Genomic DNA, 56,210 nt, shown 5'->3' on the forward strand with positions numbered 1-56,210 from the left:
GAACCCTGATACTGGAGGTCATATGGAAAAAAGCAAAAAAGTTCTTGTGGCAATGTCGGGAGGCGTTGACAGCTCTGTCTGCGCAAAATTGCTGATAGAAAAAAATTTTGAAGTCGCAGGCGCAACGATGAGCCTTTGTCCCGAGCACGAGCAGGACGTTGCCGATGCACGCAGCGTCGCTGAAAAACTCGGTATCCCCTTTTATGTTTTCGACTTTGCAGACGAGTTCAGAACTCATGTCACAGACAGATTCGTGAATACCTATCTCAGCGGCGGCACGCCAAATCCCTGTGTTGACTGCAACCGTCATCTCAAATTCGGAAAGTTTCTCAACAGAGCGCAGGAGCTTGGTTTTGATTACATTGCAACGGGGCACTATGTTACCAAGGTAAGAGACGAGAAAACAGGTAGGTGGCTTCTGAAGCGCTCGGCGGACAGAAAAAAAGACCAGACCTATGTGCTGTATTCTCTCACACAGGATCAGCTGGAGCACAGCCTGTTCCCTGTGGGCGAGATGAACAAGGACGAGATCAGGGCGATCGCCGATGAAAACCAACTTGTAAATGCAGACAAGCCCGATTCACAGGACATCTGCTTTATCCCCGACGGCAGCTACGCAGACTTTATAACTGCACGCACGGGTGAGCAAGCGGGCGGCGATATCGTTCTGACCACAGGGGAAAAGCTGGGCACGCACAAGGGACTTATATATTACACTGTCGGACAGCGCAGAGGCGTTGGCGTTTCATACAGCGAACCGCTGTTTGTTATAGAAAAAGACTGCGCAGGCAACAGGCTCGTTATGGGCACTCCCGATAAGCTGCTGCGCTCGACGCTGACAGCGTGCGATGTGAATATGCTCACCACAGACGAGCTTAACAGTCCAATTAAATGTACAGCTTGCACGAGATACCACCAGCAGGATATGCCCTGCACGGTAACGCCCATAGGCGAAAAGCGTGTAAGAGTGGACTTTGAGCAGCCGCACAAGGCGATCTGCAAGGGACAGGCAGTAGTATTCTATGACGGGGACTATCTTATAGGCGGAGGAACGATAGAATAAATAATGGTACAAAAAAACGGACTTGAAATCAAATCAAGTCCGTCTCTTTTTGTAAGTTTATCAATCCATTGCGTTTTTGATAGCCTCATAAAGCTCGTCATAAGTCTCATACGCAGGGATATCGGGGTTTTCTGCCTTGATGTTGTCAGGGCTCTTGAAAAGGAAGCCTGCTTTGCTTGCCTTTATCATGCCAAGGTCGTTGTGGCTGTCGCCGGATGCGATAGTCTCAAAGCCTATGGACTGCAAAGCCTTGACAGTGGTGTACTTGGACTTCTCCACTCTCATCTTGTAACCTGTTATATCCCCGTTTTCAGCTACCTCAAGGGTGTTGCAGAATATAGTGGGCATACCCAGCTTTTTCATCAAAGGCTTTGCAAACTGTGTGAATGTATCGCTTATGATGATGACCTGTGAAAGATCTCTGAGCTTATCCAGAAACTCCTTTGCGCCCGGCATAGGATCTATTTTAGCAATAGTTTCCTGGATCTCTTTAAGTCCCAGACCGTGCTCTTTGAGTATGGCAAGTCGGTACTTCATCAGCTTGTCGTAATCAGGCTCATCACGGGTGGTCTTTCTCAGCTCCGGGATACCGCTTGCCTCAGCAAAGGCTATCCATATCTCGGGAACCAGCACTCCTTCAAGATCCAGACAGGTGATATACATTGACATTTTACATTCCTCCCATTAGAAGATATACGGAAATCACATTCCTTACATCAATGATTATACCACACTGTGGCCACACATTCAAGGATATTTTGTGAATTATTGAACGCTTGGGTCACACATTGTACCCATAAATACAGGCAGTCCTGTTTCGGTGTCCATTATTGCATATGCAAAAGGTCTGTCCAGATAAACTCTTTTAGTCTCTGTCTCTTCCAAAGCACATTTGGCATCCATTGTAACAACTGTTGCAGCCGCAGCCTTGGTCCCCTTTGCGTCCAGCTCGATATGTGTTTTGTGCAGCACTGAGCCTATATAAAGGGACTTGTCCCCGGTCATATTGGAGAAATCCGCATTCATTGTAAAGGCTTCCTCCATGCCCATATCACTGAGTGCCTTATTGAGAGTAATATCATAGTCATACTTGAACTGCGGTGTCCTTGTAATCACCTCATATCTGCCTGTTCTGCTCTTGTAAAGCTTTGCAAAGCTATCCGCAGTAAGAGATGATACATATTCGGATATGCTTGTGCCCTCGTTCGGGAGAATTGCCATAAAAGCATACTTTCCGCCGCTGTAAGTTTTTACAAAGCCCGTTTCGTGCTCTCCGCTAACAAAGCTTTTCTCCGTTGAACAAAGCATTGTGCAGTCTATCTTTTTACCACTTGCATTGGTAAAGCTGCTGTTTTCCTCTATCTGGTCGTCCTCGTACGGAACTGCCCACTTTGCATCAAAAGCTATACAGTTTACAAGCACAGCTCTTGCGTCTGCGTCCAGTTTTTCCAGTATCTTTGGGATCATCTTGTCGGTCTTTTCGTTTACCCAGCTGTTGATATTTTCAACTGTGCCCTCATCAAAGGGTGCTTTGAACATTTCCGCATTGAATTGCTCCTTACAGGTCCTTGCGAAGCTCTCCGACAGTGTCAGCCCCTTCATATCCTTCAGCCATATGGAATTTGCAATGTTCAGCTTTGAATTCTCGGTGTTATTATTATGTGCATCTGAAATGAGCAGGTGCATATTCTTGTTGAAATCCTCCATGCTCACGCCCTTGCACAAAACCTCCTGCATCTGCTTCAGCGTGTTTTCATTTGCACCGTTTGCTGTCATGCCAAGAGCAAAGGCTACCGACTCGGGAGATACCAGTGTATTCTTCCCCTGCTCCAGATCCTGTCTTACAGACTGCTTGAAAAGCTCCACGGAAAAGCTGTTCATGCCCTGGGCAAACTCATTTGTTATCTCCTCGTTTTTCGATGCAGGGGCAAAGGAATAGTTTGCCGTCGGCTGTAAAGCATTTCCGCCGACTGTTACAGCAGGCGGTTCTGGCTCACTTGGCTGTGGCCGGGTAACTATTGAAGGTGTGGGAGCTGCGGTCAGCTGTGATGAAGCCTGCTCGCTGCAGGAACACATACCCATTACCATTGTTATTGCTATAACTGCGCTTATTATCTTTTTAAACATAAAAACACTCCTTATTCGTTATCTGCTTGCTTAACGTTTACAACAGATATACGAACAAGGAGCGTGTTTTTTATTGTGACGTTTTACACAAAGTTAAAGATTTATTTTTGTGAAAGCTGACATTTTACCGTGGCACGCAGTAAAGATTGGTCTCCCAGCACGGGTAATATCTTGACTGGCGCAAATAGAATCTGTAATCGCTGTTTATTTTGTTTATCATCAGAGGCAGAAGAAAATAGTCATAGGGCTTGTGATAAAGTGCAGCGCATATCTTAGGGGAATATTTCCTGATGGTTTTTATGCTGCCGGCAAGTGCCTCATAATCCGCCCCCTCAACGTCGTATTTCACATAGGTACAACCGTTTTGCGCAATGCTGTCCAGAGTCAGCGTATCTACAAGTTCACCTTTCTCGGAAACCTTAGCCTGCCTTCCGGCTCCTGCTGAAAAAAGCAGCTGTGTCTGCACATTCCACGCAGCAGCGTTGTAAAGGGTGATGTTCGGATATTTTCCGGTGTTTTGCACGCACTTTTTAAAGTTGCGTCTGTTGGGCTCCACTCCTGTTATGCTCTTATATTGTCCGTTGGTGCGGGCAACAAAGCTTTCTATGGTGTCCCCACGGTAAGCCCCCAGGTCGAAATACATCTCCCGGCTCCCCAGCTGCAAAAGGCTCTGTGCCTCCTGCTCGTCGCAAAAGCACTCACGCAGATACCTCCCCTGTCCTGTTATCTTGAATGCGGTGATGCACTCAAATGTCCTGCGGGAAAAATCGTCCTCCAGCAGCGAGTATGCCCTTTGCGCCTTTGAGTACAGGTCAAGAAATCTCTGCCTGCAAAAATATCCCTTATCTGTCACGGATATTTCCGGGATAACAAGCTCGTATCTGTCCTCAATGCTCTCTATGCGCCTCATTATCTCATCAAGGCTGCTGCCGAAGCCCAGCACCACCAGCTTGTCCCGGGAGTCCTGCATAACATCGCTGAATTTCTCCACCCTGTACCCGCAGAAGCTCTGTCCTCTTACAAAATCATCGCTGGCAAAGATCCCTTTGCAGCTTATTCCCATACGCCTGAAAAGCCCCAGCAGCTTTTCGCTCCCGTTTCCCATTCCGTAGATGTATATGGGTTTGTCCGTGCGCTCAAGCCGCCCCCAGCAATCCTCAAGACTCTCAAAAGAATTCCTGTCAAGTCCGTTCAACATCTTTACCTCCGAAAAAAGGCGGAAAACTCAATTTCCGCCTTAAAGTCAATATCAATAATAATAACCGTCTGAATCAATGTCACCTTCGATGAAAGCATCGTCCGAATGATCGCCAAAGGAACCTCCAACCATATCTCTGCCTCTTACACGGTACTTGTCACGGTTGATATTGATGTATTTATCCAGCTGCTCAAGAACCTCCCTTGGCTTCTTCACAGACTTTACTATTTTTATAGGTGTATCTACATCACGCACGTGCATCTGTATAGTGCCGCACTTGAACAATCTCTGTCCCAGAGTTAGGATAAGCTTTTTATCGGTAACTCTGTAAAGCTCCAGCTCATCCTCCTGCACTCTCAGCACACCGCTGCGGGTAATAAACTTTGTTTCGGTGAGAAAATATCTTGTAAACGAAAGAGGCAAACCGAAAAGAGTGCGTTTTTTATCTGTCCAGATGTAATTGAACATATCTTTTTTCATTGTCCTGACCCCCCGATAATTTTTAAACAGCTGCGCACAAAGATCTGCGCTTTTGTTACAGGTTTAGTTTAGCACAACAACACTGTTTTGTCAAGCACCGCAATATCACGCTAACGAGCTTTGGGTATGATCCAGACTTATCATGACTCAAAGCACAACTGCCTGCGATCATCATACAAAAAGCAACCTACATTTCTCCCCTTGGGGCATTGTCGAAAAATATCGTTTTATGCGACCGGTGTTAAGTTGTTATTAATAATCGTTAACGTTGAGATTAAATCAAGATTTAGTTTTTGATAACACAGCCAATTGGTGCGCTTATTATGATATAATAGCATATTGTGACAATCAAAAGTTACATGGAGGGAAATAGAAAAATGAATGAAGAAAAGATCAGTATCCTTATCGGAAGGGATCACGGCAAAGCACTGCAGCTGGGGCAGGTGCTTGCCTCAAGCGGAGCGTTTATCAGCTATACCGAGGACAGCGTTCTGCACATACTCAACGATTTTATGCGTATCAGACCCCACGCCCTTATTCTTTCAAGCCTGACAGGTAAGTACGATGAGCTTTGCGCTCTTCTCAAAAGGTCAGAACGACCGCCGTATATCGTCCTGATCTGTGAAAACCACAACACCAACGGCTGCGGCTGCGTGTACGCCGACCTTATCCTTGACCCGCAGGACAAAAACATAGTTGACAAGCTGCGTGTGCACTTGTTTGACCCATACCGGTTCCCCACAGGCAATAAAGATAAAAAGATGAACGACGCCGTTATTGCCGATGTTCTTTTTGACCTTTGCGTCACCAAGAACTATACGGGCTACATATTTATTCTGGAAGCCATTAAAATGGCTCTTGAAACGTCTAATTTCACACGCTGCGTCTCAAAAGAGATATACCCCGCTATCGCTGCCCGATTCAATGTATCTCCCGGGAGCGTGGAGAGAAACATACGCACAGCTATCCAGAGCGCATGGACCCGCACAGGTATGTCTGTAAAGCGGGAGTATTTCGGGACCTTTGCTCACGATGAAAGATGGCGTCCAACAAACAGCCAGTTTATCTTCATAATTGCAGACAGACTTTCCGCAAGAGCATAATATAAATCAAAAAGGAGCCGGATAAAACCGACTCCATATTTTTTCGGCAGTCTGCTCCCCGCACCGCCTGTTCGGGCTGTTCTGCGGACAAGCCGATAACTGCGCCTTGCCACCCGAAGCGCTGCAAGGCATAACTGCCGCTATGCTATACTATGCGCTCAGCGGATGCGTGGTGCCTCGGGGTATTGACTAAGCTGCAAAAAAGTGGTATTATTTACATGATAAGGGGTGGTCTTCATGACAAAGAAAATAATTAGTGCATTACTCGGACTCACTGTGCTGTTTATGACAGGGTGCAGTGGGGACAGCGTGGACGATACAAGTAAGACCGAGAACAGTTTGGCAACCGATACTACAACTACTGTGGTGACTGAAAGCAATAAAGACTGGACACCCGATCTGATAGCTTCTGCTCCTGCGGATACATCTAAAAAAGAGGAAAAGAACACGACAAAGACCGAGGACAAAAACAGCAAAGGTGATAACCAGACAGACGCAACCACAACGACCGCTAAGGCGCAGGCAGATACCACCACAAAGCAAGCTGCGGCTACCATCAAGTCAACTGTAAAAGCTACTACGAAGACCACTACAAAAGCACAAGCCACTAATTACATCGGTAAGTGCCACGCTTGCGGAAGTGGTGTAACATCAAGCAATTGCGTAAAACTCGGTGATGGTACATTTTATTGCAATGCTTGCAAAAATGCTCACAAATGCTATAACTGTGGAAAGGTATGCAGCTCCTCAAATGGAATAGAAGCTTGGACACCTTGGGGAACTATATATCAATGCTACTCCTGCCGTCCTGACCTCAAACCAGAACCTTTGCCTAAAGATATAAAGGGGACAGATGCAGAAGCGAGAACAGAAGCACAGATAGTTGTAGACCTTACGAACAAGCTTCGTGCTTCGTATGGATTTGGCTCACTTAAAACGGATAGCAGACTTACAGCGGCAGCTATGGCGAGAGCAAAAGAGCTGGCAACATTGTATAGTCATACAAGACCGAACGGTAACAGCGGGGGGACTATTTCGCTCGAATATAATAGAAACGCTTGTCCAAATGGGGAGAATATACAGATGCAATGTTCTACAGGCTATGAAGAAGGCAAAGATATTTACCAAGCGTGGGAAAACAGTCCTGGACATAAAGCTACAATGTTGGATAAAAGCAGCACATATATCGGAGTCGGGATATATTATGTATATAAAAACGGAAGTAAGTACACCTATTCCGTGCAACTCTTTTTAAACGGCATTTAAACCAAAAAAGGACTCGAAAAATTTACGGGTCCTTTTTTTGTTCTCTCGGAATATTGCTATGTTCACTTTATGTTTTCAATATAACATACATAGCGCAAAAAAAGCGAGGCTCATAAGAACCTCGCTTTAACACATACCGTGTGGTACGCTAAAAAATAACCGCCTTGCCGTCGCACAGTTGATAAAACCCGCTCTCGCAGGTGGGTACCAGCCCAATGACTTCTCGCTCCCAGCGTCCGTACATACACGGCACAAAGTCGGCGTATGCCGGGAGGTCTGCAATCCGTTTCTCGGAGACCCGGTTCCCTTTTATTTGTGTGTTGGATTTATAATGACCGTGCTTAACGCACAAGGCAGAAATCTTATTTACTGTTATTATAATACCACATTTTCGTCAATTATTCAAGTATGATTTTATACAAATTATTGTACGAATATTTGTACAATAAACCGGTCATCAGCTGAAATGCTTATCGTCTGCGCCCTGAGTCTCTTCCTCGTCGTCAAAGTCAAACATCTCCTCGATGCGCTTCATGAATATGTCGCCGATGCGCTCATACTCCTCCTCGTCATCTATGGACGCAAGGATCTCATCGTTGTTTTCATCAAACTCAGATCTTAAAATGACCACCTCTCCTGAGTCATCAAGCATATTCTCAAGGTCATCCTCATCATAATATGGAGTCAGCGCATAGTATTTCTCGCCCTCATACTCCATTACATCAAGAAGCTCGAAGCTCTGCTTGTTTCCCTGCTCGTCCTCAAGCTCGTAAAGATCCGGTGTGTATTCTTCATTCATGTCCGCCTTCAGCCCCCGCCTTTGCGGAAGCCTCCCCCTTTCCGATATAAATGATCCGCCCCCCGAGCCTGTCCCGCCCGGTCAGAAACTACCCTAATATACAGCAAAACGGCTAAACAAAAAGGCTATCAAGCCAACTTGCCCGCCGCAACTATATCATTATACTACATCTTATATAAGATGTCAAGGGTTTGTTTGTAAAAGTAATATTAAATATAATTTTTTAGAAAATGTTGAAAAAAACTATTGACAAGTAACAAAAAGTGTGCTATATTATGTACAAGAAATCAAAGACCGAACAACTCACTTGGAGGTGAGGCTGAACACAGGCGGAAAGAGCGGTGCACCGGCGCAGGCGCACACAGCGTTCGCAGGTGGTTTTGTATAGTAGGCAGATGGCTGCATACATCCGACCGATGTTTCTGTAGCGAAGCCGAAGACAGACGGTTTGAGATTACTTTGATCGTGAACTATACCGGGTTGAAGTGAACACGCTGCGAGCTCTTGATGTTATCGGGAGTTATGGATACAGCGAGGAACTCCGTGAAGTTTAATCAGACACGAAAGGAGCGAGTCCCATGGGCGCACTGGATATTAAGAGTGGTAGCCATAGGCTCGGCGGTTTAGGTAATTAAGAGGATCGGGACACGGACGTAAGAGCCGTCAGATCAAAATTCAATGATTTACATAAGACTTTACCGCCTTGCCTGATGGAACACGAACTAATTTCAGACCTTCAAAGCAAGGCTGCCATATTTTACAACTGAATATTTACGGCTTGGATGCCAAATTGACGTAACGTTTTTATTATATTGGAATGGAGTTGTTTCCCATGCACGATTTTGATTATTTTGACGAGAAAGAAATATGATGAAAGAGTGATTCCGGTGTAATATGTATTTTAGCTTGTAATATCTCGTATATATGTTTTAGGAGTGATGCACTATGAAAATAGTTTGCACAAGGTTCTTGAACATCTGAAATTAAGGAGTGAGTCCGCCAAGACATTTACGAGTTTGAAGCTCTTTTTAAAAGAATTCTGAACTATTTTTACAGACGGGAGTGGTGCACTATGAAAATGCTGTGCACAAAGTGTTTGAATATTTGACAGACAGGAGTGAGACCGCCAGAAAGTTCAGTTTTTAAGCTTTAGTTGAAAGCTTTACTTGATTTGATATCATTCTATCCGAAAGGAAATTAAACCAATGGCTTGATTAAACGCATTTTACAATGCACGTACTTAAATTATTACTTTTACCATGTCCGCAGATCTCATATTTCCATAGGTAATAAATCCGGCAGGTCGGTGTTTTTTCGACAGCCCGGACCTTTTCGGAGATTGATCCGAGAGAAATAGCTGATTTCTGTCGACGAAATTCTATGAAGGGCGTGAGTCCAAAGTACAATTTATGATTTCAATTTGACTTTACGATAATTAACCGAAAGGTGTGAGTCCGAAATTCTGTTTTAAATGAATGATGTGAACAGCGTTTGTTCACTCACAGGACGTTTAATTCTACGAAAGGTGTAAAGTCCAATGGCTTAATTTGATTTCAAACCAATTATTCTTTTTGATTGGAGTGAGTTGCGATGTGCTAACCAATTTTAGTACATATGCATTTAGATAGTTGAAATATACAGAGAGCAGCGTTTTTGCTGCTCTCTTTTGCTTGTATGCTAATGTATACAATAAAATGCCCACTGCCTGAATGACAGTGGGCATAGATCGTTGTCATATCTTGTTTTCAAGAAATGCTACCGTTTTTTCATCGTACCTCAGATCCTGAGCAGCCATGTTTTCTTCTATCTGCCACGGTCTGGAAGCCGCAAACACAGAGGTTACAAAAAACGGCTGGCTGGAAAGATATCCAAAGGGTATTACTGCCGGAGATGCGCCGGTCCTTGCACTGAGTTCCTTTACCCTGGCAAGCCTTGCAAGGTTTGCAGTGCTTGCATACTGACCCTCCGGGAGATACTGGGCAGCGTCGCCCTTGGCAAGCTTTGAAAAGAAGCCCTTAGCCTGCGGTGAAAACGCCATAAGCGGAAATTTGTTCTCGCTGTACCAGCGAAACTCCCTTGTGTCCATGCAAACAAGTGTGGGATCGCCCAGAATACTGCTGCTTGCGTGTGCAAGGCTGTAATAGATCTGACTTATCCTGATCGGCTCCATGCCGTTTTTTGCTGCAAAATCATTTGCCGCCTGTATCCTCTGGCATGACCAGTTTGATACGCCGATAAAGTGCGCCTTTCCGCTTTGGTATATATCATTGAGCACAGGCATTATCTCCTCAACAGGGACCTTTGTATCGTCACGGTGCAGGAAAAATATATCCACATGATCTGTGCCAAGACATTCAAGGCTGTCATTTATGTCCTTTTCAAGGTCTTCCCTGCTCAGTCGGTTCTCGTCCATGTGTCCCATGGCAGGGTGACCGCCCTTTGTCGCCAGAACTATTTTATCACGGTTATTGCGTGCCTTTATCCACCGCCCGATAACTCCCTCGCTTGAATTATGACCGTCCTCCAGCCAGTCGCAGTAGACCCTTGCGGTATCTATAAACCAACCACCGCAGGAGCAATATGTATCCAGAAGCTCAAAATACACATCGTCATTGTCGTGGCGCATGAAATCACTTGTGCCAAAAGTGAGCGAAGGCAGCTCTATCTGGTATTTTTCGTTTTTCAGCGTGTAGCTTATCATATTACACATCTCCCCCTTATATAATTCAATCAACTACAAGAAAAGTATATCATAAATTTTACGCCAATTTCAAAATTTTTTGTTAAATTATTCACAACATATTGGTACAACAAATATATGCTTTTAATCAACAGCATATGATTTTTTAGCAACGGAGGTTTTATCATGGAAGATATCGAATACAGATACGATACCCAGCTTCTTATTGATGCTGAAAACCTTGACGAGGACGAGGTAAGCGAATACTTTGAGAAAAACTTTAAAGGCGACTGCCTGCTGGCTATAGGTGACGAAGAGGTAATGAAGATACATTATCACACCAATGAGCCATGGAAGGTCCTGGAGTACTGCGCAAGCCTGGGAGAGATCTATGATATCGTCGTTGAGGATATGGACAGACAGTCAAGAGGTCTGAAGGGTTGAACCCTTCGGACTTTTTGCTTTTGATGGCGCAGATACGCTGTTTTTGCCCTTGTGAAGAAAAAATTGCGAAAAGGGCTTGACAAGTAAGTTTACTTGATATATAATTAGATGTGTTGTAAAGGCAATCAGCTTTACATTTTTGGAAAGGAGACGGTCTTCTTGAGCAAGAATTTAGGAATGTGTCAGCTTCTTGATCTGTATGGCGGTCTGCTTACCGAGAAACAGCGTGACATAATGGATATGTACTATAACGATGATTTTTCACTTGGCGAGATCGCAGACCATTACGATATTTCCCGCCAGGGTGTCCACGATGCGATCAAGCGGGGTGATGAAGCCCTTGAGGAATACGAAAGCAAGCTGGGACTGCTGGACGCAGACAACGCTCACAAGCAGGAAATACTTGAATACAAAAAGCTTGCGCTGGATGCATTCAACGAGTGTAATGCCCATCGCTCCTTCCGCTCGGTAGCCGAAAAGATAGTGACCTTGCTGGAAACGTTCGATGAAAGGCTTGCGGATTACGAGAATCCGGAGCCGCAGGAGGAAGAATCAAAGGATTAACGGAGGATATATATGGCGTTTGAAGGACTTTCTGAAAAACTTAACGGCGTGTTCAAGCGTCTCAGATCAAGAGGACGTCTGAGCGAGGCTGACGTTAAGGAGGCTATGCGTGAAGTCAAAATGGCTTTGCTGGAAGCCGACGTCAGCTACAAGGTCGTAAAGGATTTTGTAAATAATGTTTCCGAACGTGCCGTGGGAGAGGATGTTCTTAAAAGCCTTACCCCGGGACAGCAGGTGATCAAGATCGTTCATGAAGAGCTTATCAAGCTCATGGGCGAGGCAAATGCAAAGATAAATTTTCCCAACAAGCCCCCCTGCATCATTATGATGTGCGGACTTCAGGGCTCAGGTAAAACCACTCACGCAGCAAAGCTGGCAAAGATGTTCAAGGATCAGGACAAAAGACCTTTGCTTATTGCCGCTGACGTTTACAGACCTGCCGCTATCGAACAGCTGAAGGTCGTGGGTGCAAGAGCAGAAGTCCCGGTTTTTGAAATGGGACAGATCGACCCCAGAAAGATAGTCAAAGAGGGCATAAAGCACGCCAAGGACTATGGCAACGACCTGGTCATCATAGATACGGCAGGACGTCTGCACATAGACGAGGAGCTTATGAACGAGCTGAAGGATATAAAGGCTATTGCAGAGCCTAACGAGATCATGCTTGTAGTGGATGCAATGATCGGTCAGGACGCAGTAAAGGTCGCTTCAAGCTTTGATGAAGCTCTGGGCATCGACAGCGTAATACTCACAAAGCTTGATTCAGACACCCGTGGCGGTGCGGCTCTTTCAGTGCTTGCGGTAACAGGTAAGCCGATCAAGTTTGTGGGCATGGGTGAAAAGCTGGGCGAGTTCGAGCCTTTCCACCCGGAAAGAATGGCATCAAGAATACTTGACATGGGCGATATGCTCACGCTTATCGAGAAAGCTACCCAGACGGTGGACGAAAAGGATGCCAAGAAACTTGCAAAGAAGATGCAGGAAAAAGGCTTTGACCTTAACGATCTGCTGGATCAGATGAAACAGATACACAAAATGGGCTCTATGAAGTCCCTTATCAGGCTTCTCCCCGGTGCGGGAAAAATTGACGACGAACAGCTTGAAAAAGGCGAACAGCAGCTGAAAAAGACAGAGGCAATGATAAACTCCATGACCAAGATCGAGCGTGAAAAGCCGTCAATAATAGATCCTAAGAGAAAGCGCAGGATCGCTGCCGGAAGCGGCACTCAGGTGTCCGATATAAACCAGCTTTTAAAGCAGTTTGATCAGATGCAGAAGATGATGAAGCAATTTGGCATAGGCGGCAATCTGCACGGCAAAAAAGCCAAGATGAACCGCTCCGCACTGCTCAAAGGACTTGGCGGCATGGGCGGCATGGGCGGCATGGGCGGCATGGGAGGATTCGGAGACGGCTTCCCGCAGTAACAGACCGATAGATATCAACTAAGGATATTTATTTATACAAGTAAGACAATCGGAGGTGAAAATATAATGGCAGTAAAGATCAGACTGAGAAGGATCGGTGCTAAGAAGGCTCCTTTCTACAGAATCGTTGTTGCAGATTCAAGATACCCAAGAGACGGACGCTGCATCGAGGAGCTTGGCTACTATGATCCTACCAAGGAGCCTACCGTATTCAAGGTAGACGCTGAGAAGGCTAATGCCTGGATCGCAAAGGGTGCTCAGCCCACAGATACAGTTAAGGCACTTTTCAAGAAGAACAACATATAAGCTTGTACTTCAAAAACCAGTAAGGCACTTATCCCACCACAGCCTTACCGGTTTATCCGGTGGGGAGACCCACCGTTTTCTTTGTGGGAGAACGGAGTTCAGACATGAAAGAATTACTTGAAACAATAGTTTCAGAGCTTGTTGAAAACAAAGACGCTGTAGAAGTGGTTGTTGACGAGCCAAACGAGGAGGGCATAATCGTGTATCATCTGCACGTGGCTTCCGAGGATATGGGCAGGGTCATCGGCAAGCAGGGGCGTATTGCAAAGGCTATCAGAGTTGTTATGAGAGCAAGCGCTTCAAGAAAAGATCAGAAAATAATGGTCGAGATAGACTGATAAAAACAAAGGCTTCGCTTATGCGGAGCTTTTTTACTGCAAAAAAAAACGGCATGAGGATCATGATCGTCCCCGTGCCGTTTCTAATTATTTTTTAATCTGTCTGAGCTGCCCGGGAATTTTTTCTCCTGTATTCCAGATAGCTTTCAAGGATTATGCTGGCTGCCACAGTATCCACAACAGCCTTTCTTGCCTTGCCTCGGACATTGGTGGTGTTGAGAATATTATGCGCCGTAACTGTCGTTGAACGCTCGTCCCACATCTGCACCGGGCAATCCACCAGCTCTCTGAGCAGAGCCGCAAACTCCTCACACTTCTCCGCACGGGGACCCCTTGTACCGTTCATATTTATGGGAAGCCCCACTATGATATGCTGAGCACCTCGTTCTTTCGCCGTGTCCGCAACCTTCTGTGCCAGACGGGCAGGGTCTCTTTCAGTTACAGTTCCCACAGGCGAAGCCAGAAACTCGGAATTATCACTTATTGCAATTCCTGTTCGCACATCACCGTAATCAACGGCAAGTATTTTCATCCTCTTCCCTCCCGATAGTTTATACCATGCCGCAGATTATAACACATCCTGTATGCAAAGTCAAGCAAAAACGTATAAAAAAATCTAAAAAACAACGTTTTGTAACCCACTTTTTGTTGACATAAAGGCATATAATGTGATATACTAATAGTTGATTTAAAAAGGGGCATTGCCCCGTAATTATAGCCAGACCGGGGTAAGCTCATCAGAGTTTCGGTGAGTGATCTTTTCCCTTTGGCGAAAGACTGATATGACCGCCGCCTTTCAGGCAAGGGACATGGGTCGTGGCTGCTAAGTACAAAAGGAGAACATAAATGGCTGTTGTTAAACTCAGCCCATGCTTTAAGGATTATATCTGGGGCGGAACAAGGCTGCGTGATGAATTCGGCAAGCAATGCCATTTTGACACAATAGCCGAGAGCTGGGAGCTTGCCTGTCACAAGGACGGCAGCTGCACTGTTGCAAGCGGCGAATACAATGGGCTGACCCTTGAACAGTATATTGATACCAAAGGTAAACAGATCATGGGTACAAGCTGTGAGAACGATAAGGTGTTCCCGGTGCTTGTGAAACTTATAGATGCTAAAAACGACCTCTCGGTACAGGTACACCCGGATGACGAATATGCCATGCGGACCGAAGGCGAGCCGGGCAAGACCGAGATGTGGTACGTAATAGACTGCCTTGACGGCGCAGAGCTTATCTACGGTTTTAAAGAAAAAGTCACACCACAGCAGTTTGCCGGGATGATAAGGGACAACACCCTGCTTGAATACGTGAACAAGGTCAGGGTGAAAAAGGGAGATGTGTTCTTTATCCCCTCGGGTACTCTCCACGCTATCGGCAAAGGCATACTTGTGGCGGAGATACAGCAGAATTCCAACACCACCTACCGTGTATACGACTATGGCAGGGTGGGAAACGACGGAAAACCCAGAGAGCTTCACATTGACAAAGCCATAGACGTTACGGACACAAAGCCGGTAACAATGTCACCCATGCCCGTGGCTGTGGAATATGAGGGATATTCCTGCACTACTCTTGCGGACTGCAAATATTTCACCGCAGTGAAGTACGATGTTCAGTCAAAGGCGAAGCTTGATATTGACCACAGAAGCTTTGCACACCTGCTGATGATCGACGGTGAGGCAAAGATAGACGAACTTATCGGCAAAAAAGGCGACAGCTTTTTTATAGATGCATCAAGCGGCAGTGTAAGGATAAACGGCAGATGCAGTTTTATTCTCTCACGCAAGCTTCAGAAAGGGATTGATATTTTTGGTGAAAAATAACGGCAAGGAATTCTTTATCACTTTTCTTGCTTCCATAGCTATAAATCTGGGGCTTATGGTGCTTTATTACTATCTTCATGCAAAGCACGGATTTATGCCCGGTCTGGATATTCCCAGATTTACCACGGTAACGGTAGTCTTTACAGCGTTTTTCGCCGGTCTTATATGCTATTTCAGGCACAAGGAAAAAAGCGATGTTCACGGTGCGGTGTTTCTGTGCACTGTGATCGGTCTGTTAGGAGCGTTTATCGGCTCGGTGGGCGGTGCTGTGACTGCGGCAAATCTATTCGGAAAAATAAGCTGAATGAAAATAAATAAAACGGAGGGCTAACAATGAAGTATTACATAGGCATTGATCTGGGTGGAACAAACATCAAGGCAGGAGTGGTAAACGAGAATTACGAGATAATCTCAAAGGCTACCACAAAGACCTTGCTTCCAAGACCTGCGGAGGAGATCTGCGCCGATATGGCAAAGGTATCTCTGGAAGCTATGGAGCAGGCAGGACTTAAACTTGACGATATTCAGTCCGTAGGTATCGGTACACCGGGAACAGCCAACTCGGAAACCGGTATAATCGAGTATTCAAACAACCTGGGATTTTTGAATCTGCCGGTTGTTGAGCTTATGCAAAAGCACATAAACAAGCCTTTCTATGTTGAAAACGACGCCAACGCAGCTGCTTACGGCGAGTTTATCGCAGGCGCAGCAAAGGGCGCAAATGATGCGGTATGCATTACCCTGGGAACAGGTGTAGGCGGCGGAATAATAATCAACGGCAAGATCTATTCCGGCTTTAACTTTGCAGGCGCAGAGATCGGTCACACCGTGGTTGACCCTAACGGTCCGGAATGTACCTGCGGAAGAAAGGGCTGCTTTGAGGTGTTCTCCTCTGCAACCGGTCTTGTGAGAATGACCAAGGAAGCTATGCTTGAGGACAAGGCTTCTATTATGTGGCAGATGAACGAAGAGGACGGAAAGGTATCTGCAAGAACTGCATTCAACGCTATGAGAGCAGGCGACAGAGCAGGTAAGGCTGTTGTTGACAAGTACATAAGATATCTTGCTTGCGGTATCACCAATACAATAAACATCTTCCAGCCGGATATACTTTGCATCGGCGGAGGCGTTTGCAACGAGGGCGACCCGCTGCTGCTTCCTCTTAAAGAGCTGGTTGCTAAAGAGGTATACACTAAGAACTCTGCAAAGAACACGGAGATAGTTATTGCAAAGCTTGGAAACGATGCAGGCATAATCGGCGCTGCGTTCCTTGGACAGGATCATAAGGGAGTAAACTGATATGGGATTTTTCGACAAGGTAAAGGACTTTCTTGATGACGGCAAGATAAACGGCTCTAATGCAAAGCCAAATGAAGAACAGCAGACTGCTGAAAACGCACAGCCCGAACACAGCGGTGCAGCTGAAGCTGCTGCAAAGAATGACCCGTTTGCATCAATGACACCTCAGGAGAGGGAAACACTCAGACGGGCACAGGAAATTGCAGATCAGCAGAAAGCTATCAGAGAGGCTGCAGGCATTAAAGAACCAGAGCGAATGAGCAAGGAAGAAAGAAATGTGATGAAAGACGAGATCGTTGAGCTGCCTTTCAGTATCGATTGCTCTATTATGCCGTATCAGGACACAAACGGCAATAATGTCTGCGTAAAAATGTTCGGTAAGGTAACTGCAAAGGCTTTATATGATCCATCAAACAAGGAGATACTTGCTCTGACCGTTAAATCTGCTCCGCAGCAGGCTTATTTCGACATATTGATGAGACAGCAGGTGCCTGCCGATCAGCTTCAGAACTGTATAATGGAATTGAAACAGAAAATGGCAGATGTCCTGAAGAATGCAAGGGACTTTGAGATACAAAGCATAGATATCACAAGCATAAGCGGTTAAGACAAACACAAATCTTAATATAAAGAAGGTAATTTAAAATGTCAGAATGTAAAGACTGTAAAAACTATTTCTGCGAGGGTGTTGACAAGGCTCCCCAAAGGTCACTGTTCAACGCACTTGGAATGACAAAGGAGGAAATGCAAAGACCTCTGGTTGGTATCGTTTCTTCATACAATGAGATCGTTCCGGGACATATGAACATCGACAAGATAGTTGAAGCTGTAAAACTGGGCGTTGCCATGGCAGGCGGAACCCCTGTGGTCTTCCCCGCTATCGCAGTTTGCGACGGTATCGCTATGGGACACGTGGGAATGAAGTATTCCCTGGTCACCCGTGACCTTATCGCAGATTCCACAGAATGTATGGCACTGGCGCACCACTTTGACGCTCTTGTAATGATACCAAACTGCGACAAGAACGTTCCCGGTCTGCTTATGGCGGCTGCAAGAGTCAATGTCCCAACCATATTCGTTTCGGGAGGACCTATGCTGGCAGGTCATGTCAAAGGCTCAAAGACCTCTCTTTCAAGTATGTTTGAGGCTGTGGGAACTTACGATGCAGGCAAATGCTCCCTTGAAGATGTTGAGGAGTTTGAAAACAAAGCCTGTCCTACCTGTGGTTCATGCTCGGGTATGTACACGGCAAACTCAATGAACTGTCTGACAGAAGTTCTGGGAATGGGTCTTAAAGGAAACGGCACTATCCCTGCAGTCTATTCTGAAAGAATAAAGCTTGCAAAGCACGCAGGAATGCAGGTAATGGAGCTTTACAGAAACAATATCAGACCCCGTGACATAATGACACAGGACGCTTTCAAGAACGCTATTGCCGCTGATATGGCTCTGGGCTGCTCCACAAACTCAATGCTACACCTTCCTGCTATTGCACACGAGTGCGGCATAGAGCTGAATCTGGACATGGTAAACGAAATAAGCGAGAGAACACCTAATATCTGCCACCTTGCTCCTGCAGGTCACGCTTATATGGAGGACCTTAACGAGGCAGGCGGAGTTTATGCGGTGCTTGGTGAGCTGGCAAAGAAAAATCTTATCAACACAGACTGCCTTACCTGCACAGGAAAAACGGTTGGCGAGAATATCAAGGGCTGCGTAAACAAGAATCACGACATAATCAGAGATATTGACGACCCATATATGCCAAACGGCGGTATCGCTGTACTTAAAGGAAATCTTGCCCCCGACACCTGCGTTGTAAAGAGAAGTGCAGTGGCTCCGGAAATGCTCAAGCATGAGGGACCTGCAAGGGTATTTGACAGCGAGGACGAGGCTATTGAGGCTATCAGAGGCGGAAAGATAGTCCCCGGCGACGTTGTGGTCATCAGATACGAAGGACCAAAGGGCGGTCCCGGAATGAGAGAGATGCTCAACCCCACATCGGCTATCTCCGGCATGGGACTTGGCTCCACAGTTGCACTTATCACCGACGGACGTTTCAGCGGTGCAACAAGAGGCGCATCTATCGGTCACGTTTCTCCTGAGGCTGCCCTTGGAGGACCTATCGCCTTTATTCACGAAGGCGACATCATCTCCATAGACATAAATGCCCACAGTATCCAGCTGAAAGTTTCCGACGAGGAGCTTGAGGAAAGAAAGAAGAACTGGGTGCCCAAGGAACCAAAAATCAAGACAGGTTATCTGGCAAGATATGCTTCTCTTGTAACATCAGCCAACAGAGGCGCAGTTCTTGAGACCAAATAAACATAATTATGGGAGGAAAATTGAAATGAAAAAGAAGAGTACTGCAAGAAAGGTTATCTCCAGTATTTTAGGTGTGATTTTTCTTTTGTTGGTTATAGTCGGTATCGTTATAGCAACATACGTTTTCGGCTCGCCTTCAAAAGACGGTGACTCAAGACAGCTTATCATGGGTAACTGGGTAGACATTGACAATCACATAAAGTTTACATTCGGCGAAGACGGCGACTTTAAGATGGTGGATACAGAAGCAGATAAGGTTCTGGGCAAGGGCTATTTCAAAGTCAATGAAGATAAGAAAGTCATCAAGATCCTTCTGCTTCACGGCGATCGTTCCGAAGATATCAATTTCGGTATCAATCTCTGGTACTTCTGCACACTCTCCTATAAAGATCTGAAGTACCCCAATGAGGAAGATGTAAAGAATAACAGAGTTGTTAAAAACGCTTCCTGCACATTCCTTTTCCAGAATGCCGACGGAAAGGTTTATAAATGCGAAAGAGACGAGAATAAGGTCAACTTCTACGGTAAAGAGATCAGCGGCAAGTAAGGAATGATGATCTATGGATATCCTTATAAAAAACGTTCTGGCTGTTGACCCTCAGTGCGGCCTTAACGAGATCACCGATATAGGTATTACAGACGGTAAGATAAGCCTTATAGGCGCAACCGATGAGTCAGCCGAAAGGGTAATTGACGCTAAGGGAAAACTTGCTGCATTGCCGGGTCTGTTTGATATGCACGTTCATTTCCGTGACCCGGGACAAACACATAAGGAAGATATATTCACCGGAGCCGCCGCTGCAAAAGCAGGCGGCTTTACCGGCGTTGCCTGTATGCCGAATACAAAGCCTGTTATCGATAACGCTGAACTTGTAAAATACGTGCTTGACAAGGGGCAGAAAACAGGCATTGACGTGCTTCCCATCGGCTGCGTGACAAAGGGTATGCAAAGCAGGGAGCTTTGTGACTATGACGAACTCAAAGCCGCAGGAGTATGTGCGCTTTCCGACGACGGACGACCTGTGGAAAATGCAGAGCTTATGCGTCAGGCTCTTGAAAAATCTCTTGACAACGGACTTGCGGTGCTTTCACATTGCGAGGATATGAAGATCATCAACGGAGGTATCATCAACAAGGGTGAGGTCTCCCAAAAACTTGGTGTCAAGGGCATGGACAGAGCCAGCGAGGACTCTATAACTGCCCGTGAGATCGCTCTGGCAATGAGCTGCGGCGGTCATATCCACATCTGCCATGTTTCCACAAGGGGATCGGTAAACATCATCAGGGCTGCCAAGAAAGATGGAGTTAATGTGACCTGCGAGACTGCTCCCCACTATTTCACATTTACTGACGAAAAGCTGCTCAGCCGTGATGCCGATTACCGAATGTCTCCCCCTCTGCGCACAGAGGACGACAGACAGGCTGTTGAGGAGGCAGTGCTTGACGGCACCATCGACTGCATCATCACAGACCACGCACCCCACAGCGCAGATGAAAAGGCTGACTTTGAAACTGCACCAAACGGCGTGGTAGGACTTGAAACGTCGCTGGCTGCAACACTTACAAAGCTGTATCACACAGGCAAGTGCGGACTCGACAAGATCGCACAGCTTATGAGCATAAGACCAAGACAGATACTTGGGATACCTACTGCAAAAATCGCAGTCGGCGAGCGGGCTGACCTTGCGATAATCGACCTTGACTATGAGTGGGAGGTCGTTCCCGAGCAGCTCCATTCAAAAAGCAAAAACAGCGTTTTTAAAGGCGAAAGGTTAATGGGCAAAAACCTGTATACTATATGCAAGGGTAAAGTAGTTTTTGAATATCAAAGCAATGCTAAAGGAGAATAAAAATGGGATTTGACAGACTTATTGAAAATATCGTGCGCACCCAGAACCCCTCTGTTGTGGGACTTGACCCGAAGCTTGAATATGTGCCCGAGTATATCAGGCGCAGAAATTTCAAAAAGTACGGCAAAGACTTAAAGGGTGCCGCCAAGGCAATTCTTGAGTTCAACAAGGAGATAATCGACGAGATACACGACATCTGTCCGGCTATCAAGCCACAGGCTGCATACTACGAAATGTACGGTTATCAGGGCGTTAAGACGCTTTACAAAACCATTGAATATGCCCAGAGCAAGGGTATGTTCGTTATGACCGACGGAAAGCGCAACGACATTGGTGCAACGATGCAGGCATATGCCACAGCACACCTGGGACTTACCGATGTTGACGGCGAAAAGATAGCCGCTTTCGGTGCTGATGCGCTGACGGTAAACGGATACCTGGGAACAGACGGTATCGACCCACTTCTTGAACAGTGCAAAGAGTTTGACAAGGGCATTTTCGTGCTGGTAAAGACCTCTAATAAATCCTCCGGTGAGCTTCAGGATTTGATGATCGGCAACAAGAGCGTTTACGCCACAATGGGGGCAATGTGCGAAAGGTGGGGACGTGACAATATAGGCAAATACGGCTACTCCGCAGTCGGTGCAGTCGTGGGTGCCACCTACCCCGAGCAGCTTGCTGAAATGAGGGCTGCATTGCCCCACACATTCTTCCTTGTTCCCGGCTACGGTGCACAGGGCGGCGGCGCAGAGGGCGTTGCAAAGGCATTTGACGAGAACGGTCTGGGTGCGATAGTCAATTCCTCCAGAGGTGTTATGTGCGCCTACAAGAAGGAAGAGGACTGCGACGAAAAGGACTTTGCAAAGGCTGCACGCCGTGAGGTCATCAGAATGAAAGAGGACATCACCTCCCACATTCCGCCGATAAAGGCAGTTGAAAAGTAAAAGCGTTAAGACAAATACCCTGCCTATAATTTATGCCCGAAGGGGTTTGGGGGCGATTGGAAAGCCCCCAACAATTATTGTGTAAGCATGATAATAACCGCTTATGTTTAATCTCAAACGTAAGCGGTTTACTTTTTTGGATATGGCTTTTTGGTATTTGTGCGCCCGATAAGGTAATCAACGCTTGTGCCGTAAATATCGGCTATCTGCGAGAGGATCTCCGTGGGGATACCCCTAACACCTGTTTCATAATTTGAGTATGCTCTGCGGGATATATAAAGCTTATCTGCAATCTGTTGCTGCGTCATATCACTATCTTCACGCAAATTCCTAATTCGTTCATATTGCACAAATATCACCTCAAAAATATTATACCACGGAACATTTTGAGCCATTGACTAATGGAACATTTTGTGCCATAATAATAATATAGAAAAATTTGGAGGTGGTCGTTGTGAATGATGATACTATATTATATTGGTTTTTAGGTATACTTATTTGGGGATTAATATGGGGTGTCGTCACGAGATCAGTTAGTTCAAGCAAAGGTTATAACGATGGTTTTGCATGGGGATTCTTTCTTGGTATAATTGGATTGATCGTTGTTGCTTGCAGACCTGATAATCGTTCAAATTATAGTTATCGAGCTAGCACAATTGTTTGTATCGCCTGCGGTGCAACTAACAGTTCATCATCATTTCATTGTCAAAACTGCGGTGCAAAGCTTGCTCCAGCAACTCTTGCACAAAATACAGGTAAAGAAGGACAATGGAGGTGTAAATGCGGTGCACAGAACTATTCTTATGAAACAACATGTCATCGCTGTGGAGAAAAAAAGTCGGAAGCATCTTCAAAGTCAATGACTGAGCAACTTGAAGAACTGAAAAAACTGCAAGAACAGGGTCTGATAACCCAAGATGACTATAACACCAAGAAAAAACAATTGCTCAATATATAAGTTCACAAGCCCTCACGACGAGGGCTTTTTTGTGCCTTATTGACAGTATGGTCAAAATAAGATATAATTATTACAATATAGTATTCGGAGGTACAAAAATGTATAAACAGGGTAAGTTTATTATTGCCGACAAAAAGGCGATCGCCAATGGCATTTTTGATATGACTGTGCTTTGCCCCGAGATCGCCGCTGTTACCCAGCCGGGACAGTTCGCTCAGGTGGCTGCGGAGGGATTTTTCCTGCGCAGACCTATCTCCATATGCGAGGTGGACAAGGACAAGGGAACTATACGCCTTGTGTTCGAGGTAAGAGGTCAGGGAACAGACAAGATATCCCAGCTTGCAAAAGGCTCGCTTGTGGACATTATCGCTCCCCTTGGCAAGGGCTTTACGGTGCTTGAAAAAGGCAAAAAGGCTATCTGCATCGGCGGAGGTATCGGCACTCCACCCATGGTGGAAATTGCAAAACAGTACGATAACAATGCCACCGTGATAAGCGGTTTTCGCAGCGCCAATGCGGTCATCTTGCAGGACGACTTTATGGCAAACGGCAACAAAACTATCCTGTGCACCGACGACGGGACAGCAGGAATGAAAGGCTTTGTTACCGATGCGCTCAGACAGGAGCTTGCAAAGGAAAAGCCGGATATCATTTACGCCTGCGGACCTATGATGATGCTCAAAAGCGTGACACAGATCGCTGCCGAAAACGGTATTTACTGCGAGGTATCCCTCGAACAGAGAATGGCGTGCGGCGTGGGTGCGTGCCTTGTCTGCGTTTGCAGAACAGTAAAAAACGGCGAGGAGTTCAACTCTCACGTCTGCAAGGACGGTCCTGTATTTGACAGCAAGGAGGTGGTTTTTGAATGAGCAGACTTAATATCGACTTCTGCGGAGTACAGTTCAAAAACCCCGTTATCCCTGCAAGCGGAACCTTCGGCTATGGCAGGGAGTATGAGCAGTTCTACCCCCTTTCAAGACTTGGCGGAATTTCCGTCAAAGGCACAACGCTCAACAGGCGTGAGGGCAACCCCGGACCGAGAGTTGCAGAGACACCCAGCGGTATGCTTAACTCGGTCGGTCTGCAAAACGGCGGCGTTAAAAAGTTTCTTGAATATGAAATGCCAAATCTTTTGACTAAGGACACACGCATTATCGCAAACATTGCAGGTGCCACAGTTGAGGAGTGTGTCGAGCTTGCGGCTATGCTTGAGGGCAGCGCAGTTGACCTTATCGAGCTGAATATTTCCTGCCCCAACGTAAAGGCAGGCGGCGCAGCTTTCGGAACCGACTGCAATATTGCAGGTCAGGTAACAAGGGCAGTGAAAGATGCCACCAGCAAGCCCCTTATGGTCAAGCTTTCCCCAAACGTTACAAGCATAACCGACATCGCAAAGAGTGTTGAGGCAAACGGCGCAGACGCAGTTTCTCTTATAAACACCCTGCTTGGTATGCGAATCGACATAAAAACAGGCAGACCCGTACTCAAAAATAATGTGGGCGGTCTTTCGGGACCTGCGGTGTTCCCTGTTGCCGTGAGAATGGTGTGGCAGGTAGCAAATGCCGTAAAGATACCTGTTATGGGAATGGGCGGCGTTGCCTCGTGGCAGGACGCTGTGGAGATAATGATGGCAGGTGCAAGCGCTGTCCAGGTGGGCGCAGCCATTTTCAACGATCCCTACGCTCCCGTAAAGATCATCGACGGACTGGAGCAATACTGCATTGATAACAATATCGACAACATCTCACAGATAGTCGGCACGGTAAAGCCGTGGTAATGTCCAAAATTTTGTACTGATATACAAAAGCACATATGTACAGAAAATTGTACATATGTGCTTTTCTTTTAAATCAGATAATCGTCATCACCGCCGATGAATTTCGCATAGCCGACACGGTGAACGTTCTCACCGCCGCTGTGAAACGCCGTATGGCTGACCATACCGCAGAAAGCGAGCTTTTTGCCGTCAAGCAGTGAAACAATATCCCACGGCTCACCGAGATGCTCTGTCGGCAGGCTCTCACCAAAGCGAAAGCCCTCACGCTCCGCTTCGGCGAGAAAATCATCATACTCACCCTGGCTGTGAAAGCTCAGGTAGATGTGCCCCTCGTACTTGTTTCGCAGATTTTCAAGTGTTCTTTTGTCGTTCATAGCAATACCTCCAAAATAATATTTACACAGGTGCAAAGAGGCAAAAAAAGAACCCATCGTCACCGACAGGAACACATGAAAATATGTTACCTATCGGTCAAGCATTAGCACCTTACCCTCACGGGCAGGTTGCTGTGCGGTCGAAGGGCTTGTCCCTCACGCACTCTGTATAGGTGTCTTCCGACATCTTTATAATAGCAGAAAACTTCGTCCCTGTCAAGAGCTAACTGTCCAAAAAAACGGGCTGACAAATCATAAATAATGTGTTATAATAAAAGGGAAGAAAAAGAACAGTTCCGCTCAGGAGGTGTTGTTATGGATAATAAGTCGCCGAAGGACAGAAACCTGTTTCAAAAGAATATGTACGATGTTGTAAGATACAGGACCCTTTTTGATAACAAAACACCCGATGATATGCAGGCTGAAAGGGTCGAGAGAAGGCTTGACAAGATGCAGGCTGAAAAAGACAAAGCCGAGTATGAGAAAAAGCAGGCTGAGCTTAGCAAGGACAAAGAGATCACTATGGGGCAGATCATATTTAAGTTCGCTGTTATCTTCATTGCACTTCTTGGTTTTATTCTCATCATCTCAGCGATCGCCAAGGGCGCAGAGGAAACGGAGAGCCACACCACTTATCCCTCGACCTATAAGTACCATACCTCAGCCCGCACAACAACATACACGACAACGACAACAGCTCAGACCACGACACGCAAAAAGACGACCACCCGCAAAAAGACGACTACCAAAAAGGACAAATACAACGCCGGCGATTACAAAGACCCCGAGGATTTCTACGAGGATAATTACGATGACTTCTGGGACTACGAGGACGCCGAGGACTATTACAGGGAACACAACAAATAAAAGCAAAAGCGTATATGTACATTTATTTGTACACATACGCTTTTTGTTATTTGTTCGAAATTTTGTACAGTTAAGCTGTCTGGTCGAACTGCGAATTGTAAAGCTCGCTGTAGAATCCACCGAGAGCCATAAGCTCATCGTGGCTTCCCTGCTCGACTATATCGCCGTCACGCATTACCAGTATCACGTCTGCATCTCTGATAGTTGAAAGTCTGTGAGCGATGATAAAGCTGGTCCTGCCCTTCATAAGATTATCCATAGCCTTCTGTATGCGTATCTCTGTTCTTGTATCCACAGAAGATGTTGCCTCGTCAAGAATCAGGATCTTGTTGTTGGCAAGGATAGCCCTTGCAATGGTAAGCAGCTGCTTTTGTCCCTGGGAAACATTTGATGCTTCCTCGTTGAGCACCATATTGTAGCCGCCCGGCAGCGTCTCAATGAACCTGTGAACGTGTGCTGCCTTGGCTGCGGCGATAACTTCCTCGTCGGTAGCATCAAGCCTGCCGTAACGGATATTGTCCATTATTGTGCCGTTAAACAGCCAGGTGTCCTGCAATACCATTCCGAAAGCCTCACGCAGCTCAGAACGGTCAAAGGAATTTATGTCATGTCCGTCTATCTTTATGCTGCCGCCGTTAAGGTCGTAAAAGCGCATCAGCAGCTTGACCAGGGTGGTCTTGCCTGCGCCCGTAGGTCCGACTATTGCGATCTTCTGACCATTCTTAACATCGGCAGAGAAATCGTGTATAATGATCTTTTCCGGGTCATATCCGAACTTGACATGGTCAAAAGTTACGTTTGCCATAACATCGCCAATAGCAACAGGAGCGTGATTTTCAGCCTTCTGAGGCTCCTCCTCTTCCTCAAGGAACTCGAAAACTCTTTCGGCTGCCGCAGCGGCAGACTGTACCATTGAGGATACCTGTGCCATCTGGGATATGGGCTGGGTGAAGTTTTTGACATACTGTATAAACGCCTGGATATCGCCCACCGTCATTGTGCCGTTCATAGCCTTTACAGCTCCCAGCACTGCAACCGCAACGTATCCCAGGTTGCCCACGAACATCATTACAGGCATCATCATTCCCGAGAAGAACTGGGAGCGCCATGCGGACTTGTAAAGCACCTCATTGGCTTTGTCAAACTCCTTAACGCTGGCATCTTCACGGTTAAACGCCTTGACAACCATGTGTCCGCCATATATTTCCTCCACCTGACCGTTTACATGACCAAGGTATTCCTGCTGCTGCTTAAAGTATTTCTGGGAGTGTTTCATAACAACTCCCATAATTATTCCGGAAACAGGCAGGATAGCTATTGCCACAAGGGTAAGGGTAGGCGAGATCGTAAGCATCATTATCAGCACACCGATTATGGTGGTGACAGAGGTTATAAGCTGAGTCACAGACTGGTTAAGGGACATACCCAGCGTGTCAACGTCGTTGGTAACTCTTGAAAGCACCTCGCCGTTGGTCTTTCTGTCAAAGTAATTCATTGGCAGACGGTTGATCTTTGCAGCAATATCCTTCCTCAGACGGTAGGATACATTCTGGGAAACGTTTGCCATAATAAGCCCCTGTAAGAGCTGCATAACAGCGGAAATAACATAAAGCCCAAGGAGTATGACAAGTATGGTGCCTATTTTCTGAAAATCTATGCCGCCTACGCCCTGTATCTTTTTAGTAAGACCTTCAAAGAGGGCATCTGTGGCTTTTGCGAGCACCTTTGGTCCAACTATGGAGAACACGGTGCTGCCCACAGCAAAAATGAACACGAAGAAGATTCCCAGCTTATACTTTGCAATGTACTTTATAAGCTTGCCCATGGACTTTTTAAAGTCCTTTGGTTTTTCGGTGACTACACCCGGAGGTCCGTGTCTGCGTGCTGCCATATCAGTCGCCCCCCTTTCTGCCTGCAAGCGCAAGCTGTTTGTTGTATTCTTCCTCTGAAAGCTGCGACTTTACGATCTGGTCGTAAACATCACAGGCGCCAATAAGCTCAAGGTGAGTTCCCTTTCCGGCGATCTTGCCGTCATCAAGAACGATTATCTCATCAGCATTCATTATGGTAACTATACGCTGGGCAACAATTATTATCGTTGCATCCTTTACGTTCTCGCCCAACGCCTTACGCAGAGCAACGTCCGTCTTGAAATCAAGTGCGGAGAATGAATCGTCGAAAATAAGCACCTTCGGCTTCTTTGCAACGGCTCTTGCAATAGACAGTCTTTGCTTCTGACCGCCTGATACGTTTGTTCCGCCCTGGGATATCTCCGACTTGAATCCATCGGGCTTTGCGGTTATGAACTCGGTCGCCTGAGCTATCTCGGCAGCTTTTTCAAGCTGCTCATGGGGAGCATCGGGGCAGCCAAAGGCAAGGTTTGAATCTATATCGCCGCTGAAAAGTACACCCTTTTGCGGGACAAATCCGATAGCATCACGCAGGTTTTTCTGGGTGTAATCACGCACATCAACGCCGTCAATGGTTATCTTTCCTGCGGTAACATCGTAAAACCTCGGTATAAGATGGACAAGGGTGGATTTGCCGCTTCCGGTGCTTCCGATAATGGCAGTAGTCTTACCCTCTTGTGCTGTGAAATCAATATCTTCAAGCACATCTGCATCTGCATTGTTGTATCTGAAATTAACGTGGTCGAACTTGACAACGCCCTGAGTAATCTTTTTATTGGGGTCAGCGTCCTCTTTATCCTTAATAGTACCCTCGCTTGAAAGCACCTCGTCCACACGCTCTGCTGCCACAGCAGCTCTTGGCAGGAACACGGATATCATTGTCAGCATAAGGAAGGACATAATTATCATCATGGCGTATGTGATAAACGCTGTCATACTTCCCACCTGAAGCTTGCCAAGGTCGATCTGCTTGGCTGCTATCCACACAATAAGTATAGACACGCCGTTCATGACCAGCGTCATCGCCGGGAACATAAAGCTCATTGTCCTGTGGGTGAAAAGCATCGTCTTTGTCAGATCGCTGTTTGAACCGTCAAAGCGTTTCTCCTCATGCTTTTCTCTGGAAAACGCCCTTATAACAGGCAGACCCGTAAGTATCTCTCTTGTGACAAGGTTAAGGTTATCCACCTTTTTCTGCATGATCTTGAACTTAGGCATAGCAATGAACATAAGCAGACCGATAAGCAGAGAAACTGCTAAAACGGCAATTCCGATTATCCATGTCATGCCCGAGTTTGTGTTGAGCACCCTTATCATTCCGCCAATGCCAAGTATAGGTGCATACAGGCACATTCTCAGCATTATGGTCAGCACCATCTGTATCTGCTGGATGTCATTGGTGGAACGGGTGATAAGGCTTGAGGTGGAAAAGCTGTCCATTTCCTGATTGGAAAAGCTTATGACCTTCTTGAAAACACCCTTACGCAGGTCAAGTCCTATGCCGGCACCGATCCTTGCCGCAAGAAAGCCCACCAGTATGGTACAAAGCATTATTATGCCTGCCATGCCCAGCATTTTAAGTCCTGCTTTCCACAGATAGCTTTTTTCAAGGCTGTTAAGGTCAACGCCCAGCTTGTCATATTCACCCTGTACAAAGGCTTTTGCAGACTGCTCAACGGTCATCTGGGACATTTCATCCATTTTCTTTGAGAAGTCCTCTCTGAATTTAAGACCTGTGCCGCCCATTTTCACCATGTCAAGCATGGTCTTATCATTTGCAATTTCAGCTGCCCCGGGCGCCATCTTCTCTGCGTTCCCCGGATTTTCTCCCTCGCCCTGAGGTGCGTTCTCAAGCTTTGTGCGGCTTGCAAACGAATAAACTGCCACTGTGGTCTGCATCGCCTTGTCAAGCTCATCCAGCTTTTTGCTGTCGTCCGTGGTAAGCTTGTATACCTTTCCCTTTGGCACACTGTCTTTCAGCGGAACAATATCGGTATCCTTTATCGAGTCGATAAGCTGGTAACATTCCTGTGTGAGCTTTTGCTCATCATCTGTCATAAAGACCTTTATGTCGTCCAGCGTCTGCTGTGATATGACCTTAGGCGATGGCCTGTCCACGCCCTTTTGCATTATTCCCGTATCCACTATGTCGGCGGTATAATCGGGAAGCGCAAGGTCACACAGTGCCTGCACCACCAACAGCAACAGCACCGCAAGGCACTGAAGCTTATATCGGCTCAGATATTTCAATAGTTTGCCCATTTTTCCTCTCCTTACTGAATGTCGCTGTTCTGCCGGGGATCCGATATGTAAAAAATTTCACTTTCACCATTGCAAAAACGCCCTTAACAGCTTATAAGCCCACATTTACATACAATTCAATGCTACACTATTTTAATCATTAAGTCAACAATTTCACTGACGAATTTCAGTAATAGCGGCAGCAATCTTTTTGTGTATTATTCACATATCGCCCCTGCCCCTTGATTATTTTGAAAAAATGCTGTATAATATTACAAATGTATCATCTTAACGGAGGGATAGTATGCATATGAATTATCAACCGACTGTTGACTACGGACTGCCGAAAATACAAGTTCCCGGCGGATATCTGATGTATGCCATATTTCTTCCGGCAATAGGGCTTTTTCTGGAGCGATATGCTTATTCCGCAAAGATAGCAATGATACACTGGGCTTTGGTGCTGATACTTATGCCCATCAGCTGTGCCCTTGACAAGCGTATGCTGGAAAAGCACGATGTAAACACCATAACCCTCGGTAAGACCTATCTTTTCCCGCCCCTTTACATCTTCAGAAGACAGGTCCTTGTCCGCAAAGAAGCGGCACTGTGCATCGCCTGCATTATTCTTTGCGTGGGAGCGGTCTTTACCAACGGATTTGTTAAAGGTCTCAGGATAAATAACGATATAATGCCCGACGTTGTGCAAAATAGCAGTTTCAGCCAGCTGAACAACTTTTCCGGCTCAACGCTGACAACTGTGGGCGAATGCCTTAAAGCATATTCCAGCGAGGAGCTGAAGTGGAACTCCGAAAAAACAGATTACGGATTTGAGGTAACTGCCCAGGGAAAGCATAACAACAAATGCTTTTCCATGGTGTTTGTGGTGGAGTTTGACGGCTTTACCTATCACGATTTCTATATTGACAAAATCCTTGAAAACGACCGGGAGCTTGATAAGGACAGCAAAACAGAAGTGCTTGACCAGTGCTTTATAAAGTACGAGACCGACAAAAAAGAGGGCAGATCTTCCGGCAGATCAAGCTCATCAGAAACCGACAGCCGGTAACAAGGAGATGTGATGCGCATATGTCTTCGGAGTTTGAGTTCAACAAGCCCACCGACTGCATCGTAAACTCTGTCCACGTTATGCCTTTGACGCAGGAGAACTGAGAAATAAACACAAAAAACAGCTCTGAAACCGCTTGTTTTCAGGGCTGTTAATATATCGTTAAAAAGTGAAATGGAAAACGAGAAATCGAGAGAAACGAAGAAAAACAGAGAGATTTAAAGAGAATGAGGGATATAAATTAAAAATTCGCTTGTTTAGCCCTTGACTTTTACAAGGACATTCTGTATAATGGACAATGTTGCGAGTCCGCAGTATGTCCTGCGGAAACTAACTAACCAAAATTGAACGGAGGAAAACATATGTCAACTTATATGCCTAAGGCTGCAGATATCAGCCGCACATGGTATATCCTGGACGCAGAAGGTCAGTCCCTGGGTAGAGTTGCTGCTAAGGCTGCTCACATTCTTCGTGGCAAACACAAGCCAACTTTCGCACCACACGCTGACTGCGGCGACCATGTTATCATCATCAACACAGACAAGGCTGTTCTCACAGGAAACAAGCTTGAGGACAAGTATTACAGATGGCACACAGGCTGGATCGGCGGTCTGAAGGAGATCAAGTATTCCAAGCTTATGGCTGAGGAATCTGACAGAGCCATGACCATTGCCGTAACAGGAATGCTGCCTCACAACTCTTTGGGCAGAGCCTGCGCTAAGAGACTCAGAGTATACAAGGGTGCAGAGCACAACAACGCTGCTCAGAAGCCTGTAAAATACGAACTGTAATTGAAAGGAGCAATATAGATGTACGAATCAAAGAAGCCATATTTTTATGGTACCGGAAGAAGAAAGCATTCTGTTGCCCGTGTTCGTGTTTACGAGGGAACAGGTAAAGTTACAATAAACGGAAGAGATATTGACGATTATTTCGGACTTGAAACACTCAAGCTGATCGTTCGTCAGCCATTCGGAGTTACCAACACCGTTGACAAGTACGACATCGTTTGCACAGTTGCAGGCGGCGGAGTTACAGGTCAGGCAGGTGCTATCAGACACGGTCTTTCAAGAGCTCTGCTTCAGGCAAGCGACGATTTCCGTCCCCTTCTCAAGAAGGAAGGCTTCCTGACAAGAGACCCAAGAATGAAGGAAAGAAAGAAGTACGGCTTGAAAGCTGCTCGTCGTGCTCCTCAGTTCTCAAAGAGATAATCTTCACTTTCTCAATTCGCCGTATTTTTGGCACTTTTCAGACCTTGCAAATTCTTCATGGTCTTTGTCTGGTCTTTATCGAAAGTTTTTTAATATCCGTCCCGATCTGTCGGGGCGGATTTTTTTATACTTCAGCATACAAGAAAAGCGGAACATCGGTGATAGCCGGCATTCCGCTTTAATTATTATCTCATTGTGTTAACAATGGTGTTGAATAGTATCTGTTACAGCTGTCAGGAAGAAGGGCAACAATAGTTTCGTCACGGGGATAGCATTGTATTATGATCTTCTTTTGCTCTTTTATCTGATAGCCGCAAATCCGTTTTCAAGGTCAGCGATTATGTCGTCAATATGCTCGGTACCGATAGAGAGCCTGATAGTGTTCCGGTTGATACCTGCATCAATCAGCTCCTTCTCTGAAAGCTGCGAATGTGTGGTAGATGCAGGGTGGATAACCAGAGACTTAACATCAGCTACGTTGGCAAGCAGCGAGAATATCTTGAGTGCGTCGATGAACTTCCACGCCTCCTCTTTTCCGCCCTTGATATCAAAGGTAAATATGGATCCACCGCCATTTTTAAAATACCGATTATAAAGGTTGTGCTGGGGATGATCCGGAAGTGACGGATGGTTCACCTTTTCAACAAGCGGATTTGACGCAAGATAATCAACGACCTTCTTTGTATTCTCTGCATGACGCTCAAGTCTGAGTGAAAGGGTCTCTATGCCCTGCAAAAGCAGGAATGCATTAAACGGTGAGATCGCAGCACCGGTATCACGTAGAAGGATAGCTCTGATATATGTCACAAATGCTGCCGGACCTGCTGCTGCGGTAAAAGATACACCGTGATAGCTCGGATTAGGAGCAGCGATACCGGGGAATTTTTCAGCTGTCCAGTTGAACTTGCCCGAGTCAATAATAACACCGCCAAGTGTAGTTCCGTGACCGCCGAGGAACTTTGTTGCAGAGTGAACAACTATGTCCGCACCAAGCTCGATAGGCTTGATAAGAAACGGTGTACCGAAAGTGTTGTCGATAACAAGCGGAATGTTATGCTCGTGTGCGATCTTGCTGAGTGCCTCAATATCAGGGATATCGCTGTTGGGATTACCAAGTGTTTCAATAAAGATAGCCTTTGTTTCGGGCTTTATAGCTGCACTTACCTCATCAAGCGCATGTATATCCACAAAGGTCGTGTCGATACCGTAAAGCGGAAGTGTATGCGCAAGCAGGTTAAAGCTGCCGCCATAGATAGTCTTTTGTGCAACAATATGCTCGCCCTTTCCTGCGAGAGCCTCAATGGTATAGCTGATCGCTGCCGCACCTGATGCAACTGCAAGTGCTGCGACACCGCCCTCAAGAGCTGCTACTCTTTTTTCGAGAACGTCCTGAGTTGAGTTGGTTAATCTGCCGTAGATATTGCCTGCATCAGCAAGACCAAAACGTGCTGCTGCGTGCTCGGAATTATGGAATACGTATGATGTGGTCTGATAGATAGGCACCGCCCTTGAATCTGTTGCGGGGTCTGCCTGTTCCTGTCCAACGTGAAGCTGTAATGTTTCAAATCTATAATTGCTCATAAGTCTTTACTCCTTTTATAATGAATGTGTTTATTCTTTTATCTCTCGCCTCTTACTTCTTACATCCAATACACATTCGTCCGCAGCAGTAATTATTTCGGATAAGCACAGTAAAAATAATCGTCATTATCAGCACTCCTTTGTGTGTGTAAAACCTATTTCCTATCAGATTGGTATGTTTTAAGTATAGCTCAAAAATCCTACAAAGTCAATAGGAAATACTGTACAAAGAAACACAATATAAGCCTACCGATGTTGTATGATATTATAAAAGTCTTGATAAACCTATTGACTTGGTAGGTTTTTAATGTTAAAATGCTTGTATACCATAGTGTGATGGTAGGAATTATACATAGCTTTATAAATTCAGGAGGATGAATATGTCACAGCTACTTACAATAACAGACCTTTACGTAAGTGCGGAGGAGAAAACCCTGCTGCACGGTGTATCACTAAATATAGAACACGGCAGCACTCATATTCTGATGGGTCACAACGGTGCCGGAAAATCAACCCTCGGTCTTGCGATAATGGGAAGCCCCGAATACACGGTCACAGGTGGAAAAATAGTATTTGAAGGTGCAGACATAACTAACGAGTCAACTTACGAGAGAGCAAAGCGAGGTATTTTTCTTTCATTCCAGAACCCTGTTGAGATACCCGGGATAACGCTGTGGGAATTTCTGCGGAACTCGCTGGAGCAGATAAGCGGCAAGCACATGAAGCTGTGGGATTTCAAAAAGAAACTAAAAGCAGCAATGGAGCTTCTGAATATGGACATTTCCTATGCAGACAGAGATCTCAACGTTGGTTTTTCAGGTGGTGAGAAAAAGAAATCCGAGATACTTCAGCTGCTGATCCTTGAGCCAAAGCTTGCCATACTTGACGAAACAGATTCCGGACTTGATGTTGATGCGGTAAAAGCAGTTTCTCAGGGGATAAACGAATACAAGTCCCGTACAGGAGGTTCGCTGCTTATCATCACGCACAACACAAAGATGCTTGAGTCACTCACCGTTGACACAACACACATTCTCTCTGCCGGAAAAATAGTTTGTGATGGTGGTGCAGAGCTTGTTGATGATGTTATCCAAAACGGATTTGACAGATATAACGGCAAGGAGTGAAAATATGAGTGAAAAGACTTATGTTGCGGATATTGACCGTTCTCGCTATGACTTCAGATTTGAAGAGGATGAAAGCAGCTTCCTCGGCAGCGGACTTGACAGCGAGATAGTAACTGCTATTTCGGAGGAAAAGGGCGATCCGGAATGGATGCGAGCTCTGAGGCTGAACTCACTTGAGATATACAATAAGACAAAGATGGCAGACTGGGGACCGTCGATAGATGAGCTCGATGTAGACAAGATAATCACTTATATCAGGCAAAAAAGTCGTATGAACACTGACTGGAACGACGTTCCCGATGACATAAAAAAGACTTTTGAGAACCTTGGCATACCACAGGCAGAAAGAGAATCTCTCGCAGGTGTAGGGGCACAGTATGACAGCGAGCTTGTTTATCATAATGTCAGGAAAGAGGTCGCTCAGTCCGGAGTTGTATACACAGACCTTGAAAGTGCAATGCACGACGAACGCTACGCTGAAATGATAAAAAAGCACTTTATGAAGCTCGTACCGCCCACAGACCACAAGTTTGCGGCACTGCACGCAGCGGTATGGTCAGGCGGTTCGTTTGTTTACGTTCCAAAGGGTGTCAGACTCGATATCCCTCTGCAATCGTATTTCAGACTTAACGCAAAAGGTGCAGGACAGTTTGAGCACACGCTGATCATTCTCGAAGAGGACTCATATCTCCACTTTATAGAAGGCTGCTCTGCCCCGAAATACTATGAGGCAGGGCTTCACGCCGGATGTGTTGAACTGTACGTAGGCAAAAACGCAACGCTGCGCTACTCTACCATCGAGAACTGGTCAAAGAATATGTATAATCTTAACACCAAGCGTGCACTTGTGTCCGAGGGTGGAAAGATCGAGTGGGTCTCAGGCAGCTTTGGTTCACACGTTTCATATCTGTATCCGATGAGTATACTCAATGGCGAGGGCGCTCGGGCTGAGTTCACAGGCATAACCTTTGCAGGTGAGGGACAGAATCTTGATACGGGTGCAAAAATGGTCCACAATGCACCGAACACTTCATCGTATATGAACACAAAGTCCATCAGCAAATCCGGTGGGAAAAGCACGTTCAGAAGTGCTGTTGTGGTAAATCAGAACGCACACGGCAGCAAGAGCGCCGTAAGCTGTGAATCGCTGATGCTCGACAGTATTTCACGCTCGGATACCATTCCCGCAATGGACATACGCACAAAATATGCCGACATCGGACACGAAGCGAAAATAGGACGCATCAGCGACGAATCTGTTTTCTATCTGATGAGCAGAGGGATAAGCGAACAGGACGCAAGGGCGATGATAGTCAGAGGTTTCGCAGACAACGTTTCAAAGGAGCTTCCGCTTGAATATGCGATGGAGATGAATAATCTTATTGGGCTTGAAATGCACGGAAGCATAGGGTGATGAAAATGAGTACGGTAAAACTTAACACACTTCCCGTGCAGACATTCTCGTGGCTGGGAGTGAACGATACACACAGAGAACATGAACACAACGGCATAAAGGCTGTTACACTTGACGGTGATATAAATGAGATCAATATTTCGGAAAGTGCAGCTTTTGAGATAACTGCACACTGTGGTGAGAACAAGACCGGGGTCATGTTTATTGATCCCCGGGGCAAAACGCAGATAAATACGTCTGTCAGCGTCGAAAGCAGCTCTTCTGTCAGATTGGTGCAGGTGTTTGAAAGCAAGGCACAGACTGTCTCAAATGTAGATGCAAGCCTTTCTGACAATGCAAGCTTTGAGCTTGTCCAGCTTTTTCTTGGGACGAGTGACACGCTCAGTGAGATCAACACGCAGCTTAACGGCATAAAATCCGAATTCACAGCAAACATTGGCTATCTGCTCAGCGCAGACAACAAGCTGGATATTAACCTGATCGCAAGGCATCTGGGGAGAAAAACTAATTCGCAGATAACTGCAAATGGCGTTATGAACAGCAGCTCCAAAAAGGTCTTCAAGGGAACTATTGACTTTATAAAAGGCTGCTGCGGTGCAGTCGGTGCAGAAAATGAGGATGTTCTGCTTATCGGAGAAAAGGTCAAAAATAAAACTGTTCCACTGATACTGTGCGCAGAGGAGGACGTTCAGGGCAGTCACGGCGCATCTATCGGACGAGTTGATGAGGAGCACATTTTTTATATGCAGTCAAGAGGCTTGCCCGAGGATAAGGCAGTGCAGCTTATGGCACGCTCAAAGATCGCTCAGATAGTAAACACCATTTCAGATGAACAGGTACGGGAACGTATATACAATATAATAGGGAGAGATAATGAAAATGGCTAAGCCCCTTTCAGGGAAAGAGAATTTCCCTGTTTTTGATAAATACAAGGACCTTGTTTACCTTGATAATTCCGCAACTCAGCAAAAACCAAAGAGAGTCATAGATTCAGTAGTAAAGTATTATAGCGAGCAAAACGCCAATCCGCTGAGGGGGCTTTACGATCTGTGCATAAAATCAACAGACGCTTATGAAAATGCCCGCAAGACTGTCAAGGATTTTATCAATGCAGACAGCACAAAGGAGATAATCTTTACACGCAACGCAACCGAAAGTCTCAACCTTGTAGCATTCAGCTGGGGACAGGCAAACATCAGACAGGGTGATGAGATACTTATAAGCATTTCCGAGCACCACTCAAACCTTTTACCCTGGCAGATAATTGCAAAACAAAAGGGTGCAGTGCTAAGATTTCTTGAATGTGACAAAAGCGGAAAATACACAGCCGAATCTCTTGAAAAGGCTTTGACTCCAAAAACGAAGCTGTTGACTATAGCGCAGATATCAAATGTTTTCGGAAGGCTCAATCCGATAAAAGAGTTTGCAGACATTGCCCATAAAAACGGCACTCTGATAGTCTGTGATGCTGCACAAAGTGCGGCGCATATCCCCATTGACGTGAAGGATCTTGGCGTGGATTTTCTCGCATTTTCAGGACATAAGATGCTTGCTCCTATGGGAATTGGAGTTGTTTTCGCAAAGCAGGCAATACTTGAAAAAATGCCGCCTTTTCTTTCGGGCGGCGAGATGATAGAATATGTTACACGTGAGGATGCGACCTACGCAGAATTGCCGCACAGATTTGAGGCGGGCACAGTAAACGCCGGTGGTGCTGTCGGACTTGCTGCTGCGATAGACTATATCAAAGAGATCGGATTTGAAACAATCCAAAAGCGTGAGAATGAGCTGACGGAGATCGCATTGAACGAAATGAATAAAACGCCCCACGTGAAAATAATCGGTGCAAATGATGCAAGCAATCATCACGGAATACTGACATTTACAATAGACGGTGTACACCCGCACGATATCGCAGCGATATTTGATGCTGACAACATTGCAATACGTGCCGGTCATCACTGTGCACAGCCCCTGCACCAATATCTTGATGTACAGTCAACAGCAAGAATGAGCCTTGCATTTTACAATGACGAGCAGGATATAACACGATTTATACAAACACTCAGGTCGATAAGAAGGAGAATGGGTTATGACAACTGACAGTTTTTACGGAGAGGTGCTTGCCGATCACAATCTGCACCCGCTGCACAAGCATGAACTTAAATGTGCAACCCACTGCTGCAAGGGATTGAATCCGACCTGTGGAGATAACATTTTGCTTAATCTGGACATTCACGATGGTATTATTGCAGACGGTTCTTTTGCCGGAATAGGGTGTGCGATCTCACAGGCTAGTGCGGATATAATGCTTGAGCTGATCATAGGAAGATCCCTTGATGAGGCAAGGCACTACACAGAACTTTTCAGAAAGATGATAGCCGGCGAAGCTACAGACGACGAGATCGAAGAGCTTGAAGAAGCCGGTTCTTTGCTGAGCATTTCAAAAATGCCCGCAAGGGTAAAATGTGCACTGCTTAGCTGGAACACGATGGAAAAGCTTATTGACGAGGAGAAATAAAACAGAAGGGGAAAAACCGGAATGAAGATAAATACCAAGGTGGAGCTGGGCATAGTCGCACTCACTGATATAGCGATCCATTCCGAAGACGGACAGACTGTTCGTTCCTCGGACATTGCTCAACGCCAGAATATCTCTCACAAGTATCTTGAACAGATACTTCTCGTTCTGCGTCAGGGAAAGTTTGTTAAATCACACAAAGGCATACACGGTGGATACCACACCGCAGTCTGAGAGCAGTTCAATAAAGTCATACTTCTCATCGTTCAGATCATACATACGGAAAAATTATGCATGCCCCAAATATTCATTGACAACTGTACACACTCAGAAAAAAGCTCTTCATGTATATAATTGACTTATAAAGATTTATATGGTATAATGTTATATTATACATCCGGACATTGTGCATTTTTTTGTTGAGGGGAACAATTTATGAGTGGTAAAACCAAAAAAAAGATACACCACAGGCTTCTGATACAGATCGGTATCATATTGACACTGATCTTCTCACTTTCGGTGTTTATAAATATATATGCCATCTACGGCGGAAGTGTAAAAATGTACCTTCAAGCAAAAAATGATATGATCTCCGCCGATTTGGAGCGCATCAAAAAGCCCTTTGAATTTGAGGATAAAAGAGTGTCTTCATGGATTTTTAAAGAGTGGGAGAAATTAGGGGACGACCTAGCCAAACCTTATGATGTCAATGATTCTCTGGACAATAAGATCGACCAGACCCTTTTCCCGGGCAAAGATACATCGGTGTTCGGATCGTATAAAAAAATAAGATACCCAAGGCTTGAAAAACTTACAGATGCGGAAAAAGAACGAGTAGCCAAAATACTGTATTACTCAGTAATGATCGACTTTGCATTCAGCAACAGGGAGTATAATTATGATTCCCTTTACTGTATCGATATCGGAAAAGCATCACGTGGGTTCACCTTCTTCTACTTTGACTATGATAATCTGAACGGTGATTATATAATCCCCGAGGAAGATAAAATTGACGAATACAAAGAAAAATATAAAACCGGAAAAATAATTGATTACAGCTCTTCTGACCACCCCGCCATAGATAACATACTAACTCAGAACGAATCGGAAATCGTCTTTGAAACAGTGGAGGGCAGCGGCGAAAAGGATAAGCACTACATCGGATATGTCACTGTGGCAAAAAACGATGATATGTGCGTGACTGTGTGTATTTCATACAACTGGAGTGAATTTGCTTCCAGTTTGTCCGGAAACCTTAAGATCATGGCTGTCCTGTCACTTGGCGGATCGCTTATGTCAAGCGCACTTGTGCTGTTCTTCATCTATATATTTGCGATCAAGCCTCTGAGAAAGGTAAAGCACGGTGTGCAGAATTATATGGAAAACAAGGATAAGGACGAAGTTGTACGCAGCATGAGTGAAATAAGATCCAAAAACGAGTTTGGTATCCTTGCAGACGATATTTCACAGCTTGCCGTTGAGATCGACAGATATACCAATGAAAATGTACAGCTTGCAACGGAAAAGGAAAGAGTTTCCGCCGAACTTGACCTTGCTGCAAACATCCAGTCCGGTTCACTTCCCAAAAAATTCCCCGAAATGGACAATTATGAGCTTTTCGCATATATGAAACCGGCTAAGGAAGTAGGCGGAGATTTCTACGACTTCTTCTTTATCGACGACGATCACCTGGGAATGGTCATCGCCGACGTATCCGGAAAGGGTATCCCGGCATCGCTGTTTATGATGATGACCAAGATCCTTATAAAGAACTATGTCATGGCAAAGCTCTCACCTGCTCAGGTTCTTTCCTGTGCAAATAACAGCATCTGCGAAAACAACCCAAACAATATGTTCGTTACAGCATGGCTTGGCATTATTGATCTTAAAACAGGTCACATTGTTGCGTCAAATGCAGGTCACGAATACCCGATACTGCGAAAGAACGGTGAAAAGTATGACCTTTTGAAGGACAAACACGGATTTGTGCTTGGCGGCATGGACGGGGTAAAATACACCGAATATGAGTTTGAACTGCAAAAGGACGACGTTCTGTTCCTGTACACCGACGGTGTGGCAGAGGCAACAAACACTGAAGAAAAGCTGTTCGGAACAGAGAGGATAGTGGATGCTCTCAACGAATCACCCGATGCGTCCCCGAAGGAGATCCTGGACACGGTCAACAAAGCGGTGGACAGATTTGTGGGAAATGCAGCGCAGTTTGATGATCTGACAATGCTTTGCATAAAATACACAGGCAAAAATTAAACGGATAATAAAAAGGCAGACAGCTGAAATATGCTGCCTGCTTTTTTAATCGTTATATCCGTCAAGGAAATGTGTTATCTCACCGTTTTTCTTGTAGGAAATGATCGTGTTCAGATTTACGTTTTCAACGCTGCGGAAAATGTTTGCCTCGATCTGTGGATTGCGCTGTTTCAGCTGTGCGATAAGGTTTTTTATCTCAAGCCGTTTTGAGTCAGACTCACCTGTTTGTCCTACCGAAGTGTTTTCCTCAGTAAAACGGCAGGCGCATTGTAAAAAATGCAGGTCGTTATAATCACGCCAGCGTTTTATCTCCGCTTCCCTGATAAGATACATTGGTCTTATCAGCTGCATACCTTCAAAATTTGCGCTGTGAAGCTTTGGCATCATAGTTTGTACCTGACCGCCGTATATCATTCCCATGAGAATAGTCTCGATAACATCGTCATAGTGATGACCCAGTGCGATCTTGTTGCAGCCCATTTCCTTTGCTTTGTTGTAAAGATGTCCCCTTCGCATCCTTGCGCAAAGGTAGCAGGGGTTGTTTTTTACGTTAAACACCGAATTGAAGATATTAGTTTCAAATATTTCTATTGGTATGCCAAGTATGCCTGCGTTTTTCTCGATAAGGCTGCGGTTCACAGGGCTGTATCCCGGGTCCATAACAAGAAAGCGAAGCTGGAAATCGAACTTATTGTGGGCTTTAAGCTCCTGAAACAGTTTGGCAAGGAGCATAGAATCCTTACCTCCGGAAATACAAACCGCTATCCTGTCCCCCGGCTTTACAAGTTCATATTTTATTATCGCCCTTGCAAATCTGCTCCATATGGGACGTGCAAACTTTTTGCGAATGCTCTGCTCTATTTCACGGCTGCGGTCGCTTCCGTCGATGCTTTCAAAAAGCCATTTTGAATACCCCCCTTCAAGGGCATGAGCATCCACACCCCTTTCCCGGAGCTGTTTCGCTGTCTGCTCGCTGAATCTTCCGTTGCGGCAGACAACTTCCACCTTACAGTCCCCGTCAAACTCATGCTCCAGCAGCTGTTGTGCCGTCATATTCACAGAGCCGGGCAGGTGACCGTTGTCAAAATCCGACTTATCACGTATGTCTGCTGTAAAGACGTTTTGTGCCATGTTGTTATTTCCTTTCACTTGACATTTTACATAAAATATGATATATTTTTCATGCAATAATATGACTGCCACCGGGTAGGCGGTGCACAAGCACTCGTTACACATCGTTAGGTCTTTGAAGATGTGTGAGGGGTGTTGTTTTTTGGGAGGGCTCAATGAAATCAAAGCTAAGATTGATGTACAGCTATTTTACTTTGTTTGAAAAAATACTCCTGACAGCTTCCCTGCTGGTTATGACCGCATCATATATTGTTTTCAAAGGCTCGGGGACCCTGTCCTTTATCGCCTCGCTCATAGGTGCGTTTTCCCTGATTTTCTGTGCAAAGGGAAATCCTGTGGGACAGCTGCTTATCATTATTTTCAGCATGATCTATGCTTTTATATCCTACCGTATGCACTACTACGGAGAGATGGTCACATATGCCACAATGACAGCACCTATGGCTGCAGCTTCACTGTATGTATGGCTGAAAAATCCCTACGGAAAATCCCGTGCACAGGTCAGGGTCCGCAGCGCAAACGGCAAGGAGCTTGCGGCGATCATTCTTATCACGATCCCGGTAACTGTTGCGTTTTATTTTATACTTGATTATTTCGGCACCGCAAACATCGTGCCCTCCACCCTCTCGGTGGCAACCAGCTTTCTTGCGGTTGCACTCACCTTCCGCCGGTGCGCACTGTATGCTGTGGCTTACGCCATGAACGACGTTATTCTCATTGTGCTGTGGCTGCTTGCAAGTATAGAGAACACCTCATACGTCCCAATGCTGACTTGCTTTGCGGTGTTCCTTGTAAACGATATATACGGCTTTATAAACTGGAACAGGCTTTTAAAACAGCAATCTGAAAACTAAAAGGCCAACGCTCTGTATTTACAGGGCGTTTTTTTATTTCAGCTCAACGTGGGAACAGAATATTCCTCCGCCGTCAAGCAGATCAATAAACGCATAGCTCGGAGGAAGTCCGTCACGGGGCTGACCTGCGCTGCCGGGGTTGAGCATATACATCTGCCCGTCGTAAGACAGAAACCTGCAATGGGTGTGCCCGAAAAGGACCACCGATGCTCCAAGCTCCATGCCTTTGTAAAAAAGCCGGTTCTTTGTGGTGTTTACGCTGTAGGTATTGCCGTGGCAGGCAAATATTTTTCTTCCGTCCGGTGCGGTATATACAAGTTCTTTGGGGGCTTGGCTTATAATATCGCAGTTGCCCTTAACGCTTAATATCTGCTTTTGGGGGTACAAAGTGCTGATAGTATCTATTTCCCCGGCACCGTCGCCGAGAAAAATAAAAAGGTGTGCGTCCTGATTTTGCTTAAAGATCCTCTGAACCGCTCCGAAATTGCCGTGAGAATCGGAAAAAACCACAATGCGCATATTTTTCTTTTCACTCAACCTTTTTCCCCTCCTCACATATAATAGTAAAGTATAACATAAATATTTTATAAACACAACGGTAAAAGGAGATTTTTTTATGAACAGCAACATGGATCAGAAAAAGTTAGGGCTGCTTCTGGCAATGGCATCAAAAAAGCTTGGCACCTCGCCGCAGGCGCTTAAAGATCAGCTTGAACGGGGGGATCTCAGCAGTGCGTTATCAAGTCTCCCCAAGGATCAGGCGAATTCCCTGAAGCAGGTGATCGGTGACAAAAATGCCGCAAAAAGCGTGTTATCGTCCCCACAGGCTCAGGAGATCTACAAAAAGCTTGGCAAGTAGGTGAATAATCTATGGATGACCTTATGGCAAAGCTCCAGAGCGTGCTTAACGATGAACAGAGCATGAAACAGCTTTCACAGCTGGCAGGAGCACTTTCCGGTGACGATGCCTCACAGGCACAGCCTGCCGCCGGAGAGGCTGTTCCAAACGATTTTTCCCAGCTGCTCAAAGGACTTGACCTTCAGCCTCAGCCTCAGCAGCCTGCTCCCCCGTCAACATCAGGTATTGACGTTGCAAAGCTTATGCAGCTGCAGACTATTTTACAGCAGGCAAACAAGCACGACAAAAACGTGGACCTGCTGCTGGCTTTGCGCCCACTTCTGAAAGAGGAGAACCAGGTGAAGATAGACAGACTTATAAAAATATTCAAGCTGTTTTCCGTTTACCCTGCATTAAAGCAAAGCGGTCTTCTGGGAGGTGACCTGTTTGGAATACTCTGATGATTTCAACACCATGAAGCAGGAGGCTATCCGCCGTGTGAAACAAATGCAGCAGCGTTCTCAGAGTGCGCTGGGCACGCAGCAGGATACTCCCAATACCGCCAACAGCACAGCTGCCGATGAAGCTGCAAAAAGCCCCGACCTCAGCTCGCTCATTGGCGGTCTGCTTGGGGGCGGACACTCAGATGGCAAGCTTTTTGATATCGCAGGCATACCAATCGATGAGGAAAAAGCCCTTATCGGTATGCTCATTTACATACTGTACAAGCAGGGCGCAGACATAAAGCTGCTCCTTGGACTCGGGTATCTTCTTTTATAGACAAAAAAAGAGCGGATATGACCTATCCGCTCCTTTATTTTCCTTATCAGTCAAGGTTAAACTTCTTCTTGAATCTGTCAACACGTCCGCCTGTATCAACAAGCTTCTGCTTTCCTGTGTAGAAAGGATGACACTTTGAGCAGATTTCTACCTTGATGTCCTTCTTTGTGGAACGAGTCTTTATCACATTGCCGCAAGCGCAGGTGATAGTAGTCTCCTCGTAGTTAGGGTGAATGCCCTCTCTCATTGCAAAAACCTCCTTTTAAACTAAAATTATGACTCATAGAAGCCCATCATTTCAGTTTAGACAGTAGTTCTATGTAGCTATCATTATTCGCTGCCCATTCCGAACAGCCTTATAAGTATAACACACATTTTTTCGCTTGTCAAGTCCCGCACACATATTTTTAATAGAAAAGCGCCTGCTTTTTGCAGACGCTGAAAGTCCTATTTCTTTTCCTTGCCAAAATGCAAAAATGCAAGTATACCGATAGGCAGGAAGTATGCACACCACGCAACAAGTGCGAGCCTTCCGCCGAGACCGTCGCCGCCGGACGACATTTTTGAGAACATACCCGTTATCGGCATAAACGTACAGCTGAAGTAGAATACGCCGTGTATCATCATAAGTGCTCTGAGCCACTTGTCCGCCTTGTTCTTCGGTTTCATCGCAAGCCCCGTGAAGAAAGTCGAAAGTGCCATCACGCCGTAGCCGAGCAGGTCGTAGTTGAAGATAAGTCCGAAACTGTTAAACTTTAACAGCTTTGACGCCTGTTCGTTCAGCTGCTCGTTGTTTACCGTGGTCAGCTGTGTAAAGTAGACAAGCATAATAAACACGCTGTACACTGCCGCAAGAACCATACCGATGTTCGCAGCAACTTTGCGGTCGCTTTCAATTTCGTTGTGCAGACCTGCCGTCATCATGATAAACCCTACCGGCAGGATAAGGCACACAAAGTAACCGCCCAAAGAATAGTTGATGAGCAGAAACAGTGCGAACAGGAATACTGTCACCGTTACTATCGCCGAGCCGACTTTTGAAATTGTTTTGTTCATTTTTGTTATCCCTCATATTTTTTATATTTTTATCAGTATCTTTTCAGTCGTCTGATGTACGCAAATGTCCTGTCTTCGCCCTTTTGCGCAAGCATAGTCAGCAGTTTTTCGATAAGCGCCGCTGTCTCGGGGTGAATGACCCTTATGCCCTTTGCCTTGCTGTAATACTCCAAAGGACTTGAATCGGTGTAGTTTTCTTTCATATATATCTTGCTTGCAGCCACTCTGTCGCAGAACATTTCCTTGACGTATCTCAGCGGCATTTTCACAGGCTCCATACGGCGTGTTTTGGGATTGTAGTCTGTCCAGTATTCAAAGTGGTGCTTGTTCCTGCCCTTGTGGTGCATCCAGGCATATGAAAACCCGTGGTCCTCACGTTCTCCCTCGTTAGGGGATCGGGTGCCCTGGTAGAATTTACAGCCGTAGAAAAACTCGCTGGGCATATACTTGGAAAGGTCGTGGAAAAGCCCCTGGAAGCCGATACCCGCCTTGAAGCAGTTTCTGATAACGGCGTGGCGGTGGGTGGTAATGGTTTTAAAATGTCCGATGATGTTCACTGTATCATCTCCTTGCTGAAAGCATTATAACACATTTTCAGCAGATTTGCAACAAAAAAGAGACTGCTTTTTACAGCAGCCTCTTTATATTTACAGATAGAAGTTTTTATCAAACAACGCCCTGAGCCTTCATAGCCTCAGCTACCTTCAGGAAGCCTGCGATGTTTGCGCCTGCGATGAGGTCATCACCAAGACCGTACTCCTTAGCAGCAGCTACGGAAGCGGAGAAGATGTTCTTCATGATCTGGTGCAGCTTAGCGTCAACCTCTTCAGCTGTCCAGTTGTATCTCATGGAGTTCTGGCTCATCTCAAGACCGGAAACTGCAACGCCGCCTGCGTTAACAGCCTTAGAAGGACAAACGATTGCGCCGTTCTCTCTGAGATATGCAACAGCATCAGCGGTTGTAGGCATATTTGAAACCTCAACATAGTACTTAACGCCGTTAGCGATGATGTTCTTAGCGTCCTCAAGAGTTACCTCGTTCTGAGTTGCGCAAGGCATTACGATGTCTACCTTCTGCTCCCAAGGCTTCTTGCCAGCAAAGAAAGGTACACCGAACTTGTCAGCGTAATCCTGAGCTCTGTTTCTGCAGGAAGCTCTCATCTCAAGCAGGTAATCAACCTTTTCGCCTGTGATTCCGTCTGCATCGTAGATGTAGCCGTCAGGACCGGAAATTGTTACTACCTTACCGCCCAGCTCGTTGACCTTCTTGATAGTACCCCAAGCAACGTTGCCGAAGCCTGATACTGCAAAGGTCTTGCCCTTGATGCTGTCGCCGAAGTGCTCGAGCATCTCAACTGTGTAGTAAACTGCGCCGAAGCCTGTTGCCTCAGGTCTGATAAGTGATCCGCCGTACTGCATACCCTTACCTGTGAGCACGCCAACAAACTCGTTTCTGAGTCTCTTGTACTGACCGAACAGATAGCCGATCTCTCTTGCGCCTACACCGATGTCACCGGCAGGAACGTCTGTGTCAGCACCGATGTGCTTGCAAAGCTCTGTCATAAAGCTCTGGCAGAATCTCATAACCTCAGCGTCGGACTTGCCCTGTGGGTCAAAGTCAGAACCGCCCTTGCCGCCGCCCATAGGAAGGCTTGTAAGGCTGTTCTTGAAGATCTGCTCAAATCCCAGGAACTTGATTACAGATGCACATACTGTCGGGTGGAATCTCAGACCGCCCTTATATGGTCCGATAGCTGAGTTGAACTGTACTCTGAAACCTCTGTTGACCTGTACCTTGCCGTTGTCGTCAACCCAAGGGACTCTGAACATTACCTGTCTCTCAGGCTCAACGATCCTGTCGAAAACGCCTGCGTCAATAAGATCCTGTCTTTTGTCTGCTACAGGAACAAGGCTCTCAAGAACCTCATATACTGCCTGGAGAAACTCCTTCTCGCCGGGGTTTCTCTTCTCAACGTTCTCGTACACTTTCTGAAGGTACTCGTTTTTCAATGCCATCTTAAAAACTCCCATCTTTAAATTATTGCCGTAAACCCGTCCGGACCATCTTTCCCGGACATTTTAATTACGATAGGCTTATTATAACATACACTTTAAAATTTTGCAAGAGTAAATCGCTGAAATTTCAAATTTTTATACATAATACGAAAAAATGCAGCTGAAATATGTCCGTTTTGGCGGATTTGCAAAAAACGGTTGCATAACTGCCTGCATCAGCTTGCAAAAATGAAAGAAAACCGCCGTTGACGAAAAATGCAAAAAGGTGTATAATGATGTATGCTGTAAAACGGAGGGAATGACATGAAAAAATCAGAGCTTGTGAGCACAATAATACAAAGACTTGAACAGACCTATCCCGACGCATTGTGCTCGCTTGTGTATGAAAAGCCTCACGAGCTTATGATAGCAGGCAGGCTGTCAGCTCAGTGTACAGATGCAAGGGTGAATATAGTTACAAGGGAGCTTTTTGCAAAGTACCGCTCTATCGAGGATTTTGCAAATGCTGATGTTGACGATGTTGCAAAGATCGTCAAGCCCTGCGGATTATACAAAACAAAGGCAAAGTCCATAGTAGGTATGTGCAGACAGATAGTGCAGGACTACGGCGGAGAGATACCCGACACCATTGAGGAGCTTACAAAGCTTGAGGGCATCGGCAGAAAGACTGCAAACCTTGTAATGGGAGATGTGTTCCACAAGCCTGCTGTTGTGTGCGATACCCACTGCATACGCATCTGCGGAAGACTCGGGCTGACTAAGAACAAGGACCCGCAGAAAGTGGAGACTGATCTTCGTAATATACTTCCACCGGATAAGTCATCCGACTTTTGTCACCGCATGGTGCTTTTTGGCAGAGAGTTCTGCAAAGCACGAGGTGAACGCTGTGCAGACTGCCCCTTGGGTGACATATGCAAAAGCTGCAAGAAACAATAAAACAGAGGAAAGATAAATGAGCTATAAAACCATATATGAACAGGCACAGGACAGCTTTGTGGAAAAAAAGAGCGAATTTATCGGACACATCGCTCCGGTAAAGACATCTGAAGAGGCTGTGGCTTTTATAGAGAAAATAAAGGCGGAAAACCGCAAAGCCCGCCACAATGTGTATGCATATATCCTTCGCAGCGAAAACACCTCTCGCTATTCTGACGACGGCGAGCCTCAGGGAACAGGGGGGATCCCCGTTTTAGATGTGCTGCAAAAAGCAGGGCTGACAGATGTGTGCGTTGTTGTAACAAGATATTTCGGCGGTGTGCTGCTGGGAGCAAACGGACTGGTAAGGGCATATTCACAGGGCTGCAAGCTTGCGGTGAATGCTGCAAGGATAATGCAGATGCACGAATGTTCCCGCTTTGAGTTCTCATGCGATTACAATATGTACGGCAAGATCAGCTATGTCCTCCCCGATTTTCAGGTCATAAAGGAAAAAGAGGACTTTGCAGACGTTGTGAACATCAGCGTTCTGGTCAAAGCTGAGCTTTGCAAGGCGTTCAGAGAGAAAATTACAGATATATCTAACGGACAGATAGACCTGTCGGAAGAACCAAATCTCGAGGCTGACTTTGCCTGATTTTTGTCATAAAGTACAAAAACGTAAAAACCTTTATGAAAAATAAAGGTTTTTATTATTTTATAAAGTATAATGTCTTATAGAGACGTTATGACAGGAGGTGGGTTCCGGGTGGAGCCGAGAGAGTATACAGAAAAACTTGAAAAAGATACGTTATGTGAATTTGCCTGCCTTAGCAGTCAGACAAAGGGGCGTAAAGAGCCCATTGAAAAATGCCGCCTTCGCACAGAATTCCAGCGTGACAGGGACAGGATACTGCACTGCAACTCTTTCAGACGCTTAAAACACAAAACTCAGGTTTTCCTCTCCCCTGCAGGCGACCATTACAGGACACGTCTTACACATACCCTTGAGGTCTCCCAGATAGCAAGGACAATGGCAAGAGCCCTGCGGCTCAATGAGGACCTTACAGAGGCAATCGCACTGGGGCACGACCTGGGACATACCCCTTTCGGACACGCAGGCGAAAGGATGCTGGACAAGCTTAATCCAAATGGATTTCACCACTATGAGCAGAGTCTGCGTGTGGTAGACTACATTGAAAACAACGGCGAAGGTCTTAACCTTACCTATGAGGTCAGGGACGGCATAGTAAAGCACACCAACCAGTGGGCAGAGACTAAAGAAGGACAGATAGTCCGTTATGCCGATGTTATCGCATACATCAACCACGATATAGACGATTCCGTCCGTGCAGGTATACTGCGTGAAGAGGACATTCCAAAAAGCATTACAGATATTCTTGGAAACTCAAAATCCCGGAGGATAACCTCCCTGATAAGCTCTATAATCAATAACGGCGCAGAAGATCTGCATATGGATGACAATGTGGCACAGGCGTATCACGCTTTGCACAAGTTCATGTTTGATTTTGTGTACACAAATCCCAAATGCAAGGCTGAGGAGGGCAAGGCACAGGAAATGATAGGTGCCTTGTACGACTACTATATCTCCCATATCGAGGTGCTGCCACAGGTCTATCTGAGCGGTGCGTACAAATTCGGAGCCGACACAGCAGTGTGCGATTATATCGCAGGCATGACAGACGGATTTGCGGTCGAGGCGTTCAAGGAGCTGTTTATCCCCAAAGGCTGGACGAAGTATTAAGGGACAATAAATACAGGGGAGATCAAACTATGGATACTGTAAAAAAAGGATTGAAGATCGTCGGGATCATCTTTGGCTCGCTTATGCTGATACAGTTTATTTTTGTGGAGATCTTTCTTCTCAAAGGGGACGAAACAAGCTTTGGCGACATAACAGCTGTTATCAGAGTTTCATTTGGCGCCCAGTATGTTGAGCTGTCCAATACCACAGATAAAGACGGCAACCCGGAACAGACCATAATGGTAAAGGAAGAATCAGATCTGAAAAAGATCTTTGCCGACAATAAATGTGTGATGACAGGTCATCTGGAGGACCATTTTTACAACTATAAGACCGCAAGCGGAAAAGAGTTTATTCTTTATCCTATGACCAGAGTTCCCGGCGGAGTATACGCCACCTTCATCCTCAGCGGAGCCACTATGGACGACGTTAAAAGCAAAAAAACAACACTGAGCTGATATATACATAAATAATAAACAAAAAATCGAAAGGAGAAAAGACAATGCCTCTGCCGCAGGATTTTATTGACCGGCTGAAGGCTGCCAACCCCATTGATGAGGTCATGGGCAGCTATGTTACATTAAAACGTGCAGGCAGGGACTATGTTTGCCTTTGCCCTTTCCATAACGAAAAAACACCCTCCTGCCATGTCCACACCGACAAGGAGTTCTTCCACTGTTTCGGATGCGGAGCTGGCGGAGATGTGATAACCTTTGTGATGAAGTATCACAACCTTGACTACTGGGAAGCTGTAAAAATGCTGGCGGAGCGGGGCAACGTACCCTTGCCCGAGACTACCCCCGGTTACAGCGACAGGACCGGTCAGACAAGAAAACGAATGTATGAGATGAACAAGGACGCCGCGCGGTTTTTCTATTCACAGCTTAAAACAGAGAGCGGAAAAGTGTGCCTTGACTATCTTATAAGACAGCGGAAGCTGTCGGTGGACACAATCAAAAAATACGGCATGGGCTTTGCACCAAACAGCTGGAGCGCACTCAAGACCCATATGCTGTCCCTCGGATACTCGGAACAGGAGCTTATCGACGGCTCGCTGATCTCCGTATCGGCAAAGACCGGGCGGTCGTTTGACTTTTTCGTCAACCGTGCCATGTTCCCGTTTATTGACCTTACAGGACATATAGTGGGCTTTGGCGGCAGAGCGCTTTCAGCCGACGACAAAAGAAAATATCTTAACTCCAAGGACACGGCGGTATACAGCAAGGAGCGTTTTCTGTTCTCATTGAACTTTGCAAAAAATGCGGCGGTAAAAAGCCGGCAGATAATTCTTTGCGAGGGAAACCTTGACGTTATTTCCATGCACCAGGCAGGTTTTGAAAACGCTGTGGCATCCTGCGGAACTGCACTGACGGACAAGCAGGCAAGGTCACTTAACCAATATGCAGACCACATTCTTATCTGCTATGACGCAGACGAGGCAGGTCAGAAAGCCACATCAAAAGCCATCGGTATCCTTGAAAACACAGGCTTCAAGACCACGGTGGTTAAAATAAAGGGTGCAAAGGATCCGGACGAGTATCTTAAGCTTTACGGTCCGTTAAAATTCAAGCAGCTTCTGAAAGAGTCGGAAGGCTCGGTGGAATACGAGCTGAAAAAACGACGTGAGGGAATAGATACCGACACGGACATCGGCAAGATAGACTATCTTAAAAAGGCTTACGGCGTGCTGGCAGGGCTTAACTCCCCTGTTGAGCGTGACATTTACATATCAAAGCTTTCAAGAGAGTTCGGTGTGAGCAAGGAAGCCATAAAACAGGAAGTTGAGATGCGGCGCAAAAACGCCAGAAAGCAGCAGGAAAAGCGTGAGTGGCAGCGCACGGTGACATTTACCGATAAGCATCGTGACCAGGTCAACCCCCAGGCTTTTGAACACCCAAAGGAGGACTATGCCGAACAGGGCATTATCTATTATCTTTTCACCAATCCCGACCAATGCGATAATGTGTGCGCAAAAATAACTCCCGGCGAGTTTGTCACCGACCTTAACAGGCGGATATTTGAAAGCCTTACGGCTAAGATAAAGGAAAATGAAGATTTCTCGGTGGCAGCCTTTAACGCTGAATTCTCCCCCGACGAGGTGGGACGGATAGTAGGGCTGCTGGGCAAGTACGAGGAGCTTTCTGTGGACGAGAAGGTTTGCAGCGACTATATCAACGTGCTTAAAAAGTATCACGAAAACAGCGAAAAAAAAGACGTTACCGCAGACAACGAAAGCTTTTTGAAGGAACTTGAACGGCTGAGAAATAAAAACAACGGATAGGACTTCACCCCCACGGGCATATCCCGTTTAACAGGTCAATTATTATATTTCAGATAGGAGAGCATTTTTTATGACAGACAAGAAGCAGATCATGGACAACCTTATGGAGCATGGAAAGGCTGTGGGCAAGCTGACCACAAAGGAGATCACAGACGCTCTGGAAAAGCTTGACTATGACGTTGAACAGATGGATAATTTCTATGACACCTGTGCAAGCCTTAACATTGAGATCATAGACGATATCGTTGTGGACGACAATCTTGACATTTCCAATCCCGAGGAGGATATCGAGCAGACTGACGTTGATATTTCACTTTCCACCGACGGCGTGGCTATCGACGACCCTGTAAAGATCTATCTCAAAGAGATAGGCCGTGTTCCCCTTCTTACCTCCGAGGAAGAGATACAGCTTGCCGAAAGCATGGCAAGCAACAACGAGAAAGACGCTTCAAAGGCACGAAAAAGACTTGCCGAGGCAAATCTGCGTCTTGTGGTTTCTATCGCAAAAAGATATGTGGGCAGAGGCATGAGCTTCCTTGACCTTATCCAGGAAGGAAATATGGGACTTATCAAAGCCGTAGAAAAGTTCGATTATACCAAGGGCTTTAAGTTCTCCACATACGCAACATGGTGGATCAGACAGGCTATCACCAGAGCTATCGCTGACCAGGCAAGAACAATACGTATACCTGTGCACATGGTGGAAACAATAACAAAAGTAAAGAAAGCCTCTTCACAGCTTCTGCATAAGAACGGACATGACCCGTCACCGGAGGAGATCGCCCAGGAGCTGGATATGAGCGTTGAAAGAGTGCGTGAGATAATGCGTATCGCACAGGACCCTGTGTCGCTGGAAACACCTATCGGTGAGGAGGAGGATTCCCACCTTGGCGACTTTATCCCGGACGATGACGCTCCGGCACCGGCAGAGGCTGCATCACTTGTACTTTTGAAAGAACAGATCAACCAGGTGCTTTCTACTCTTACCGAGCGTGAAGAGCAGGTGCTCAGACTCAGATTCGGTCTTGAGGACGGAAGATCAAGAACACTGGAAGAGGTCGGCAAAAAGTTCAATGTCACCCGTGAGAGAATAAGACAGATCGAAGCCAAGGCACTGAGAAAGCTTCGTCACCCCAATAGAAGCAACAAGGTCAGGGATTATCTTGATTGATAAAAAGGACAGGTATAAGAAATGTATATAACACTTGAGACAGATTACGCCGTGCGCATCGTTTCAGAGCTTTGCAAGAAGAACGAAAAGATCGATGCCAAGACACTTTCGTCCCATACAGGAGTTCCCCTGCGGTTTGCTGTGAAAATACTGCGCAAGCTGGTGGCACTTGATATAGTAAAGTCATACCAGGGCGTTCAGGGAGGATACAGGATCAACAAAGCTCCCAAAGACATTTCCCTTAAAACCGTTGTGGAAGCCATTGAAGGTACATACTGCTTTTCACGCTGCCTTGCACCCGACGGAGAATGCAACCGTGGCGCAAGCGGTAAATGCTGCAATCAGCGTGCGTTTGCCGAGATAACAAAGCAGGTCAACAAGCTTTTGGATAGCTATGATTTTGAACTGCTGTCCAAGGATCAGGAAGCCATAGACAAGGAACTTGCACAGAATGAGAAGAAGACCGGATAATAACCAGCCCGAATATTCAATACCCATTGACGAGGACGGATATCCTATTGAGGACGAGCCTGAGGAGCTGCCCGACCAGCGGCAGGAACGTAAAAAGACAGGAAGATTTGTAAGAAAGCTTTTGCTCAGGCTTTGTATCATCGGCATCGTTTTGCTGTTGATAGAATTTGCAATACTGCTGTATTCAGGACAGATCTGGTTCAACGAGCCCAAGAAAAAGGATTATCCGGTGCGTGGTCCTGTTATGGATAACAAGGGCGGCGAGATATACTGGTCAAAGTTTTCAAAGCTGAATATCCAGATGTGCTATCTTAGAGCCACCAAGTCCACCTCCTATGTGGACGAAAGCTTTGAGAAAAACAAAGAAGGTGCTTTTCACTCCCTTATACCCGTGGGGGCACTGCACGTGTTTGACATTAAAGCTGAGGGAAAGGCACAGGCTGAAAACTTCCTTTCCGCTGTGGGTGACATGGAAGGCTGGCTTACGCCTGCGGTAGAGATCAGCCCGGGATTGTTTGACAGGCTGTTCGCTCCGGATGTGAACAAGGTCGGAACGAATCTGCGGGACTTTGTAAACACGGTAAAGGAAAAGACAGGGGTGTGCCCGGTCATCAAATGTTCCTCGGGAGCATATGACAAATACATTAAGGGCGAGTTTTCCGACTGCCCCTTGTGGTATGAGAGCCTTTTCTCAGAGCCTGACGACAACATTGACTGGACCTTCTGGGAATACACCAGCCGTACCAGGCTCTCAAGCTATGAACACGACTCCCACAGACTGCACATGAGCGTTTACCGATACGGCGAGGACGAATTCAGAAAACTGATAATAAGCAGGAAAGATACCCAATAAAAGGTATCTTTCTTTTTTATCCACATATAAATAAAAACAGGGCAGGTCAAACCCTACCCTGTAAAGCAATCAATTACTATAAACCAAATTACTTTTTGCCAAGTTCAGCTGCACACTTTTCGCATACAGTTCTGCCCTTGAATTCAACTACGTTCTCAGCCTCACCGCAGAAAATGCAGGCTCTCTGAAACTTCTTGAGTACGATCTTATCGTCATCGGTGTAGATCTCCACTGCATCTTTGACAGCAAGATCATAAGTCCTTCTAAGCTCTATCGGAAGTACGATCCTTCCCAGCTCATCTATTTTTCTAACGATACCTGTTGACTTCATAATATGCATCCCCTTACTTAGATATAAAACCTTATATTTCAACATCTCTCTTCATGGCTACATTATATCAAAAAGATTGCAAAAAGTCAAGAATTTTTTACAACGATTTTTAATTTTTTATTATGTATTTTAAGTATGTGTTAATACGGTTTTGTGTTTATGTTTACATTTATTTACAAAGGTGGCGAAAAAAAACAATGATAGGTGTGATTTCGGCTGTGCTTTGCGCTGTATCCCTATGGGCAGCAGCAGTGCAGGGCAACCTATCCGTGCTTTCAAAAGCGGCGATAGAGTCCTGCTCGGACGCTGTGAGCCTTGCTATAAGCTTGTGCGGCACAATGGCGTTGTGGAGCGGACTTATGCGCATTGCACGCAAAGCCGGGATCATACATTTT

63 protein-coding genes, 1 other RNA gene and 1 riboswitch (2 of these 65 cut by a window edge) are annotated in these 56,210 nt (G+C 45.9%); of the genes, 44 read left to right on the top strand and 20 right to left on the bottom strand.

Annotated elements, in window-relative coordinates:
- Both rnhA and mnmA read left to right on the top strand, forming a co-directional pair.
- Window positions 1-9 carry the final stretch of a ribonuclease HI gene (gene rnhA / locus T494_RS0104035; RefSeq protein WP_028505192.1) on the top strand. It extends 432 nt beyond the left edge of the window, so 9 of the gene's 441 nt are visible here — the last part of the coding sequence; its start codon lies off the left edge, out of view; it ends in the stop codon at window positions 7-9.
- A 13-nt stretch (window positions 10-22) separates the two neighbouring features.
- Window positions 23-1,063: a tRNA 2-thiouridine(34) synthase MnmA gene (gene mnmA, locus T494_RS0104040; protein ID WP_028505193.1), complete on the top strand. Its 1,041-nt coding sequence runs from the start codon at window positions 23-25 to the stop codon at window positions 1,061-1,063.
- A gap of 60 nt (window positions 1,064-1,123) precedes the next feature.
- Here the strand turns inward: mnmA and thrH are convergent, their stop codons facing one another.
- The 4 genes from thrH to T494_RS0104060 all read right to left on the bottom strand — a co-directional run bounded on the left by thrH (window position 1,124) and on the right by T494_RS0104060 (window position 4,868).
- A complete protein-coding gene (gene thrH / locus T494_RS0104045; RefSeq protein WP_028505194.1) occupies window positions 1,124-1,726 on the bottom strand; it encodes a bifunctional phosphoserine phosphatase/homoserine phosphotransferase ThrH in 603 nt (200 codons plus the stop codon).
- Window positions 1,727-1,828: 102 nt separating this feature from the next.
- Window positions 1,829-3,190, bottom strand: a complete 1,362-nt coding sequence (locus tag T494_RS0104050) for a serpin family protein (protein WP_037343869.1) — start codon at window positions 3,188-3,190, stop codon at window positions 1,829-1,831.
- Between the two features lie 124 nt (window positions 3,191-3,314).
- Window positions 3,315-4,388 (bottom strand): FkbM family methyltransferase, encoded by a 1,074-nt coding sequence (locus T494_RS0104055; RefSeq protein ID WP_028505196.1) that lies wholly within the window; start codon window positions 4,386-4,388, stop codon window positions 3,315-3,317.
- A gap of 51 nt (window positions 4,389-4,439) precedes the next feature.
- Window positions 4,440-4,868, bottom strand: a complete 429-nt coding sequence (locus tag T494_RS0104060) for a PH domain-containing protein (RefSeq protein WP_028505197.1) — start codon at window positions 4,866-4,868, stop codon at window positions 4,440-4,442.
- Window positions 4,869-5,245: 377 nt separating this feature from the next.
- Here T494_RS0104060 and T494_RS13335 point away from each other — a divergent pair, with 377 nt between their 5' ends.
- Together T494_RS13335 and T494_RS13340 are read left to right on the top strand one after the other, a co-directional pair.
- Window positions 5,246-5,971, top strand: coding sequence for a sporulation initiation factor Spo0A C-terminal domain-containing protein (locus tag T494_RS13335; RefSeq protein WP_028505198.1), 726 nt, complete (start codon window positions 5,246-5,248; stop codon window positions 5,969-5,971).
- A 237-nt stretch (window positions 5,972-6,208) separates the two neighbouring features.
- Window positions 6,209-7,237: a CAP domain-containing protein gene (locus tag T494_RS13340; protein WP_051540045.1), complete on the top strand. Its 1,029-nt coding sequence runs from the start codon at window positions 6,209-6,211 to the stop codon at window positions 7,235-7,237.
- 152 nt (window positions 7,238-7,389) lie between these two features.
- On the opposite strand, the gene ssrS is transcribed toward T494_RS13340, so the two are convergent.
- The 3 genes from ssrS to T494_RS0104080 form a co-directional block, all read right to left on the bottom strand.
- A non-coding RNA gene (gene ssrS, locus T494_RS13605) (6S RNA) lies at window positions 7,390-7,600 on the bottom strand.
- A 94-nt stretch (window positions 7,601-7,694) separates the two neighbouring features.
- Window positions 7,695-8,036, bottom strand: coding sequence for a DUF1292 domain-containing protein (locus T494_RS0104075; RefSeq protein WP_037343872.1), 342 nt, complete (start codon window positions 8,034-8,036; stop codon window positions 7,695-7,697).
- Window positions 8,037-9,768: 1,732 nt separating this feature from the next.
- Entirely contained in the window at window positions 9,769-10,737 is a 969-nt protein-coding gene (locus T494_RS0104080) for an aldo/keto reductase (protein ID WP_028505200.1), read from the bottom strand.
- A 165-nt stretch (window positions 10,738-10,902) separates the two neighbouring features.
- Here T494_RS0104080 and T494_RS0104085 point away from each other — a divergent pair, with 165 nt between their 5' ends.
- From T494_RS0104085 to T494_RS0104105, 5 genes are all read left to right on the top strand, one after another.
- A complete protein-coding gene (locus T494_RS0104085; protein WP_037343876.1) occupies window positions 10,903-11,160 on the top strand; it encodes a dihydroxyacetone kinase in 258 nt (85 codons plus the stop codon).
- Window positions 11,161-11,319: 159 nt separating this feature from the next.
- Window positions 11,320-11,724 (top strand): YlxM family DNA-binding protein, encoded by a 405-nt coding sequence (gene ylxM / locus T494_RS0104090; protein WP_028505202.1) that lies wholly within the window; start codon window positions 11,320-11,322, stop codon window positions 11,722-11,724.
- Window positions 11,725-11,736: 12 nt separating this feature from the next.
- Window positions 11,737-13,149 (top strand): signal recognition particle protein, encoded by a 1,413-nt coding sequence (gene ffh, locus T494_RS0104095; protein WP_028505203.1) that lies wholly within the window; start codon window positions 11,737-11,739, stop codon window positions 13,147-13,149.
- 66 nt (window positions 13,150-13,215) lie between these two features.
- A complete protein-coding gene (rpsP, locus tag T494_RS0104100; protein WP_028505204.1) occupies window positions 13,216-13,455 on the top strand; it encodes a 30S ribosomal protein S16 in 240 nt (79 codons plus the stop codon).
- Between the two features lie 104 nt (window positions 13,456-13,559).
- Window positions 13,560-13,793: a KH domain-containing protein gene (locus T494_RS0104105; protein ID WP_028505205.1), complete on the top strand. Its 234-nt coding sequence runs from the start codon at window positions 13,560-13,562 to the stop codon at window positions 13,791-13,793.
- 94 nt (window positions 13,794-13,887) lie between these two features.
- Here the strand turns inward: T494_RS0104105 and ruvX are convergent, their stop codons facing one another.
- Window positions 13,888-14,325 (bottom strand): Holliday junction resolvase RuvX, encoded by a 438-nt coding sequence (gene ruvX, locus T494_RS0104110; protein WP_028505206.1) that lies wholly within the window; start codon window positions 14,323-14,325, stop codon window positions 13,888-13,890.
- A gap of 314 nt (window positions 14,326-14,639) precedes the next feature.
- Here ruvX and T494_RS0104115 point away from each other — a divergent pair, with 314 nt between their 5' ends.
- Genes T494_RS0104115 through pyrF form a run of 8 tightly spaced genes read left to right on the top strand, consistent with a single transcriptional unit; the run spans window position 14,640 to window position 22,035 of the window.
- Window positions 14,640-15,617 (top strand): type I phosphomannose isomerase catalytic subunit, encoded by a 978-nt coding sequence (locus tag T494_RS0104115; RefSeq protein WP_028505207.1) that lies wholly within the window; start codon window positions 14,640-14,642, stop codon window positions 15,615-15,617.
- Window positions 15,604-15,921, top strand: a complete 318-nt coding sequence (locus tag T494_RS0104120; RefSeq protein WP_028505208.1) for a hypothetical protein — start codon at window positions 15,604-15,606, stop codon at window positions 15,919-15,921. The genes T494_RS0104115 and T494_RS0104120 overlap by 14 nt, the downstream gene beginning before the upstream one ends.
- 29 nt (window positions 15,922-15,950) lie before the next feature.
- Window positions 15,951-16,916, top strand: coding sequence for an ROK family glucokinase (locus tag T494_RS0104125; protein WP_028505209.1), 966 nt, complete (start codon window positions 15,951-15,953; stop codon window positions 16,914-16,916).
- 1 nt (window position 16,917) lies between these two features.
- Window positions 16,918-17,523 (top strand): hypothetical protein, encoded by a 606-nt coding sequence (locus tag T494_RS0104130; protein ID WP_028505210.1) that lies wholly within the window; start codon window positions 16,918-16,920, stop codon window positions 17,521-17,523.
- A 38-nt stretch (window positions 17,524-17,561) separates the two neighbouring features.
- Window positions 17,562-19,241, top strand: coding sequence for a dihydroxy-acid dehydratase (ilvD, locus tag T494_RS0104135; protein ID WP_028505211.1), 1,680 nt, complete (start codon window positions 17,562-17,564; stop codon window positions 19,239-19,241).
- 25 nt (window positions 19,242-19,266) lie between these two features.
- Window positions 19,267-19,788, top strand: coding sequence for a hypothetical protein (locus tag T494_RS12225; protein WP_051540046.1), 522 nt, complete (start codon window positions 19,267-19,269; stop codon window positions 19,786-19,788).
- A gap of 13 nt (window positions 19,789-19,801) precedes the next feature.
- Window positions 19,802-21,091 carry a dihydroorotase gene (locus T494_RS0104145; RefSeq protein WP_028505212.1) on the top strand — a complete coding sequence of 430 codons (1,290 nt, stop codon included), beginning with the start codon at window positions 19,802-19,804 and terminating at the stop codon, window positions 21,089-21,091.
- Between the two features lie 2 nt (window positions 21,092-21,093).
- Complete coding sequence (pyrF, locus tag T494_RS0104150) at window positions 21,094-22,035, top strand: orotidine-5'-phosphate decarboxylase (RefSeq protein ID WP_028505213.1); 942 nt, start codon at window positions 21,094-21,096, stop codon at window positions 22,033-22,035.
- 128 nt (window positions 22,036-22,163) lie between these two features.
- Here pyrF and T494_RS0104155 read toward each other — a convergent pair whose 3' ends face one another.
- Entirely contained in the window at window positions 22,164-22,430 is a 267-nt protein-coding gene (locus tag T494_RS0104155; protein ID WP_051540049.1) for a helix-turn-helix transcriptional regulator, read from the bottom strand.
- Window positions 22,431-22,489: 59 nt separating this feature from the next.
- On the opposite strand from T494_RS0104155, the gene T494_RS13780 reads away from it, so the two are divergent.
- The 3 genes from T494_RS13780 (at window position 22,490) to T494_RS0104170 (ending at window position 24,770) form a co-directional block, all read left to right on the top strand.
- Window positions 22,490-22,993 carry an SHOCT domain-containing protein gene (locus tag T494_RS13780; protein WP_155984030.1) on the top strand — a complete coding sequence of 168 codons (504 nt, stop codon included), beginning with the start codon at window positions 22,490-22,492 and terminating at the stop codon, window positions 22,991-22,993.
- Window positions 22,994-23,091: 98 nt separating this feature from the next.
- Window positions 23,092-23,862, top strand: coding sequence for a dihydroorotate dehydrogenase electron transfer subunit (locus tag T494_RS0104165; RefSeq protein ID WP_028505215.1), 771 nt, complete (start codon window positions 23,092-23,094; stop codon window positions 23,860-23,862).
- Window positions 23,859-24,770 carry a dihydroorotate dehydrogenase gene (locus tag T494_RS0104170; protein WP_028505216.1) on the top strand — a complete coding sequence of 304 codons (912 nt, stop codon included), beginning with the start codon at window positions 23,859-23,861 and terminating at the stop codon, window positions 24,768-24,770. The genes T494_RS0104165 and T494_RS0104170 overlap by 4 nt, the downstream gene beginning before the upstream one ends.
- A gap of 68 nt (window positions 24,771-24,838) precedes the next feature.
- On the opposite strand, the gene T494_RS0104175 is transcribed toward T494_RS0104170, so the two are convergent.
- Window positions 24,839-25,144, bottom strand: a complete 306-nt coding sequence (locus T494_RS0104175) for a hypothetical protein (RefSeq protein ID WP_028505217.1) — start codon at window positions 25,142-25,144, stop codon at window positions 24,839-24,841.
- A 50-nt stretch (window positions 25,145-25,194) separates the two neighbouring features.
- A riboswitch (SAM riboswitch) is annotated at window positions 25,195-25,320 on the bottom strand.
- A gap of 139 nt (window positions 25,321-25,459) precedes the next feature.
- Here T494_RS0104175 and T494_RS0104180 point away from each other — a divergent pair.
- Window positions 25,460-26,011, top strand: coding sequence for a hypothetical protein (locus T494_RS0104180; protein ID WP_028505218.1), 552 nt, complete (start codon window positions 25,460-25,462; stop codon window positions 26,009-26,011).
- A 70-nt stretch (window positions 26,012-26,081) separates the two neighbouring features.
- Here T494_RS0104180 and T494_RS0104185 read toward each other — a convergent pair whose 3' ends face one another.
- Both T494_RS0104185 and T494_RS0104190 read right to left on the bottom strand, forming a co-directional pair.
- Complete coding sequence (locus T494_RS0104185; RefSeq protein ID WP_028505219.1) at window positions 26,082-27,902, bottom strand: ABC transporter ATP-binding protein; 1,821 nt, start codon at window positions 27,900-27,902, stop codon at window positions 26,082-26,084.
- Between the two features lies 1 nt (window position 27,903).
- On the bottom strand, window positions 27,904-30,183 hold the full coding sequence (locus tag T494_RS0104190) for an ABC transporter ATP-binding protein (protein ID WP_028505220.1): 2,280 nt from the start codon (window positions 30,181-30,183) through the stop codon (window positions 27,904-27,906).
- Between the two features lie 289 nt (window positions 30,184-30,472).
- Between T494_RS0104190 and T494_RS0104195 the strand changes: the two genes are divergently transcribed.
- The 3 genes from T494_RS0104195 to rpsI all read left to right on the top strand — a co-directional run bounded on the left by T494_RS0104195 (window position 30,473) and on the right by rpsI (window position 32,442).
- Window positions 30,473-31,231 carry a hypothetical protein gene (locus T494_RS0104195; protein WP_155984031.1) on the top strand — a complete coding sequence of 253 codons (759 nt, stop codon included), beginning with the start codon at window positions 30,473-30,475 and terminating at the stop codon, window positions 31,229-31,231.
- A gap of 362 nt (window positions 31,232-31,593) precedes the next feature.
- Window positions 31,594-32,022 carry a 50S ribosomal protein L13 gene (rplM, locus tag T494_RS0104205; protein WP_028505222.1) on the top strand — a complete coding sequence of 143 codons (429 nt, stop codon included), beginning with the start codon at window positions 31,594-31,596 and terminating at the stop codon, window positions 32,020-32,022.
- Window positions 32,023-32,040: 18 nt separating this feature from the next.
- Window positions 32,041-32,442 (top strand): 30S ribosomal protein S9, encoded by a 402-nt coding sequence (gene rpsI, locus T494_RS0104210; RefSeq protein WP_028505223.1) that lies wholly within the window; start codon window positions 32,041-32,043, stop codon window positions 32,440-32,442.
- Between the two features lie 300 nt (window positions 32,443-32,742).
- On the opposite strand, the gene T494_RS0104215 is transcribed toward rpsI, so the two are convergent.
- Complete coding sequence (locus tag T494_RS0104215; protein WP_028505224.1) at window positions 32,743-34,023, bottom strand: aminotransferase class I/II-fold pyridoxal phosphate-dependent enzyme; 1,281 nt, start codon at window positions 34,021-34,023, stop codon at window positions 32,743-32,745.
- 380 nt (window positions 34,024-34,403) lie between these two features.
- Here T494_RS0104215 and sufC point away from each other — a divergent pair, with 380 nt between their 5' ends.
- The 7 genes from sufC to T494_RS13345 all read left to right on the top strand — a co-directional run bounded on the left by sufC (window position 34,404) and on the right by T494_RS13345 (window position 41,353).
- Window positions 34,404-35,150: a Fe-S cluster assembly ATPase SufC gene (gene sufC, locus T494_RS0104220; RefSeq protein WP_347490859.1), complete on the top strand. Its 747-nt coding sequence runs from the start codon at window positions 34,404-34,406 to the stop codon at window positions 35,148-35,150.
- A gap of 4 nt (window positions 35,151-35,154) precedes the next feature.
- Window positions 35,155-36,564 carry a Fe-S cluster assembly protein SufB gene (gene sufB, locus T494_RS0104225; protein ID WP_028505226.1) on the top strand — a complete coding sequence of 470 codons (1,410 nt, stop codon included), beginning with the start codon at window positions 35,155-35,157 and terminating at the stop codon, window positions 36,562-36,564.
- Between the two features lie 5 nt (window positions 36,565-36,569).
- Complete coding sequence (locus T494_RS12235; RefSeq protein ID WP_197021117.1) at window positions 36,570-37,451, top strand: SufD family Fe-S cluster assembly protein; 882 nt, start codon at window positions 36,570-36,572, stop codon at window positions 37,449-37,451.
- Window positions 37,438-38,667, top strand: a complete 1,230-nt coding sequence (locus T494_RS0104235; RefSeq protein WP_028505227.1) for a SufS family cysteine desulfurase — start codon at window positions 37,438-37,440, stop codon at window positions 38,665-38,667. Before T494_RS12235 ends, T494_RS0104235 begins: the two co-directional genes overlap by 14 nt.
- Window positions 38,657-39,085 carry a Fe-S cluster assembly sulfur transfer protein SufU gene (gene sufU, locus T494_RS0104240; RefSeq protein WP_028505228.1) on the top strand — a complete coding sequence of 143 codons (429 nt, stop codon included), beginning with the start codon at window positions 38,657-38,659 and terminating at the stop codon, window positions 39,083-39,085. Before T494_RS0104235 ends, sufU begins: the two co-directional genes overlap by 11 nt.
- 21 nt (window positions 39,086-39,106) lie before the next feature.
- The gene (locus T494_RS12240; RefSeq protein ID WP_051540052.1) at window positions 39,107-39,319 is read left to right on the top strand and encodes an Rrf2 family transcriptional regulator; all 213 of its coding nucleotides are present in this window, start codon (window positions 39,107-39,109) and stop codon (window positions 39,317-39,319) included.
- 201 nt (window positions 39,320-39,520) lie between these two features.
- Complete coding sequence (locus T494_RS13345; RefSeq protein ID WP_051540054.1) at window positions 39,521-41,353, top strand: PP2C family protein-serine/threonine phosphatase; 1,833 nt, start codon at window positions 39,521-39,523, stop codon at window positions 41,351-41,353.
- Window positions 41,354-41,398: 45 nt separating this feature from the next.
- On the opposite strand, the gene T494_RS0104255 is transcribed toward T494_RS13345, so the two are convergent.
- The gene (locus tag T494_RS0104255) at window positions 41,399-42,484 is read right to left on the bottom strand and encodes an ATP-binding protein (protein WP_037343884.1); all 1,086 of its coding nucleotides are present in this window, start codon (window positions 42,482-42,484) and stop codon (window positions 41,399-41,401) included.
- A 155-nt stretch (window positions 42,485-42,639) separates the two neighbouring features.
- On the opposite strand from T494_RS0104255, the gene pnuC reads away from it, so the two are divergent.
- Window positions 42,640-43,338: a nicotinamide riboside transporter PnuC gene (gene pnuC / locus T494_RS0104260; protein WP_028505230.1), complete on the top strand. Its 699-nt coding sequence runs from the start codon at window positions 42,640-42,642 to the stop codon at window positions 43,336-43,338.
- A 33-nt stretch (window positions 43,339-43,371) separates the two neighbouring features.
- Here the strand turns inward: pnuC and T494_RS0104265 are convergent, their stop codons facing one another.
- Window positions 43,372-43,875: a YfcE family phosphodiesterase gene (locus tag T494_RS0104265; RefSeq protein WP_051540056.1), complete on the bottom strand. Its 504-nt coding sequence runs from the start codon at window positions 43,873-43,875 to the stop codon at window positions 43,372-43,374.
- A gap of 79 nt (window positions 43,876-43,954) precedes the next feature.
- Here T494_RS0104265 and T494_RS0104270 point away from each other — a divergent pair, with 79 nt between their 5' ends.
- Genes T494_RS0104270 through T494_RS0104280 form a run of 3 tightly spaced genes read left to right on the top strand, consistent with a single transcriptional unit; the run spans window position 43,955 to window position 44,956 of the window.
- On the top strand, window positions 43,955-44,197 hold the full coding sequence (locus tag T494_RS0104270) for a hypothetical protein (RefSeq protein ID WP_037343886.1): 243 nt from the start codon (window positions 43,955-43,957) through the stop codon (window positions 44,195-44,197).
- An 11-nt stretch (window positions 44,198-44,208) separates the two neighbouring features.
- The gene (locus tag T494_RS0104275; RefSeq protein WP_242836378.1) at window positions 44,209-44,637 is read left to right on the top strand and encodes a hypothetical protein; all 429 of its coding nucleotides are present in this window, start codon (window positions 44,209-44,211) and stop codon (window positions 44,635-44,637) included.
- The gene (locus tag T494_RS0104280) at window positions 44,615-44,956 is read left to right on the top strand and encodes a hypothetical protein (protein ID WP_242836379.1); all 342 of its coding nucleotides are present in this window, start codon (window positions 44,615-44,617) and stop codon (window positions 44,954-44,956) included. Before T494_RS0104275 ends, T494_RS0104280 begins: the two co-directional genes overlap by 23 nt.
- 46 nt (window positions 44,957-45,002) lie before the next feature.
- On the opposite strand, the gene rpmE is transcribed toward T494_RS0104280, so the two are convergent.
- From rpmE to gdhA, 4 genes are all read right to left on the bottom strand, one after another.
- A complete protein-coding gene (gene rpmE, locus T494_RS0104285) occupies window positions 45,003-45,203 on the bottom strand; it encodes a 50S ribosomal protein L31 (protein WP_028505235.1) in 201 nt (66 codons plus the stop codon).
- 200 nt (window positions 45,204-45,403) lie between these two features.
- Window positions 45,404-46,012, bottom strand: coding sequence for a hypothetical protein (locus T494_RS0104290; protein WP_028505236.1), 609 nt, complete (start codon window positions 46,010-46,012; stop codon window positions 45,404-45,406).
- A 32-nt stretch (window positions 46,013-46,044) separates the two neighbouring features.
- The gene (locus T494_RS0104295; RefSeq protein ID WP_028505237.1) at window positions 46,045-46,569 is read right to left on the bottom strand and encodes a DUF5662 family protein; all 525 of its coding nucleotides are present in this window, start codon (window positions 46,567-46,569) and stop codon (window positions 46,045-46,047) included.
- A 109-nt stretch (window positions 46,570-46,678) separates the two neighbouring features.
- Window positions 46,679-48,028, bottom strand: a complete 1,350-nt coding sequence (gdhA, locus tag T494_RS0104305; RefSeq protein ID WP_028505238.1) for an NADP-specific glutamate dehydrogenase — start codon at window positions 48,026-48,028, stop codon at window positions 46,679-46,681.
- Between the two features lie 303 nt (window positions 48,029-48,331).
- Between gdhA and nth the strand changes: the two genes are divergently transcribed.
- The 8 genes from nth to T494_RS0104345 all read left to right on the top strand — a co-directional run bounded on the left by nth (window position 48,332) and on the right by T494_RS0104345 (window position 55,484).
- A complete protein-coding gene (gene nth / locus T494_RS0104310) occupies window positions 48,332-48,964 on the top strand; it encodes an endonuclease III (RefSeq protein ID WP_028505239.1) in 633 nt (210 codons plus the stop codon).
- Between the two features lie 16 nt (window positions 48,965-48,980).
- Complete coding sequence (locus tag T494_RS0104315; RefSeq protein ID WP_028505240.1) at window positions 48,981-49,601, top strand: YigZ family protein; 621 nt, start codon at window positions 48,981-48,983, stop codon at window positions 49,599-49,601.
- A gap of 111 nt (window positions 49,602-49,712) precedes the next feature.
- Complete coding sequence (locus T494_RS0104320; RefSeq protein ID WP_028505241.1) at window positions 49,713-50,708, top strand: deoxyguanosinetriphosphate triphosphohydrolase; 996 nt, start codon at window positions 49,713-49,715, stop codon at window positions 50,706-50,708.
- 29 nt (window positions 50,709-50,737) lie between these two features.
- Window positions 50,738-51,166 (top strand): hypothetical protein, encoded by a 429-nt coding sequence (locus T494_RS0104325; protein ID WP_028505242.1) that lies wholly within the window; start codon window positions 50,738-50,740, stop codon window positions 51,164-51,166.
- 44 nt (window positions 51,167-51,210) lie between these two features.
- Window positions 51,211-52,989 (top strand): DNA primase, encoded by a 1,779-nt coding sequence (gene dnaG, locus T494_RS0104330; protein ID WP_028505243.1) that lies wholly within the window; start codon window positions 51,211-51,213, stop codon window positions 52,987-52,989.
- A gap of 70 nt (window positions 52,990-53,059) precedes the next feature.
- Window positions 53,060-54,160, top strand: coding sequence for an RNA polymerase sigma factor RpoD (gene rpoD, locus T494_RS0104335; protein WP_028505244.1), 1,101 nt, complete (start codon window positions 53,060-53,062; stop codon window positions 54,158-54,160).
- Between the two features lie 21 nt (window positions 54,161-54,181).
- Window positions 54,182-54,631: an Rrf2 family transcriptional regulator gene (locus tag T494_RS0104340; RefSeq protein WP_028505245.1), complete on the top strand. Its 450-nt coding sequence runs from the start codon at window positions 54,182-54,184 to the stop codon at window positions 54,629-54,631.
- Window positions 54,612-55,484, top strand: a complete 873-nt coding sequence (locus T494_RS0104345; RefSeq protein WP_028505246.1) for a GH25 family lysozyme — start codon at window positions 54,612-54,614, stop codon at window positions 55,482-55,484. Before T494_RS0104340 ends, T494_RS0104345 begins: the two co-directional genes overlap by 20 nt.
- A gap of 88 nt (window positions 55,485-55,572) precedes the next feature.
- On the opposite strand, the gene T494_RS0104350 is transcribed toward T494_RS0104345, so the two are convergent.
- Complete coding sequence (locus tag T494_RS0104350; RefSeq protein WP_028505247.1) at window positions 55,573-55,815, bottom strand: AbrB/MazE/SpoVT family DNA-binding domain-containing protein; 243 nt, start codon at window positions 55,813-55,815, stop codon at window positions 55,573-55,575.
- Between the two features lie 197 nt (window positions 55,816-56,012).
- On the opposite strand from T494_RS0104350, the gene T494_RS0104355 reads away from it, so the two are divergent.
- Window positions 56,013-56,210 carry the start of a nucleoside recognition domain-containing protein gene (locus T494_RS0104355; RefSeq protein ID WP_028505248.1) on the top strand. It continues 375 nt past the right edge of the window, so the window shows 198 of its 573 coding nt (coding positions 1-198); its start codon is at window positions 56,013-56,015; its stop codon lies beyond the right edge, outside the window.

Origin of the sequence: Ruminococcus sp. FC2018 (assembly GCF_000621805.1) — a bacterium.
Taxonomy (GTDB): Bacteria; Bacillota; Clostridia; order Oscillospirales; family Ruminococcaceae; genus Hominimerdicola.

Coding starts and splice junctions, on each gene's coding strand:
- mnmA (WP_028505193.1), top strand. CDS start 23: ATGGAAAAAAGCAAAAAAGTTCTTGTGGCAATGTCGGGAGGCGTTGAC.
- thrH (WP_028505194.1), bottom strand. CDS start 1,726: ATGTATATCACCTGTCTGGATCTTGAAGGAGTGCTGGTTCCCGAGATA.
- T494_RS0104050 (WP_037343869.1), bottom strand. CDS start 3,190: ATGTTTAAAAAGATAATAAGCGCAGTTATAGCAATAACAATGGTAATG.
- T494_RS0104055 (WP_028505196.1), bottom strand. CDS start 4,388: ATGTTGAACGGACTTGACAGGAATTCTTTTGAGAGTCTTGAGGATTGC.
- T494_RS0104060 (WP_028505197.1), bottom strand. CDS start 4,868: ATGAAAAAAGATATGTTCAATTACATCTGGACAGATAAAAAACGCACT.
- T494_RS13335 (WP_028505198.1), top strand. CDS start 5,246: ATGAATGAAGAAAAGATCAGTATCCTTATCGGAAGGGATCACGGCAAA.
- T494_RS13340 (WP_051540045.1), top strand. CDS start 6,209: ATGACAAAGAAAATAATTAGTGCATTACTCGGACTCACTGTGCTGTTT.
- T494_RS0104075 (WP_037343872.1), bottom strand. CDS start 8,036: ATGAATGAAGAATACACACCGGATCTTTACGAGCTTGAGGACGAGCAG.
- T494_RS0104080 (WP_028505200.1), bottom strand. CDS start 10,737: ATGATAAGCTACACGCTGAAAAACGAAAAATACCAGATAGAGCTGCCT.
- T494_RS0104085 (WP_037343876.1), top strand. CDS start 10,903: ATGGAAGATATCGAATACAGATACGATACCCAGCTTCTTATTGATGCT.
- ffh (WP_028505203.1), top strand. CDS start 11,737: ATGGCGTTTGAAGGACTTTCTGAAAAACTTAACGGCGTGTTCAAGCGT.
- rpsP (WP_028505204.1), top strand. CDS start 13,216: ATGGCAGTAAAGATCAGACTGAGAAGGATCGGTGCTAAGAAGGCTCCT.
- T494_RS0104105 (WP_028505205.1), top strand. CDS start 13,560: ATGAAAGAATTACTTGAAACAATAGTTTCAGAGCTTGTTGAAAACAAA.
- ruvX (WP_028505206.1), bottom strand. CDS start 14,325: ATGAAAATACTTGCCGTTGATTACGGTGATGTGCGAACAGGAATTGCA.
- T494_RS0104115 (WP_028505207.1), top strand. CDS start 14,640: ATGGCTGTTGTTAAACTCAGCCCATGCTTTAAGGATTATATCTGGGGC.
- T494_RS0104125 (WP_028505209.1), top strand. CDS start 15,951: ATGAAGTATTACATAGGCATTGATCTGGGTGGAACAAACATCAAGGCA.
- T494_RS0104130 (WP_028505210.1), top strand. CDS start 16,918: ATGGGATTTTTCGACAAGGTAAAGGACTTTCTTGATGACGGCAAGATA.
- ilvD (WP_028505211.1), top strand. CDS start 17,562: ATGTCAGAATGTAAAGACTGTAAAAACTATTTCTGCGAGGGTGTTGAC.
- T494_RS12225 (WP_051540046.1), top strand. CDS start 19,267: ATGAAAAAGAAGAGTACTGCAAGAAAGGTTATCTCCAGTATTTTAGGT.
- T494_RS0104145 (WP_028505212.1), top strand. CDS start 19,802: ATGGATATCCTTATAAAAAACGTTCTGGCTGTTGACCCTCAGTGCGGC.
- pyrF (WP_028505213.1), top strand. CDS start 21,094: ATGGGATTTGACAGACTTATTGAAAATATCGTGCGCACCCAGAACCCC.
- T494_RS0104155 (WP_051540049.1), bottom strand. CDS start 22,430: ATGGCTCAAAATGTTCCGTGGTATAATATTTTTGAGGTGATATTTGTG.
- T494_RS0104165 (WP_028505215.1), top strand. CDS start 23,092: ATGTATAAACAGGGTAAGTTTATTATTGCCGACAAAAAGGCGATCGCC.
- T494_RS0104170 (WP_028505216.1), top strand. CDS start 23,859: ATGAGCAGACTTAATATCGACTTCTGCGGAGTACAGTTCAAAAACCCC.
- T494_RS0104175 (WP_028505217.1), bottom strand. CDS start 25,144: ATGAACGACAAAAGAACACTTGAAAATCTGCGAAACAAGTACGAGGGG.
- T494_RS0104180 (WP_028505218.1), top strand. CDS start 25,460: ATGGATAATAAGTCGCCGAAGGACAGAAACCTGTTTCAAAAGAATATG.
- T494_RS0104185 (WP_028505219.1), bottom strand. CDS start 27,902: ATGGCAGCACGCAGACACGGACCTCCGGGTGTAGTCACCGAAAAACCA.
- T494_RS0104190 (WP_028505220.1), bottom strand. CDS start 30,183: ATGGGCAAACTATTGAAATATCTGAGCCGATATAAGCTTCAGTGCCTT.
- T494_RS0104195 (WP_155984031.1), top strand. CDS start 30,473: ATGAATTATCAACCGACTGTTGACTACGGACTGCCGAAAATACAAGTT.
- rplM (WP_028505222.1), top strand. CDS start 31,594: ATGTCAACTTATATGCCTAAGGCTGCAGATATCAGCCGCACATGGTAT.
- rpsI (WP_028505223.1), top strand. CDS start 32,041: ATGTACGAATCAAAGAAGCCATATTTTTATGGTACCGGAAGAAGAAAG.
- T494_RS0104215 (WP_028505224.1), bottom strand. CDS start 34,023: ATGAGCAATTATAGATTTGAAACATTACAGCTTCACGTTGGACAGGAA.
- sufC (WP_347490859.1), top strand. CDS start 34,404: ATGTCACAGCTACTTACAATAACAGACCTTTACGTAAGTGCGGAGGAG.
- sufB (WP_028505226.1), top strand. CDS start 35,155: ATGAGTGAAAAGACTTATGTTGCGGATATTGACCGTTCTCGCTATGAC.
- T494_RS12235 (WP_197021117.1), top strand. CDS start 36,570: ATGAGTACGGTAAAACTTAACACACTTCCCGTGCAGACATTCTCGTGG.
- T494_RS0104235 (WP_028505227.1), top strand. CDS start 37,438: ATGAAAATGGCTAAGCCCCTTTCAGGGAAAGAGAATTTCCCTGTTTTT.
- sufU (WP_028505228.1), top strand. CDS start 38,657: ATGACAACTGACAGTTTTTACGGAGAGGTGCTTGCCGATCACAATCTG.
- T494_RS12240 (WP_051540052.1), top strand. CDS start 39,107: ATGAAGATAAATACCAAGGTGGAGCTGGGCATAGTCGCACTCACTGAT.
- T494_RS13345 (WP_051540054.1), top strand. CDS start 39,521: ATGAGTGGTAAAACCAAAAAAAAGATACACCACAGGCTTCTGATACAG.
- T494_RS0104255 (WP_037343884.1), bottom strand. CDS start 42,484: ATGGCACAAAACGTCTTTACAGCAGACATACGTGATAAGTCGGATTTT.
- pnuC (WP_028505230.1), top strand. CDS start 42,640: ATGAAATCAAAGCTAAGATTGATGTACAGCTATTTTACTTTGTTTGAA.
- T494_RS0104270 (WP_037343886.1), top strand. CDS start 43,955: ATGAACAGCAACATGGATCAGAAAAAGTTAGGGCTGCTTCTGGCAATG.
- T494_RS0104275 (WP_242836378.1), top strand. CDS start 44,209: ATGGATGACCTTATGGCAAAGCTCCAGAGCGTGCTTAACGATGAACAG.
- rpmE (WP_028505235.1), bottom strand. CDS start 45,203: ATGAGAGAGGGCATTCACCCTAACTACGAGGAGACTACTATCACCTGC.
- T494_RS0104290 (WP_028505236.1), bottom strand. CDS start 46,012: ATGAACAAAACAATTTCAAAAGTCGGCTCGGCGATAGTAACGGTGACA.
- gdhA (WP_028505238.1), bottom strand. CDS start 48,028: ATGGCATTGAAAAACGAGTACCTTCAGAAAGTGTACGAGAACGTTGAG.
- nth (WP_028505239.1), top strand. CDS start 48,332: ATGAAAAAATCAGAGCTTGTGAGCACAATAATACAAAGACTTGAACAG.
- T494_RS0104315 (WP_028505240.1), top strand. CDS start 48,981: ATGAGCTATAAAACCATATATGAACAGGCACAGGACAGCTTTGTGGAA.
- T494_RS0104325 (WP_028505242.1), top strand. CDS start 50,738: ATGGATACTGTAAAAAAAGGATTGAAGATCGTCGGGATCATCTTTGGC.
- dnaG (WP_028505243.1), top strand. CDS start 51,211: ATGCCTCTGCCGCAGGATTTTATTGACCGGCTGAAGGCTGCCAACCCC.
- rpoD (WP_028505244.1), top strand. CDS start 53,060: ATGACAGACAAGAAGCAGATCATGGACAACCTTATGGAGCATGGAAAG.
- T494_RS0104340 (WP_028505245.1), top strand. CDS start 54,182: ATGTATATAACACTTGAGACAGATTACGCCGTGCGCATCGTTTCAGAG.
- T494_RS0104345 (WP_028505246.1), top strand. CDS start 54,612: ATGAGAAGAAGACCGGATAATAACCAGCCCGAATATTCAATACCCATT.
- T494_RS0104350 (WP_028505247.1), bottom strand. CDS start 55,815: ATGAAGTCAACAGGTATCGTTAGAAAAATAGATGAGCTGGGAAGGATC.